55 protein-coding genes (2 of these 55 cut by a window edge) are annotated in these 56,558 nt (G+C 60.5%); 34 read left to right on the top strand and 21 right to left on the bottom strand.

The features are described 5' to 3' along the window. The 6 genes from ACJ8PL_RS06860 to ACJ8PL_RS06835 form a co-directional block, all read right to left on the bottom strand. Positions 1–222: the beginning of an ABC transporter substrate-binding protein gene (locus ACJ8PL_RS06860; protein WP_028128169.1), read on the bottom strand. It extends 912 nt beyond the left edge of the window; only the first 222 of its 1,134 coding nucleotides appear in the window; the start codon lies at positions 220–222; its stop codon lies off the left edge, out of view. 149 nt (positions 223–371) lie between these two features. Next, positions 372–1,655 carry a serine/threonine protein kinase gene (locus ACJ8PL_RS06855; RefSeq protein WP_033640513.1) on the bottom strand — a complete coding sequence of 428 codons (1,284 nt, stop codon included), beginning with the start codon at positions 1,653–1,655 and terminating at the stop codon, positions 372–374. A 257-nt stretch (positions 1,656–1,912) separates the two neighbouring features. Next, a complete protein-coding gene (locus tag ACJ8PL_RS06850; RefSeq protein WP_004931431.1) occupies positions 1,913–3,250 on the bottom strand; it encodes a c-type cytochrome in 1,338 nt (445 codons plus the stop codon). A gap of 12 nt (positions 3,251–3,262) precedes the next feature. Beyond that, positions 3,263–5,044: a GMC family oxidoreductase gene (locus ACJ8PL_RS06845; protein WP_004931432.1), complete on the bottom strand. Its 1,782-nt coding sequence runs from the start codon at positions 5,042–5,044 to the stop codon at positions 3,263–3,265. 2 nt (positions 5,045–5,046) lie between these two features. Then, positions 5,047–5,772, bottom strand: a complete 726-nt coding sequence (locus ACJ8PL_RS06840; protein WP_033640515.1) for a gluconate 2-dehydrogenase subunit 3 family protein — start codon at positions 5,770–5,772, stop codon at positions 5,047–5,049. A gap of 307 nt (positions 5,773–6,079) precedes the next feature. Continuing rightward, complete coding sequence (locus tag ACJ8PL_RS06835) at positions 6,080–6,745, bottom strand: transglycosylase SLT domain-containing protein (RefSeq protein ID WP_004931439.1); 666 nt, start codon at positions 6,743–6,745, stop codon at positions 6,080–6,082. Positions 6,746–6,854: 109 nt separating this feature from the next. Here ACJ8PL_RS06835 and ghoS point away from each other — a divergent pair, with 109 nt between their 5' ends. From ghoS to ACJ8PL_RS06805, 6 genes are all read left to right on the top strand, one after another. Then, positions 6,855–7,154, top strand: coding sequence for a type V toxin-antitoxin system endoribonuclease antitoxin GhoS (ghoS, locus tag ACJ8PL_RS06830; RefSeq protein WP_016927977.1), 300 nt, complete (start codon positions 6,855–6,857; stop codon positions 7,152–7,154). Positions 7,155–7,285: 131 nt separating this feature from the next. After that, a complete protein-coding gene (locus ACJ8PL_RS06825; RefSeq protein WP_079449311.1) occupies positions 7,286–8,230 on the top strand; it encodes a metal ABC transporter substrate-binding protein in 945 nt (314 codons plus the stop codon). After that, a complete protein-coding gene (locus ACJ8PL_RS06820) occupies positions 8,227–9,117 on the top strand; it encodes a manganese/iron ABC transporter ATP-binding protein (RefSeq protein WP_442530989.1) in 891 nt (296 codons plus the stop codon). The genes ACJ8PL_RS06825 and ACJ8PL_RS06820 overlap by 4 nt, the downstream gene beginning before the upstream one ends. After that, entirely contained in the window at positions 9,117–9,977 is an 861-nt protein-coding gene (gene yfeC, locus ACJ8PL_RS06815) for an iron/manganese ABC transporter permease subunit YfeC (protein WP_049300231.1), read from the top strand. The genes ACJ8PL_RS06820 and yfeC overlap by 1 nt, the downstream gene beginning before the upstream one ends. After that, positions 9,977–10,831, top strand: coding sequence for a metal ABC transporter permease (locus ACJ8PL_RS06810; protein WP_261105372.1), 855 nt, complete (start codon positions 9,977–9,979; stop codon positions 10,829–10,831). The genes yfeC and ACJ8PL_RS06810 overlap by 1 nt, the downstream gene beginning before the upstream one ends. 236 nt (positions 10,832–11,067) lie before the next feature. Further along, positions 11,068–11,937 carry a fructosamine kinase family protein gene (locus ACJ8PL_RS06805; RefSeq protein ID WP_004931452.1) on the top strand — a complete coding sequence of 290 codons (870 nt, stop codon included), beginning with the start codon at positions 11,068–11,070 and terminating at the stop codon, positions 11,935–11,937. A gap of 35 nt (positions 11,938–11,972) precedes the next feature. Here ACJ8PL_RS06805 and ACJ8PL_RS06800 read toward each other — a convergent pair whose 3' ends face one another. Further along, positions 11,973–12,533, bottom strand: coding sequence for a YniB family protein (locus tag ACJ8PL_RS06800; RefSeq protein WP_004931453.1), 561 nt, complete (start codon positions 12,531–12,533; stop codon positions 11,973–11,975). 185 nt (positions 12,534–12,718) lie between these two features. Here ACJ8PL_RS06800 and ACJ8PL_RS06795 point away from each other — a divergent pair, with 185 nt between their 5' ends. From ACJ8PL_RS06795 to ACJ8PL_RS06780, 4 genes are all read left to right on the top strand, one after another. Next, entirely contained in the window at positions 12,719–13,999 is a 1,281-nt protein-coding gene (locus tag ACJ8PL_RS06795; RefSeq protein WP_234214204.1) for an HdeD family acid-resistance protein, read from the top strand. A 63-nt stretch (positions 14,000–14,062) separates the two neighbouring features. Continuing rightward, positions 14,063–14,728 (top strand): hexitol phosphatase HxpB, encoded by a 666-nt coding sequence (hxpB, locus tag ACJ8PL_RS06790; protein ID WP_016927985.1) that lies wholly within the window; start codon positions 14,063–14,065, stop codon positions 14,726–14,728. A gap of 422 nt (positions 14,729–15,150) precedes the next feature. Further along, a complete protein-coding gene (locus ACJ8PL_RS06785) occupies positions 15,151–15,699 on the top strand; it encodes a metal-dependent hydrolase (RefSeq protein WP_004931456.1) in 549 nt (182 codons plus the stop codon). Between the two features lie 181 nt (positions 15,700–15,880). Continuing rightward, positions 15,881–17,272, top strand: a complete 1,392-nt coding sequence (locus ACJ8PL_RS06780) for an L-cystine transporter (RefSeq protein ID WP_016927986.1) — start codon at positions 15,881–15,883, stop codon at positions 17,270–17,272. A 63-nt stretch (positions 17,273–17,335) separates the two neighbouring features. On the opposite strand, the gene phnX is transcribed toward ACJ8PL_RS06780, so the two are convergent. Together phnX and phnW are read right to left on the bottom strand one after the other, a co-directional pair. Continuing rightward, entirely contained in the window at positions 17,336–18,145 is an 810-nt protein-coding gene (gene phnX, locus ACJ8PL_RS06775; protein WP_016927987.1) for a phosphonoacetaldehyde hydrolase, read from the bottom strand. 9 nt (positions 18,146–18,154) lie between these two features. Further along, positions 18,155–19,258, bottom strand: a complete 1,104-nt coding sequence (gene phnW / locus ACJ8PL_RS06770; RefSeq protein ID WP_342097326.1) for a 2-aminoethylphosphonate--pyruvate transaminase — start codon at positions 19,256–19,258, stop codon at positions 18,155–18,157. A gap of 154 nt (positions 19,259–19,412) precedes the next feature. On the opposite strand from phnW, the gene phnR reads away from it, so the two are divergent. From phnR to ACJ8PL_RS06745, 5 genes are all read left to right on the top strand, one after another. Then, entirely contained in the window at positions 19,413–20,132 is a 720-nt protein-coding gene (gene phnR / locus ACJ8PL_RS06765; protein WP_016927989.1) for a phosphonate utilization transcriptional regulator PhnR, read from the top strand. Between the two features lie 175 nt (positions 20,133–20,307). Beyond that, entirely contained in the window at positions 20,308–21,318 is a 1,011-nt protein-coding gene (locus ACJ8PL_RS06760) for a 2-aminoethylphosphonate ABC transporter substrate-binding protein (RefSeq protein WP_016927990.1), read from the top strand. Between the two features lie 8 nt (positions 21,319–21,326). Beyond that, positions 21,327–22,451, top strand: a complete 1,125-nt coding sequence (gene phnT / locus ACJ8PL_RS06755) for a 2-aminoethylphosphonate ABC transport system ATP-binding subunit PhnT (RefSeq protein ID WP_046688468.1) — start codon at positions 21,327–21,329, stop codon at positions 22,449–22,451. A 1-nt stretch (position 22,452) separates the two neighbouring features. Beyond that, positions 22,453–23,316: a 2-aminoethylphosphonate ABC transporter permease subunit gene (phnU, locus tag ACJ8PL_RS06750; protein ID WP_016927992.1), complete on the top strand. Its 864-nt coding sequence runs from the start codon at positions 22,453–22,455 to the stop codon at positions 23,314–23,316. A gap of 2 nt (positions 23,317–23,318) precedes the next feature. Further along, the gene (locus tag ACJ8PL_RS06745) at positions 23,319–24,122 is read left to right on the top strand and encodes an ABC transporter permease (RefSeq protein ID WP_442530985.1); all 804 of its coding nucleotides are present in this window, start codon (positions 23,319–23,321) and stop codon (positions 24,120–24,122) included. 46 nt (positions 24,123–24,168) lie between these two features. On the opposite strand, the gene kdgR is transcribed toward ACJ8PL_RS06745, so the two are convergent. Next, the gene (kdgR, locus tag ACJ8PL_RS06740; protein ID WP_442530983.1) at positions 24,169–24,960 is read right to left on the bottom strand and encodes a DNA-binding transcriptional regulator KdgR; all 792 of its coding nucleotides are present in this window, start codon (positions 24,958–24,960) and stop codon (positions 24,169–24,171) included. A gap of 231 nt (positions 24,961–25,191) precedes the next feature. On the opposite strand from kdgR, the gene ACJ8PL_RS06735 reads away from it, so the two are divergent. Beyond that, on the top strand, positions 25,192–26,586 hold the full coding sequence (locus ACJ8PL_RS06735) for an MFS transporter (RefSeq protein ID WP_079449316.1): 1,395 nt from the start codon (positions 25,192–25,194) through the stop codon (positions 26,584–26,586). Positions 26,587–26,676: 90 nt separating this feature from the next. On the opposite strand, the gene ACJ8PL_RS06730 is transcribed toward ACJ8PL_RS06735, so the two are convergent. From ACJ8PL_RS06730 to ACJ8PL_RS06710, 5 genes are all read right to left on the bottom strand, one after another. After that, positions 26,677–27,384: a hypothetical protein gene (locus ACJ8PL_RS06730; RefSeq protein ID WP_049300223.1), complete on the bottom strand. Its 708-nt coding sequence runs from the start codon at positions 27,382–27,384 to the stop codon at positions 26,677–26,679. A 339-nt stretch (positions 27,385–27,723) separates the two neighbouring features. Then, positions 27,724–28,608 carry a protease HtpX gene (gene htpX, locus ACJ8PL_RS06725; RefSeq protein WP_016927998.1) on the bottom strand — a complete coding sequence of 295 codons (885 nt, stop codon included), beginning with the start codon at positions 28,606–28,608 and terminating at the stop codon, positions 27,724–27,726. A 309-nt stretch (positions 28,609–28,917) separates the two neighbouring features. Beyond that, complete coding sequence (gene prc / locus ACJ8PL_RS06720; RefSeq protein WP_016927999.1) at positions 28,918–30,966, bottom strand: carboxy terminal-processing peptidase; 2,049 nt, start codon at positions 30,964–30,966, stop codon at positions 28,918–28,920. A gap of 19 nt (positions 30,967–30,985) precedes the next feature. Further along, on the bottom strand, positions 30,986–31,696 hold the full coding sequence (gene proQ / locus ACJ8PL_RS06715; RefSeq protein ID WP_004931497.1) for an RNA chaperone ProQ: 711 nt from the start codon (positions 31,694–31,696) through the stop codon (positions 30,986–30,988). Positions 31,697–31,792: 96 nt separating this feature from the next. Beyond that, positions 31,793–32,290, bottom strand: coding sequence for a GAF domain-containing protein (locus ACJ8PL_RS06710; RefSeq protein WP_079449318.1), 498 nt, complete (start codon positions 32,288–32,290; stop codon positions 31,793–31,795). 255 nt (positions 32,291–32,545) lie between these two features. Between ACJ8PL_RS06710 and yebS the strand changes: the two genes are divergently transcribed. From yebS to ACJ8PL_RS06660, 10 genes are all read left to right on the top strand, one after another. Then, complete coding sequence (yebS, locus tag ACJ8PL_RS06705) at positions 32,546–33,793, top strand: membrane integrity lipid transport subunit YebS (protein WP_028128162.1); 1,248 nt, start codon at positions 32,546–32,548, stop codon at positions 33,791–33,793. Continuing rightward, positions 33,762–36,392, top strand: coding sequence for a PqiB family protein (locus tag ACJ8PL_RS06700; RefSeq protein WP_015377667.1), 2,631 nt, complete (start codon positions 33,762–33,764; stop codon positions 36,390–36,392). Before yebS ends, ACJ8PL_RS06700 begins: the two co-directional genes overlap by 32 nt. A 101-nt stretch (positions 36,393–36,493) precedes the next feature. Then, entirely contained in the window at positions 36,494–37,930 is a 1,437-nt protein-coding gene (rsmF, locus tag ACJ8PL_RS06695) for a 16S rRNA (cytosine(1407)-C(5))-methyltransferase RsmF (protein WP_097102274.1), read from the top strand. Positions 37,931–38,204: 274 nt separating this feature from the next. Beyond that, positions 38,205–38,744, top strand: coding sequence for a Csu type fimbrial protein (locus ACJ8PL_RS06690; protein ID WP_016928005.1), 540 nt, complete (start codon positions 38,205–38,207; stop codon positions 38,742–38,744). A 2-nt stretch (positions 38,745–38,746) separates the two neighbouring features. Continuing rightward, positions 38,747–39,250, top strand: coding sequence for a Csu type fimbrial protein (locus ACJ8PL_RS06685; RefSeq protein ID WP_097102275.1), 504 nt, complete (start codon positions 38,747–38,749; stop codon positions 39,248–39,250). Between the two features lie 5 nt (positions 39,251–39,255). Further along, complete coding sequence (locus ACJ8PL_RS06680) at positions 39,256–39,804, top strand: Csu type fimbrial protein (protein ID WP_086013591.1); 549 nt, start codon at positions 39,256–39,258, stop codon at positions 39,802–39,804. Between the two features lie 24 nt (positions 39,805–39,828). Beyond that, complete coding sequence (locus tag ACJ8PL_RS06675) at positions 39,829–40,593, top strand: fimbrial biogenesis chaperone (protein WP_033640548.1); 765 nt, start codon at positions 39,829–39,831, stop codon at positions 40,591–40,593. 67 nt (positions 40,594–40,660) lie between these two features. Next, entirely contained in the window at positions 40,661–43,081 is a 2,421-nt protein-coding gene (locus tag ACJ8PL_RS06670; protein WP_176519327.1) for a fimbria/pilus outer membrane usher protein, read from the top strand. A gap of 20 nt (positions 43,082–43,101) precedes the next feature. Continuing rightward, on the top strand, positions 43,102–44,034 hold the full coding sequence (locus ACJ8PL_RS06665; RefSeq protein WP_079449321.1) for a Csu type fimbrial protein: 933 nt from the start codon (positions 43,102–43,104) through the stop codon (positions 44,032–44,034). Positions 44,035–44,169: 135 nt separating this feature from the next. Next, the gene (locus ACJ8PL_RS06660; protein ID WP_004931517.1) at positions 44,170–44,409 is read left to right on the top strand and encodes a DUF1480 family protein; all 240 of its coding nucleotides are present in this window, start codon (positions 44,170–44,172) and stop codon (positions 44,407–44,409) included. A 54-nt stretch (positions 44,410–44,463) separates the two neighbouring features. Here ACJ8PL_RS06660 and ACJ8PL_RS06655 read toward each other — a convergent pair whose 3' ends face one another. Further along, positions 44,464–45,063 carry a papain-like cysteine protease family protein gene (locus ACJ8PL_RS06655; protein WP_097102277.1) on the bottom strand — a complete coding sequence of 200 codons (600 nt, stop codon included), beginning with the start codon at positions 45,061–45,063 and terminating at the stop codon, positions 44,464–44,466. A 4-nt stretch (positions 45,064–45,067) separates the two neighbouring features. Further along, positions 45,068–45,460 (bottom strand): ASCH domain-containing protein, encoded by a 393-nt coding sequence (locus tag ACJ8PL_RS06650; protein ID WP_004931522.1) that lies wholly within the window; start codon positions 45,458–45,460, stop codon positions 45,068–45,070. 339 nt (positions 45,461–45,799) lie between these two features. On the opposite strand from ACJ8PL_RS06650, the gene yniD reads away from it, so the two are divergent. Continuing rightward, a complete protein-coding gene (gene yniD / locus ACJ8PL_RS06645) occupies positions 45,800–45,892 on the top strand; it encodes a small membrane protein YniD (protein WP_016928013.1) in 93 nt (30 codons plus the stop codon). A gap of 36 nt (positions 45,893–45,928) precedes the next feature. Here the strand turns inward: yniD and ACJ8PL_RS06640 are convergent, their stop codons facing one another. Further along, positions 45,929–46,081 (bottom strand): hypothetical protein, encoded by a 153-nt coding sequence (locus ACJ8PL_RS06640; protein ID WP_162835083.1) that lies wholly within the window; start codon positions 46,079–46,081, stop codon positions 45,929–45,931. Positions 46,082–46,240: 159 nt separating this feature from the next. Between ACJ8PL_RS06640 and ACJ8PL_RS06635 the strand changes: the two genes are divergently transcribed. After that, positions 46,241–46,450: a hypothetical protein gene (locus tag ACJ8PL_RS06635; protein WP_016928015.1), complete on the top strand. Its 210-nt coding sequence runs from the start codon at positions 46,241–46,243 to the stop codon at positions 46,448–46,450. A 147-nt stretch (positions 46,451–46,597) separates the two neighbouring features. Here the strand turns inward: ACJ8PL_RS06635 and ACJ8PL_RS06630 are convergent, their stop codons facing one another. Both ACJ8PL_RS06630 and ACJ8PL_RS06625 read right to left on the bottom strand, forming a co-directional pair. Next, positions 46,598–48,016, bottom strand: a complete 1,419-nt coding sequence (locus ACJ8PL_RS06630) for a serralysin family metalloprotease (RefSeq protein WP_016928016.1) — start codon at positions 48,014–48,016, stop codon at positions 46,598–46,600. Between the two features lie 333 nt (positions 48,017–48,349). Then, a complete protein-coding gene (locus tag ACJ8PL_RS06625) occupies positions 48,350–49,693 on the bottom strand; it encodes a 2-hydroxycarboxylate transporter family protein (RefSeq protein WP_048795674.1) in 1,344 nt (447 codons plus the stop codon). Between the two features lie 432 nt (positions 49,694–50,125). Here ACJ8PL_RS06625 and pckA point away from each other — a divergent pair, with 432 nt between their 5' ends. Continuing rightward, entirely contained in the window at positions 50,126–51,745 is a 1,620-nt protein-coding gene (gene pckA, locus ACJ8PL_RS06620; protein ID WP_016928019.1) for a phosphoenolpyruvate carboxykinase (ATP), read from the top strand. 56 nt (positions 51,746–51,801) lie between these two features. Here the strand turns inward: pckA and ACJ8PL_RS06615 are convergent, their stop codons facing one another. Next, a complete protein-coding gene (locus ACJ8PL_RS06615; RefSeq protein WP_079449324.1) occupies positions 51,802–52,446 on the bottom strand; it encodes a TetR/AcrR family transcriptional regulator in 645 nt (214 codons plus the stop codon). 93 nt (positions 52,447–52,539) lie between these two features. Between ACJ8PL_RS06615 and ACJ8PL_RS06610 the strand changes: the two genes are divergently transcribed. The 5 genes from ACJ8PL_RS06610 to ACJ8PL_RS06590 form a co-directional block, all read left to right on the top strand. Then, positions 52,540–53,238 carry a DAPG hydrolase family protein gene (locus ACJ8PL_RS06610; protein WP_016928021.1) on the top strand — a complete coding sequence of 233 codons (699 nt, stop codon included), beginning with the start codon at positions 52,540–52,542 and terminating at the stop codon, positions 53,236–53,238. An 82-nt stretch (positions 53,239–53,320) separates the two neighbouring features. Beyond that, on the top strand, positions 53,321–53,707 hold the full coding sequence (locus ACJ8PL_RS06605) for a GFA family protein (protein WP_016928022.1): 387 nt from the start codon (positions 53,321–53,323) through the stop codon (positions 53,705–53,707). 89 nt (positions 53,708–53,796) lie between these two features. Further along, a complete protein-coding gene (locus tag ACJ8PL_RS06600; protein ID WP_079449325.1) occupies positions 53,797–55,101 on the top strand; it encodes an MFS transporter in 1,305 nt (434 codons plus the stop codon). Positions 55,102–55,269: 168 nt separating this feature from the next. Next, on the top strand, positions 55,270–56,529 hold the full coding sequence (locus tag ACJ8PL_RS06595; RefSeq protein WP_033640564.1) for an MFS transporter: 1,260 nt from the start codon (positions 55,270–55,272) through the stop codon (positions 56,527–56,529). Further along, on the top strand, positions 56,526–56,558 hold the 5' portion of the coding sequence (locus ACJ8PL_RS06590) for a glycoside hydrolase family 32 protein (RefSeq protein ID WP_097102281.1). The gene runs 1,410 nt beyond the window's last position; only the first 33 of its 1,443 coding nucleotides appear in the window; its start codon is at positions 56,526–56,528; the stop codon falls past the right edge of the window. Before ACJ8PL_RS06595 ends, ACJ8PL_RS06590 begins: the two co-directional genes overlap by 4 nt.

The raw sequence follows: 56,558 nt of genomic DNA, 5'->3' as shown, positions 1-56,558 counted from the left end.
GTTATTCCAGGCCACCAGCCGGCCGAACGGGTTGGCGCGATCGAGCAGCGCCAGCGTGAGAATGTCGCGCCCGTCCTGCACCACGATGCGTTTCGGCTCCTGCTGGAGGGTGACCGTCTGGCCGGAGGTGTCGGTCAGGGTCAACGGATAGGTAGTGGCCATCGCCGGAGAGGCGAGCAAGGCGGCGCAAACCAGCGCCGGCAAAGTGATTCGACGGTGCACGAAAAACTCCTTGGTCATGAATACATTCAGGAAATACTAATGAGAATGGCTTGCATTATCAAAGATAACGCCCGGCATGTCGGCGATTAATTGCAAAGGGATGTGTAAGGAAGGATAAGAGGCGCGCCGGAAGCGGCGCGCCCAGGGGATCACATAAGGCCGTAGATCAGCGCCGACAGCGCAATCAGGCCCATCACCAGCACGAAAACGTTGCTCGCCGCGCGGTACTGGCGCATGGCCGGCACCGCACGCACGGCGTACATCGGCAGGATAAACAGGATCGCTGCAATCAGCGGGCCGCTGATGGTTTCGATGATGTGCAGCGCGCTGGGGTTCCACACCGTCGCCGCCCAGGTGAGCAGGAACAGCGACGCCGCCGAGATGCGGTGCGTCATGCGCGAGGTGAGCGGCTTGCCGACCGCGCGCGTGACACCGTCGATCAGGCTGGTCGCACCTTCCGTCACTCCCAGCGACGTGCCGAGATAGGACTTGGCCATCGCCAGCATCGCCATCACCGGGCCAAGGTAGGCGATCAGCGGGTTGGAGAACTTGTTGGCCAACGTGGTCAGCACCGTGATGTTCTGCTCTTTCGCCTGCAGCATGTCTTCATGAGACAGGCTCAGCACGCAGCTGAACACGAAGAACAGCACGGTAACGCAGATCAGCACATAGCTATAGCGCATGATGCGCGCGCAGCGGCGTTCCGCCTTGTCGCCGTACAGGCTCTTCTGGGTCGAGGCGAAGGAAGAGATGATCGGCGCATGGCTGAAGGAGAACACCATCACCGGCACGGCCAGCCACAGCGAATGCCACAGCCCCGGCGTGTCGAAGCGGGTGGCGGCCAGGCCGTGCACGAAGTTGGCGGTATTCCAGCTCGGCATCAGATAGAGCGAAATGCCCATCAGGAACACCAGCAGTGGGAACACCAGCATGCCCATCGCCGCCACGATGCTGTCTTTGCCGCGCAGCAGCACCAGATTGAGCACAACCACCACCGCCAGGCTCAGCCAGATGCGCGGCAGCGGGGCCACGTGGAACTGATGGATCAGGAAGCTGTCCAGCGCGTTGGTGATCGAAATGCTGTACACCAGCACGATCGGGAAGAACGCCATCAGATACAGCATCATGATGATTTTGCCGGCCAGCACGCCGAAGTGTTCCACCACCACATCGTGAATGTTGCCATCGCGGCTGGAGCCTGAAAGCACGAAGCGACTGAGCGCGCGGTGCGGCAAATAGGTCAGCGGGAAAGCGAACAGCGCCATCAACAGCAGCACCAGCGGGCCGTTCAGGCCGGCGTTGATCGGCAAGAACAGCGTACCGGCGCCCACCGCAGTCGCATAGAGACCGAACATCCAGACGGTGTCGGTTTTGTTCCATTTGGCAGTCTGAGCGGCCGTCAGCGTGCCTGAATCGGGAGAAATCGTACTCATGAGACAGTCTACCTTAATCTGCGGCGACAACGATTGCGCCTAACGGGATATCCTTCTCCGCGAGTTTTTTAATAATAATCAGTGAATTAAAGCGATATTTCATACTTACGCCTGATGAAAGGACGGCAAAGGATAATGAAAAATCCGCTGCGGGTCTATGTTTTATCGGCTGAATGAACGATTTGCGAACACATTGTGCTGAAAAAAACGGCGAGCTCAGTAAAAACTAAGGGCCCCTTGCGGAGCCCTTAAGCGGTTTATTTCTTCGCGTCCGGATGGTCCGGCACCTCGGCGCTGCCCATCTCCTTCTCGTCGCGGATCATCGAGCGGTCTTTACGCACGTCGGCCACGTCGGAAGCGCTCACCGGTTTGGCGCTGTTGCCCCAGCTGGAGCGGATGAAGTTCACCACGTCCGCCACCTGCTGATCGTTCAGACGCCAGCCAAACGGCGGCATGGTGATGTTGGATACCGCCCCCTGCACCGCCGGCGTAGTGTTGCCGGTCAGCACGATGTGGATCAGCGAAGTCGCGTCCTCGGTCTGCACCACCGGATTGCCCTTCAGCGACGGGAAGGCGCGCTTGTAGCCCACGCCGTCGGTGCGGTGGCAGGCCGCGCAGTTATCGACATACAGCGCCGCGCCGGGCTTGCTGTCGTCGCCGCGCCACAGATCCTTGGCCACGCTGTCTTCGACCGGCGCCGCCTGCTGCTTGCCGTCTTTCGGCGGCAGCGATTTCAGGTAGCGCGCGATGGCGGTCAGATCGTCGTCGCTCAGGTATTGCAGGCTGTGCTCCACGACGTCGCTCATGCCGCCGAACACGATGGCTTTGTCGTTACGGCCGGTTTTCAGGAACTCTGTCAACTCGGCTTCGCTCCAGCTGCCCAGGCCATCCTTGCGGTCGCCGCGCAGGCTGGAAGCCACCCAACCGTCGATCGGCGCGTTGCTGCCGGACAGGTAGTCGTCGCTTTCGCTGTTGCTCAACGCTTTTTCCTGCATGGTGATGCTGCGCGGGGTATGGCAAGCGCCGCAGTGGCCCAGGCCTTCCACTAGGTAGCGGCCGCGTTCAATCACCGGATCGGCCTTGGCGTCGGCAACGAAGTCCGCCGGCGACGGCGCAAACATGCCGCGCCAGATGCTCAGCGGCCAGCGCATCGACAGCGGCCACGGGATGTCGGAGTCCTTGTTGGCCTGTTCCACCGGCTGCACGCCGTGCATGAAATAGGCATACATGGCGCGCATGTCGTCCTCTTTCACCAGCGCGAACGACGGGTACGGCATCGCCGGGTACAGGGTGCTGCCGTTTTTGGCTACGCCCTTACGCACCGCGTTGTCGAAATCCTCGAAGCTGTAATCGCCGATGCCGGTTTTCTTGTCCGGCGTGATGTTGGTCGAGTAGATGGTGCCGATCGGCGTCTCCATCGCCAGGCCGCCGGCGAAGGTTTTGCCGTTCTTGCCATCAGTATGGCAGGCCACGCAGTCACCGGCGCGCGCCAGGTACTCGCCGCGCTTGATCAGCTCGCTGCTGACGGTGGCGTCCTGCGCCCAAACGGAAAAACTCACTGCACTGAGAACCAGTGCCGGTACAAATGCTTTCATCGTTCGCCGTCCTTATGCCTGCACCAATGGGCCTGGGTTTTTCAGATACTGCTCGCGAATGGCGCGGGCAGACCAGTAAGCCAGCGCCGCCACGGTGCCGGTCGGGTTGTAGCCCAGCCCTTGCGGGAAGGCCGATGCGCCGATCGAGAACACGTTGTGCACGTCCCAGCTCTGCAAATAGCGGTTGACCGCGCTGGTCTTCGGATCTTCCCCCATCACCGCACCGCCGTTCATGTGGGTAGTCTGGTAGCTGGTGGTGTCGAAGTGGCTGTTGGCGTTTTTCGGGCTGCCAGCGATCAGTTTCGGGTTCATCGCCTTGGCGATCGGCGCCATCTTGTCGTACATGAACTGCGCCATCTTGATGTCGTTTTCCTGCCAGTCGAACGTCATGCGCAGCAGCGGCTGGCCGAACACGTTCTTGTAGTTGGGATCGAGATCCAGATAGTTGTTGCGGTACGACTGGTGCGCGCCGTGGGCGTCCATTGAGACGTGATGGGTATAGGCATCCGCCACCGCCGCTTTCCACTTGCTGCCCCAGGCCGGGGTGCCCGGCGGGGTCGGCAGGCCGGAGATCGGCTTGGTGCCCGCCTGGTTGACCCAGAACGGCGAACCGCCGACGAAGCCTTCTTTGGCGTGATCGAAGTTGTCGGCGTTGAAGTCATCCACGCCCACGCCGTTGCCGCCGGCGCCGATGAACGGGTTGGTGAACACGTCTTTATCAAAGAACGCCTTGATGGTGGTCATGTTCTGGTAGGCGAAGTTGCGCCCGACCACGCCTTCGCCGGTCACCGGATCGTAAGGCTTGCCGATGCCGGACAGCAGCATCAGGTGCACGTTGTGGAACTGGAACGCGCCCAGGATCACCAGATCGGCCGGCTGTTCAATCTCACGGCCCTGCGCATCGACGTAGTTCACGCCGGTGGCGCGGGATTTGTCGTCGGTCAGGTTGACCTTCAGCACGTTGGCGTTGGTGCGCAGCTCGAAGCGTTTCTCCATGCGCAGCGCCGGCAAGATGTTGACGTTCGGCGAGGCCTTGGAATACATGTAGCAGGCGTAGCCGCTGCAGAAACCGCAGAAGTTGCACGGGCCCATCTGCGCGCCGTACGGATTGGTGTAAGAATCCGAGGTGTTGGCGGACGGCAGGTTGTAGGGATGGTAACCCACCTCCAGCGCCGCTTTCTCGAACAGCTGGGCGGAGTAGGTATTTTTCTGCGCCGGCAGCGGGAAGTCGTCGGAGCGATCCGGCGCAAAGCGGTTACCGCCCTTCTGCGCCACTTTCTGCCCTTTGATGGTCCAGGCGGTGCCGGAAGTGCCGAACACTTTCTCCGCCTTGTCGAAGAACGGCTCCAGCTCGTCGTAAGTCACGCCGAAGTCCTGGATGGTCATGTCCTTCGGAATGAAGTTTTTGCCGTAACGCTCTTCATAATGGCTGCGCATGCGCAGTTCGATCGGATCGACGCGGAAATGCACGCCCGACCAGTGCAGGCCGGCGCCGCCGACGCCGGTGCCCGGCAGGAACGCCGCCAGCTGGCGGTAAGGCACCGCGGTCTGGCTGCTGTTATGGCGAATGGTGACGGTGCTTTTCGACAGATCCTGGAACAGCTTGCGCCGAATGTTATAGGTCAGCTCGTCGATCACCTGCGGGTAAGAACCGTCCGGATAGGTGTCGCGCATCGGGCCGCGCTCCAGCGCCACCACGTTGAGGCCGGCCTCGGTCAGCTCTTTGGCCATGATCGCGCCCACCCAGCCGAAGCCGACGATCACCGCGTCTACTTTTTTCATTACCGTTGCCATGGTTAGCCCCTCTCCCCACGAATCGAGACCGGCGGGAAGGGATAACGCTCCCCTCGCTCAACCCAGTCCATAAAATCGGCGCGCGCGCCCGGAAAATTAATCAGCTTCCAGCCAACCATGTCTTTGTTGCCGCCATGGATCGGATCGCTGAAGAAACCTTCACGGGTGTTTTGCAGCAGATAGGAGAAGAACAGTTTCGACGGCAGTTGCTGGAACTCCGCCTCGCCGGACTCGAACTTTTGCAGCAGGGCGTCCTGCTGCGCGCCATCCAGTTCGGCGAAGGGTTTGCCGGCGTTTTTCTTGCTGTAGGCGTCGGCGTCTGCGATGCCGAGGTTGTAGATTTGCTTGGGCACCAGCGGCAGCTGATAGCCCATTTCCTTCGGCACATCGGGGTTGAACGGCCCCTGCATGTACCAGATGGAACCGGTGGCGTACGGGGTATTCATCTGGCGATCGATAAACTCCGGCACGCCGGCTTCCAGCGCGCCGGGGCCGCGTTCGTCGGCCGGGATCAGGCGCGCGACGGCAGCCTTGATGAAGGCCCACTCTTCCGGGGTGAAAAAGGTCGGTTGGTAATCGTTCTGCGTTGAGGTGTTCGAGGCCGCGACCGCCGGTGTCGGTGCCGTCAGCGCGCCAACGCCGCTGCCACCAATTACCGCCGCAGGAATTAAGGTCATCGATTTCAACAAGAAATCGCGCCGCGAATTGTTGGTTTTATGATTCGACATGTCACATTCCATCCAAAGATAGTCACAACTATTTAACCGCAACCTTGCGATCGATACGGGTTTTTAAAATAATTTGTTACTTATTTGTATATTTATTGAAGGTCAGAATGCGCACAAAAGCAAAAATGTTACCGGTAACTTATTGAATGAACGTAAAGATTTATCTGCTAACGTAAATTTAACTTTTTGTGCGGTTTTTCCGATAAGCGGTGAGGAAATAACGAAAAATGAGAGGTGGGTCGCGCACTGGAACGGTGCCGAAAACAAAATCGGCCGCGTTAAGCGGCCGACTCGACAAAAAAGAGGATTACTGCGACATCGCCTGATAGGCGGTGGTCACCTTCCACAAATAGCGCGGCGCCTGCGGCGCCGGGTGCTTTTTCTGGATGTGCTGATAAAACTCATCCGGGCTCATCTGATTGATGCGATTGACCGCCACGCGCTTGTCCGAGGAGAAGGTGCGCAACATGGCGCCCGCCCCGTTCACGTACGAAACGATAGTGGCGTAACGTAAAGTCTGTGGGTTGTTGATCCCGGCTAGCTGCTGGCTTTGAAGAATATTGATATAGGCCGTTCCCAGATCAATATTGACCGCCGGATCCTTCAGCTCACGCGAGCTGGGTTGCCCGCTTCGTCCCTTCATGCGATAGGCGTCGCGGCCGGCGGTAGAAGCCTTAAGCTGCATCAATCCCACTGCGTTCGAGGTGCTGACCACGTTCGGGTTAAACCCGGACTCCACCTGAATAATCGCTTTAATCAGCGTTTCGTCAACGCCATAGTTGCTGGCCGCCTGACGAATGTAATCGTTATAAGCAACCGGGGTGCCCGTGCGGTTTACCGGTGCCTGCGGAGGGGGTTTTAACCAACCGCCGCGCGTTGTGCCACTGCCTGAAATATTGCTTGCCGTTTGCGGGTCTTTGGCGCACCCCGACAAAAGTAAAATTGCCGTAAGGCAACCTATTTTTGTTTTCACAGAATCCCTCACTCCTTTCAATGAGTTGCGTAGCATATACAACTTGTAAGGACACCTGCAGTAATTTTTTGGGCTAATCTCAAGCTATCCATATACCAAGAGGTGATTTATGAGTCAATCTGCAACAAGCTGCTTTGTGGTGACTTTTCGCTATCAGGAAGCGGGATTAACCGACCTGGCGAAGCTGACCGGGCAATTGACGCGCGAAGGTTTTGTCACGTCGGTGACAGACGAAAATGGCGTTCACCACGAACTCGGCAGCAACAGTTTTGCGTTCATAACCGTGTTGGATCAAGAGGATGTACTGCGCCTGGCGCAGGGGTTCGGGCAGTTGGCATTGGGAAAACAGCCGGAGGTGGCGATATGCAGCTGTGAGGACTACCTTCAGCGGTTACATACTGATACATAAAATGCTATAACTCCCCGGACGGTATTATTTTTTCAGTTGGAGAAATACCCCGCCGGCGGTGGGCAAGTGACGCTTGACTTCGCTTCAATTGATATTGATAATCATTTTCATTTGAACCAGGAGACGTCATCATGCCATTGATAAGTTGCGCTTTTCATCGCAGTCGCCCTTCCCGCGCTGCCGCACTGTTACGCCCTTTTACGCTCGCCTGCCTGCTGCTCGGCGCCGCCTTGGTCAGTCAAAACGCGCTGGCGGAAAAAAAGCTGCGCGTGGTGACCACCTTCACCATCATTCAGGATATCGCCCAGAACGTGGCCGGTGACGCCGCCGTGGTGGAATCCATCACCAAGCCGGGTGCCGAGATCCACGACTATCAACCGACCCCGCGCGACATCGTCAAGGCGCAGCACGCCGACCTGATCCTGTGGAACGGCATGAACCTGGAGCGCTGGTTCCAGCGTTTCTTCGAAAACATCAAGCAGGTGCCGGCGGCGGTAGTCACCGAAGGCATTACCCCGCTGCCGATCCGCGAAGGGCCCTATAACGGCAACCCGAACCCGCATGCCTGGATGTCGCCAAGCAACGCGCTGGTGTATATCGAGAACATTCGCAAGGCGCTGGTGGAGCACGATCCGGCCAATGCGGAAACCTATAACCGCAATGCCAAGGCCTACGCAGAGAAAATCGGCGCGCTGGACGCCCCGCTGCGCGAACGCCTGGCGCGCATTCCGGCCGCACAGCGTTGGCTGGTGACCAGTGAAGGCGCTTTCAGCTACCTGGCGCAGGACTATCAGTTGAAAGAGGTTTATTTGTGGCCGATCAACGCCGATGAGCAAGGCTCGCCGCAGCAGGTGCGCCGGGTGATCGACGCCGTGCGCGCCCACCATATTCCGGTGGTGTTCAGCGAGAGCACCATTTCCGACAAGCCGGCCAAGCAGGTGGCGAAAGAAACCGGCGCCAAATACGGCGGCGTGCTGTACGTAGACTCGCTGTCCACTCGCGATGGCCCAGTGCCGACCTACATCGACCTGCTCAACACCACCGTGCAAACCATCGCCAAAGGATTCGATCAATGACCCATGAACCGTTTGCCCGCCCGGAGTTGAACGTGGACGACGTCACCGTGACCTACAACAACGGACACACCGCCATTCACAACGCCAGCTTTACCCTGAGCGGCGGTTCGATCTGCGCGCTGGTCGGTGTCAACGGCAGCGGCAAATCGACGCTGTTCAAAAGCATCATGGGGCTGGTCAAACCCACCAGCGGCCGGGTTTCGCTGAGCGACAAACCGGTGGCGGACGCGCTGAAAAAGAACCTGATCGCCTACGTGCCGCAAACCGAAGACGTCGACTGGAACTTCCCGGTGCTGGTGGAAGACGTGGTGATGATGGGCCGCTACGGCAAGATGAATTTCCTGCGCATTCCGTCACGTGAGGACAGGTTGCGGGTCGACAAGGCGCTGGAGCGCGTCGGCCTCAGCGAGCTGCGCGGCCGGCAGATCGGCGAGCTGTCCGGCGGCCAGAAAAAGCGCGTGTTTCTGGCGCGCGCGTTGGCGCAACAGGGCACTGTGCTGCTGCTGGATGAGCCATTCACCGGCGTGGATGTGAAAACCGAGAATGCCATTATCGAGCTGCTTCGCGCATTGCGCGACGAGGAGCATCTGATCCTGGTCTCCACCCACAACCTCGGCAGCGTGCCGGAGTTTTGCGATCGGGTGATCCTCATCAACCGCACGGTGCTGGCCGCCGGCCCGACCGAAACCACCTTCACGCAGAGCAACCTGGAGCAGGCGTTCGGCGGCGTGCTGCGCCATATCAACCTCTCCGGTCCGGATCTGCACGACGACAACGATCCGCGTACCGTTACGGTGTTGACCGACGATGAACGCCCGGCGGTGTTCTACGGCCACACCAAGAGCGATCCGCCGGCCAACAGCCAGGCCAGGGAGAAACAATCCTGATGCTGGACCTTCTGCTGCAACCTTTCAGTTATAACTACATGGTGAAAGCCATCTGGGTCAGCGCCATCGTCGGCGCCGCCTGCGCGTTCCTGTCCGCCTATCTGATGCTGAAAGGGTGGTCGTTGATGGGCGATGCGCTGTCGCACTCGGTGGTGCCCGGCGTGGCCGGCGCCTATGCCCTCGGCCTGCCCTACGCCGCCGGCGCCTTCTTCACCGGCATGCTGGCGGCGCTGGCGATGACGCTGGTGCGCCACATCACCCGGCTGCGCGAAGACGCCATCATCGGCTTTATCTTCTCCACCTTCTTCGCCGTCGGCCTGCTGATCGTGTCGCTCAACCCCACCTCGGTCAACGTACAGTCGATCATCTTCGGCAATATCCTCGGCATCGCCGACGAAGACGTGCTGCAGGTGGAAATCATCATCGGCGTTTCGCTGCTGATCCTGTGCCTGGTGTGGAAAGACCTGCTGGCGGTATTCTTTGACGAAAGCCACGCGGTGTCGATCGGCCTGTCGCCGCTAAAGCTGAAGATCCTGTTCTTCACCCTGCTCAGCGCCTGCACCGTCGCCGCGCTGCAAACCGTCGGCGCCATTCTGGTGATCGCCATGGTGATCACCCCGGGCGCCACCGCCTACCTGCTGACCGACCGCTTCAGCCGGTTGGTGATCATCGCCATCATCATCGGCGCATTGACCAGCGGCGTCGGCGCCTATCTGAGTTTCTTCCTCGACGGCGCCACCGGCGGCGTGATCGTCACCCTGCAAACGCTGGTGTTCCTGGCGGCGTTCTTCTTCGCGCCGAAACACGGCCTGCTGGCGGCAAAACGTCGCGTGGCGCATTCGCAAACCGGAGGCCGCTGATGGACACGCTCTACCAACTGCTCAGCGAACCCTTCGCCTACCCGTTCATGCAGCGAGCGATCGTCGCCGCCATCGTTACCGGCGTGGTGTGCGCCGTGCTCTCCTGCTATCTGGTGCTCAAAGGCTGGTCGCTGATGGGCGATGCCATCTCGCACGCGGTGCTGCCCGGCATCGTAGTGGCGTTCGTGGTCGGCATTCCGCTGGCGATCGGCGCCTTCCTTTCCGGCATCTTCTGCGCGGTGGCCACCGGCTACCTGAAAGAGAACAGCCGGGTGAAAGAAGACACTGTGATGGGCATCGTTTTCTCCGGCATGTTCGCCTTCGGCCTGGTGCTGTTCTCGCGCATCGACACCGACCAGCACCTGAGCCACATTCTGTTCGGCAACATGCTGGGCATCACCGACGGCGAGCTGAAGCAAACCCTGCTGATTGCCGGCATCACCCTCGCGGTGGTGTTGCTCAAGCGCAAAGACTTCATGCTGTACTGTTTCGACCCGCACCACGCCCGGGTGATTGGCCTGCCGGTCAAGCTGCTGCACTACGGGCTGCTGTGCCTGCTGGCGATGACCATCGTCGCCTCGCTGCAGGCCGTAGGGGTGATTTTGGTGATCGCCATGCTGATCGCCCCCGGCATCATCGCCTTTATGCTGTGCCGCCGGTTTGATCGCATGCTGATGGCGGCGACGGTGGTGTCGGTGTTCTCCTGCGTGCTCGGCACCCTGATCAGCTTCCACATCGACGGCGCCACCGGGCCCTGCATCGTCATCGTGCAGGCCGTGCTGTTCGTTGTCGCCTTGTTGTACAGCAAGCTGCGTCCGTTACAGGGTAACAAAAAAGCCCCGATGGGCAGTTAAACGCCCCTCTGATGCGGCGGGGTTCCCCGCCGCATCCTATCTTTCCCTCGCTTATCCGTTGTCATCAAGTTGCAACCGGTATTGCGCTTAAATTAATCAATAGGGTATATACTTTGAGCTGGCGAGCCGTTGAAAAAATCGCCGCCTTTGACGCCGGCTGTGCGCCGCGTCGTGTTTTCACCACGGGAAAGACGCTAACCTAATGAATTATCAGGCAGCACAGAGGGGGAGATACCATGTGGCAAGCCGTTAGTCGTCTGTTAAGTGAACATCTTGGCAGCGCAGAGATACGCGAAAGGATTGAACTGCCCGGGGGCGACATTCACCCGGCGTGGCGCGTGAGTTACGGTGATAACGAGGTGTTCGTGAAATGCGACGCCCGGGAACAACTGCCGATATTCACCGCCGAAGCCGATCAGCTGGCGTTGCTGGCGCGCAGCAAAAGCGTGCGGGTGCCGGAAGTGTACGGCGTCGGCAGCGATCGCGACTACAGCTTCCTGCTGCTGGAGTATCAGCAGCTGAAACCCCTCGATGCTCACGGCGCCTACTGCCTGGGCCAGCAGTTGGCGCATTTGCACCAGTGGAGCGAGCAACCGCAGTTCGGTCTCGACTTCGACAGCGATCTGACCACCACCCCGCAACCCAACGCCTGGCAGCGCCGCTGGTCGGAATTCTTCGCCGAGCAGCGCATCGGCTGGCAGCTGCAGCTGGCCGCGGAGAAAGGCATGACCTTCGGCGATATCGACGACATTGTCGATCGGGTGTATCTGCGCTTGCAGCACCACCAGCCGCAACCGTCTCTGTTGCACGGCAACCTGTGGCCGGGCAACTGCGCGATGACCGCCCACGGGCCGATTCTGTTCGACCCGGCCAGTTACTGGGGCGATCGAGAGTGCGATTTGGCGATGCTGCCGCTGTATCCGGAGCTGCCGCCGCAGATCTACGACGGCTATCAGAGCGTGTGGCCGCTGGGGGCCGGGTTTATCGAGCGCCAGCCGCTGTATCAGCTGTACTACCTGCTCAACCGCAGCAACCTGTTCGGCGGCCAGCATCTGGTGGCTGCACAACGCGCGGTGGAGGCGCTGTTGCAGCCGGAGGCGTCATAACGTTCCGGGGCGCCGAGCGGCGCCCCGTTGATGGCTCAGGCCGCGCCGGCCAATTGCCCTAACAAGCGGATCACGAACCAGGCGATCACCGCAATCACGATCGGCAGGATGTACAGCGGGAAGTACTGCAGGAAGATGGTGTGGTGCGGCAGCGTGATACGCTCCTCCAACTGCTGGCGCGTGTGCCCTTCGCTGCCCTTGGCCTGCTCCAGGATCATCTGATCTTCCAGCCCTTCGCGAATGAACTTGACCTGACGTGACATGCGCGCGCCGGAAGCCTGCAAGGCCAGCCCGACGAAGATCAATATATAGATGATGATGAACATCAAATTGGCGCCGCTGAACAGGCTTTTATCCACGTCAGGCACCGGCGAGTTGTACCAGAAAAGGTTCAGGAACGGCGTATTGAAACGCACCATATCCACCATCACGTGGACAAAATCCAGCATCACTGCGTTGATGCCTTTGGTTTTTTCACTGTGCTGATAGATAAAGCCCAGCACGGAAATCAGCGTCGACAGCAACGCCGGGATAAAAACCACCCATCCGAGAATGCGTTTCAAAATGGCGATACGCCCGGCCTGTTGATACGTCATGTGTTCCCCTTGTTAGCGACGTAACCGAATCGGCTAAGTCTACCTGCAGTTGGCGAAACTCGCCCACCGTTTTCTTCATTCCCGCTGTGCTACAAGCTTAGCCGAATTAGTCGAAATCAAAAACTTAACCGCGCCGGCACACTATCATTGAAGAGATAACGTTATCCATTCGGGCAGAGGCCGCCATGATTCGACTGATTATCTTATTGCTGGGCGCGCAGGCGCTGCATGGCCAGCGCCGCCTGCTGGTGCTGTTCGGTTGGCTGTGGATAGCCGCAGGGGCGCTGATGCTGTTCGACATACTGCAGGATGGCCGGTCGGTGCTGGCGCTGGATGCGCTGGCGGTCATCCTGGCGCTGGAGGGGTTGGTGGCGGTATCCGCCGCGCTGGTGATCGGCTCTTCGGCCAGCAGGCCGGTGCTGCTGAAAGGATTGGGTTTTGTCTTTATGGCTTTTTTAATGCTGGACGTGCCCGCAGACGATAACATCGTCGCCACCGTGGTGTTTGGCAGTGCACTGCTGCTTGACGGCGCCGTGCGCATCGCCTCCTCCACGGTGATTCAGCACAGTCGATGGAAAGGCGTGGCGCTGGCGGGCGGCGGCGAGATCCTGCTTTCATTGATGATTTTTGTCGGCTGGCCGGCGCCGCATCGGATGACGGTGCCCTTTTGCCTCGGCGTGATGATGGTGCTTTCCGGCTGGGCCTTATTGCGTATCGCCCGCAGACTGACAAACTTCTCTCTGAATCAGCACCCCGCGCGGCAGCCACCGCCCCCGGAGGATGAGACTGCGCCGCTCACGGTGTATGTCTGGACACCGATTGGTGCGGCTAAAGATCCGCGCCGGCGTTACATCGTCGACCGATACATCGCGGCGGTCGACGGCGGCGGCAATATCTCCACCGGTCACGCCGCCCTGGCGCTCGCGCCGGATGTGTATATCAGTCACTACCCGCTCAACGACATCAGCCATTCCGTTCAAGATTTCCGCCAGTTGTTGCATGCCGGCGATCAAAACAACGTCGATGGGCGCTTTCTGCCCGACCTGCCGGGCGAGATCGCCAGTTGGTGCCCACCGGACAAGAAAATTCAGTTCTATCGCTATAACCCGGCGGCGCTGCGCGCATTCTGGCTGCGTTATCGGCAGGACGCCACCTACAACCTGACTCGGCGCAACTGCTCCACCACGGTCATCGGCGCGCTCGACAGCGCGTTGGAAGGCGTGCTGGGCGATAAACATCTGTGGCGCCGTTTTCTGCTGCTGGTGCTGGATCCCAACCTGTGGATGCTGGCGGTACTGCGCAGCCGTGGCGAAAGCATGACCTGGACGCCAGGCTTGGTGCTGGACTATGCGCGCATGTTGCAACAGGTTACCGAGCGCCAGCACCAACGTTGGTGGCTAAAGCTGCGCGAAATGTGGACTATCCTTCGCTTTGGCAAAAGCCACTCGCGCAGGCAAAGATTTTAGTCTCGCCGCCGGCGATGATAGAGTGTCGGCACATTCACCCGCGCCGACAGGAGTTAACCGCTAATGGCTTATTCGCAACGCATTGAAACCGCAATTTTTGATATGGACGGCTTGTTGATCGACTCGGAACCGCTGTGGCTGCAGGCCGAGCTGGATATCTTCGGTGCGCTGGGTTTGGATCTGTCCGATCGTCACAAGCTGCCGGACACGCTGGGGCTGCGCATCGATCTGGTGGTGAAGATGTGGTACCAGGCGATGCCGTGGCAAGGGGTTTCGCTCGATGAGGTGTCGGCGCGGATTATCGAGCGCGCCATCGAGCTGGTGCACGAGACGCGCCCGCTGCTGCCGGGCGTTCAGCAGGCGCTGGAGCTGTGCCGCCGCCAGGGGCTGAACATCGGTCTCGCCTCCGCCTCGCCGCTGCACATGCAACGGCAGGTGCTGAAGATGTTCGATCTTGAAGGTTACTTCGATCAGCTGGTTTCCGCCGAATACCTGCCATACAGCAAGCCGCACCCGGAGGTCTACCTGATCGCCGCCGAACGCCTGGGCAGCGATCCGCTGCGCTGCATCACGCTGGAAGACTCCTTTAACGGCATGATCGCCACCAAGGCCGCGCGCATGCGTTCCATCGTCATCCCGGCGGCCGAATACCGTCACGATCCGCGCTGGGCGCTGGCAGACCACAAGCTGGAGACCCTGGAACAGCTCACTGCCGCTCACTTTGCCTGACCAGCGGCGCCGGCCGCCGGCGCCCTGCGTTTGCCGCCCTGCGCCATAAAAGGGATCCGTACCGCAAAATAAACAAAACAGCGTTTCATTATTATTGAATTAGCATGTTGTTATTATTATGCTGGGCGGCAGGAAAGCGACGGTCCGCGGAGCGTTGTCACTGCCACGCAGCGCTGTTTAGGGCCGCCGCTTCCTCCCGCCACACGCCAAGCCACCGTCCTTTTTTCTCATCTTAATGCATCGCCCATTGCCCGCTTTTTATTCTCGCCCGTCAAAATCGATGATTTGTTACGCATTGCCGTAACAAGCCGTTGTAAAACAGGGAAAAACAAACAATTAGTTACAGGGTAACTGCTTCCACTACTGGGAATTTTCCCATATACTGGATAAATTAACAGTTTACCAGCCGGAATCGCAACAGCATGACCGCGGAAGGACACCTTATATTCTCTGTCGCTTGCGCGATCTTCGCCAAGAAGGCGGAAGTGACGCCAGAGCTGGCTACCGGCGACTGGTGGCACATCATACCCGCCGCGCTGCTGACCTCGCTGCTGCCGGACATCGATCACCCCAAGTCGGTGCTGGGCCAGCGCCTGCGCTGGATCGCCTTGCCCATCGCCCGCGCCTTCGGCCACCGCGGTTTCACCCACAGCCTGCTGGCGATCGCCGGCGGCATGGCGCTGTTCCAGCTGGACGTGCCGCGCAGTTGGCCGATCCCGGCCGACGCGCTGCACGCCATGATCATCGGTTACTTCAGCCATCTGCTGGCCGATATGCTCACCCCCGCCGGCGTGCCGCTGCTGTGGCCATGCCGCTGGCGTTTTCGCCTGCCGCTGCTCAACTCGCAAAAAGGTAACCAGCTGGAGCGGGTGCTGTGTCTGTGCCTGGTGGCGTTTGCCATCTGCTGGCAAGGTGATTTCACCCTGCCGGTGCAATCCTATGTCGAGCAAATCAGAAATATCAGACTCTGATCACAAAAAAACGCTTAACCCATCACCTTGATGTATATAAAACAAACAAAAACACACAAAAAGCTATATCAAATTCCATTTGGATATAAGTGGGCCACTCGGCAAACTGTTACGATATTTACATCGCGACATACGTGATGCGTTGTCGTTTTTATAAGAAAGATTATTGGAGACATTGGGGATGAATCTTCCGCTCGTGATTAACGTGCTGGTGTTTGTCGCGCTCCTTTTGCTGCTGGCGCAAACCCGCCACAAGCAATGGAGTCTGGCGAAAAAAGTGCTGGTCGGCCTGGTGGTCGGCGTGGTGTTCGGTCTGGGCCTGCAGCTGGTGTACGGCTCCGACAACCCGGTACTGAAAGAATCCATCAGCTGGTTCAACATCGTCGGCAACGGCTATGTGCAACTGCTGCAAATGATCGTCATGCCGCTGGTGTTCGCCTCGATCCTGAGCGCGGTGGCCAAGCTGCATAACGCCTCTTCTCTGGGCAAAATCAGCGTACTGACTATCGGCACGCTGCTGTTCACCACGCTGATCTCGGCGCTGGTGGGCGTGCTGGTCACCAACCTGTTCGGTCTGACCGCCGAAGGCCTGGTGCAGGGCGCGCAGGAAAGCGCGCGCCTGACGGCGATCCAGACCAACTACGTGGGCAAACTGGCCGACCTGACCGTGCCGCAGATGGTGCTGTCGTTCATCCCGAAAAACCCGTTCGCCGATCTGACCGGCGCCAGCCCGACGTCGATCATTAGCGTGGTGATTTTCGCCACCTTCCTCGGCGTGGCGTCGCTGCAGCTGCTGAAAGACGACAAGCCGAAAGGCGAGCGCGTGCTGGTGGCTATCGACACCCTGCAGGCCTGGGTGATGAAGCTGGTGCGTCTGGTCATGAAGCTGACGCCGTATGGCGTGCTGGCGCTGATGACCAAAGTGGTCGCCGGTTCCAACATTCACGACATCGTCAAGCTCGGCAGCTTCGTGGTGGCCTCCTACATCGGCCTGGCCATCATGTTCGTGGTACATGCCATCCTGCTGGCCTTCACCGGCGTGAACCCGATGAAGTTCTTCCGCAAGGTGTGGCCGGTGATCACCTTCGCCTTCACCAGCCGCTCCAGCGCCGCCAGCATTCCATTGAACGTGGAAGCGCAGACCCGTCGTCTGGGCGTGCCGGAATCCATCGCCAGCTTCTCGGCGTCGTTCGGCGCCACCATTGGCCAGAACGGCTGTGCGGGCCTCTACCCGGCGATGCTGGCGGTGATGGTTGCGCCGACCGTCGGCATCAACCCGCTGGATCCGGTGTGGATCGCCACCCTGGTCGGCATCGTCACCATCAGCTCCGCCGGTGTGGCGGGTGTGGGCGGCGGCGCCACCTTCGCCGCGCTGATCGTGCTGCCGGCGATGGGCCTGCCGGTGACGCTGGTCGCGCTGCTGATCTCGGTCGAACCGTTGATCGACATGGGCCGCACCGCGCTGAATGTCAACGGCTCCATGGCGGCAGGCACCATCACCAGCCAGCTGATGAAGCAAACCGACAAAGCCGTGATGGACAGCGAAGACGAAGTCGAACTGGCTCACCGCTAACGCCGTCTCAGAACAAAAAAACCGGGGATTATCCCCGGTTTTTTTATGCCCCGCGTTCGGTCGTTACGGCCGCTCGCCGTTCGCCAGCCGCCGGTTGATATCGGCGATCACATCCGGTAATTGCGCCAGTGTGTCTATCACATAATGCGCGCCCGCCGCGTACAGCTTATCGGCGGCCGCCGTGCGGCGCTGCGCTATTTCCCCTGCCGCCATTTGACGGTACTCCGACCAGGTAGCGCCGAACTCGTTGCCGGACAGCGCCAGCCCGACGCTCCACATCCCGGCGTTCAGCCCTTCGGCAATGCCCGGCACCGCGTCATCCACCTTCACGCAGTGCGCCACCGCATCGATGCCCAGCGCGATCGCGTTCTGCAACGCCATCCACGGCCCCGGCCGCCCGCCGGCCGCGAGATCGTCAGTGGCGACCCAGTAATCCGGCGCGTAACCGCGCTGCGCAGCGGCCGGCGCCAGCACCTCCATCACCGCGCGCGGATAACCGGAGCAGGAGCCGATTTTAATGCCCTGTTCGCGCAGCCCGGCAATCACCTGCGGCACGCCCTCAATGGGATCGGCGAAGTCGATCACTTTGGCGATTTGCAGCGGCATAAACGCCTGATACAGCGCGTCGATGTCTTGATGGCTCATCGAGCGGCCCAGCTTCTGTCGCCAGCGCGCGTCGATCGCCGGCAGTTTGCCCAGCGCCTCGATGTGCTGCCATTTGCCGAGGCCCATCGGAATGCGCGCTTCCGCCAGGCTAATGTCGATATCGAAGGTGTGCTTGAACGCCTCGACGAAAATCTGCGTCGGCGCAAAGGAGCCAAAGTCCACCGTGGTGCCGGCCCAGTCGAGGATCACTGCGTTGATCTGTTTCATGGTCAATCCTTATTGATTCCAGTACATCGCCTGCCCGACGGCCGCCAGCAAACGTTCGATATCCTGCGGATAAATTTCCCCGATGTTGCCGATGCGGAAGCAGTCGCTCTGCGACACTTTGCCGGGATAAATCACGAAACCTTGCTGCTTCAGGCGCTGATAAAACTCGGCGAAGCGGTAAGTGTCGGCCTTCGGCGAATAGAACGCGGTGATGATCGGCGAATGCAACGCATCGTCCAGCAGGGTTTCAAAGCCCAGCTCGCGCATGCCCGCCACCAGCCGACGCTGATTAGTCTGATAGCGGTGGTGGCGCGCGGCAATGCCGCCCTCTTGTTCCAGCTCTTTCAGCGCCTGCGCGAAGGCCAGCACGGTGTGGGTCGGCGACGTAAAGCGCCATTTGCCGGCCTGATCCTCCATACAACGCCACTGGGCATACAGATCCAGCGACAGCGAGCGTGAACGGCCGGCGCATTTCTCCAGCTCGCTGCAGCGGGCGATGACAAAAGCGAAGCCCGGCACGCCTTGAATGCATTTGTTGGCGGAGCTGATCAGAAAATCGATGCCCAGCGCGTCCACATCCAACGGGATGCCGCCGAAGCTGCTCATGGCGTCGACGATAAAGGTCTTGCCGTTGCGCGCCGCCAGACCGGCAACCTTCTGCAGCGGGTTGAGCATGCCGGTGGTGGTTTCACAGTGCACCATGGCGATATGGCTGATGCGCGCATCGCTTTTCAGCACCGCCTCCATCGCCGTCACATCCGGTTCATTCACCTCACCGCAGTCGAAAGCGTGGTGGTCGATATCCATCAGCCGCGCCATTTCGATCATCCGCGCCCCGTAGGCGCCGTTGTTGACGATCAGCAGCTTGTCCTGCGGGCCGATGACCGTGCCCAGCACGCCCTCTACCGCGAAGCTGCCGCTGCCTTGCAGCAGCACCGAGGTATAACCGGCGGACGGCGTCGCCAGCGCCACCAACCGTTGGCGAATGCGCTGCACCACGCCGAGGTTGTAATCTTCATCCCAGGTGCAGCTGTCATACAGCATCGCCTCTTTCACCGTTTTCGACGTGGTCAACGGGCCGGGGGTCAACAGCAGGTAGTTACGATCGGACATGTTATTCACCTATTGGTCTATACCAGATTGCGCGCATTGTGGCGGCAAATTCCTGCCCCGGTCAAACGACAAAGCGCGGTGAAACAAAAAATTCATCTGGCTATGTATAATAAGCGCGTGCCGGAATGTCGGGCCGATGCCATAGCGAGATGAAATGAAAGAACATCAGGGCGATATGCCTCACTACCTGCAGATCAAGGATCAGCTTCAGGCGCGCATCACCCGCGGCGCGCTACAGGCCGGCGATAAGCTGCCTTCGGAGCGCGAGCTGTGCGCCATCTTCTCCACCACCCGCGTCACCATTCGCGAAAGCCTGGCGCAATTGGAAGCCACCGGCGCCATCTACCGCGCCGATCGCCGCGGCTGGTTCGTCACGCCGGAACGGCTGTGGCTGGATCCGACGCAGAACACCAACTTCCACCGTCTCTGTCAGGAGCAAGGGCGCACGCCGCACACCGCGCTGCTGTCCGGCGAAAAAACCACGGTGCCGCTCGACGTGATGCAGCCGCTGGCGCTCGAACCGTTCGATCAGGTGTATCTGCTGCGCCGCGTGCGGTATGCCGACGGCCGCGCCATCTGCTATTGCGAGAACCACTGCTTGCCGCAGCGGGTGCCGGCACTGCTCAGTCACGATCTCAACGGCAGCCTGACCGAGGTTTATCAACAGCATTACGATTTGATTTACAGCAACATGCACCTGTCGTTCTACCCGACCGCCCTGCCTTATCGCGCCGCCAATGCGCTCGGCGCCATGGTCGGCCTGCCCGCGTTGCTGCTGCGCCGGTTGAATTACGATCAGCACGGCCGCATTCTCGATTTCGATATCGAATACTGGCGCCACGACAGCCTGCGCATCGAAGTCGATACGCTTTAACCCCCTGCATGACGGGGCTGCGCCTGCCGCTCCGCCTTTCTCTCCCACGCCTAATCCCCGCCGCCGGCAACTATATTTTGCCGCTTTCATTTGTTTGTCATATTTGCCGATTAGCTTGGCCGCATATCTGGTGTATACCAGTTTCGCATGAATCCGCAACAGTGAGGCTGAAGCTATGAAATTCTCTCGTCTGGTCGTGATGACCGCCATCGCACTCGGCGCCGCGCCGGCCTGGGCCGCCGACGCGGTGGTGACCGTCTACTCCGCCGATGGTCTGCACGACGGCGATCACAGCTGGTATCAAACCCAGTTCGACGCCTTCACCCAGGCGACCGGCGTCAAAGTGCAGTACGTCGAAGGCGGCTCCGGCGCCATCGTGGAGCGCCTGTCGAAGGAGCGCAGCAACCCGCAGGCCGACGTGCTGGTGACGCTGCCGCCGTTCATCCAGCGCGCCGCCGCGGAAAAACTGCTGCAGGATTTCACCCCGCAGGATGCGGCGCAGATCGCCGACGCCCAGCCGCAGTTCGTGCCGCTGGTGAACAACTACCTGAGCTTCATCTATAACGCCAAACTGCTGCCGCAGGCGCCCGCCAGCTATCAACAACTGCTGGACGCGCAATTCCGCAATAAGCTGCAGTACTCCACGCCGGGTCAGGCGGGTGACGGCACCGCGGTGATGCTGCAGGCGTTTCACAGCTTCGGCAGCAAAGATGCCGGTTTCGACTACCTCGGCAAGCTGCAAAGCAACAACGTCGGCCCTTCGGCCTCCACCGGCAAGCTGACCGCGCTGGTCAATAAAGGCGAGTTGCTGGTGGCCAACGGCGATCTGCAGATGAATCTGGCGCAGATGCGCAGCAATCCGAACGTGAAGGTGTTCTGGCCGGCCGGGCCGGACGGCAAACGCAGTACGCTGGTGCTGCCTTACTATATCGGCCTGGTGCAAGGCGCGCCGCAAAGCGCCAACGGCAAAAAACTGATCGACTTCCTGCTGAGCAAAGAAGCGCAGAGCAGCGTCAGCGCCATTTCCTACGGTATGCCGGTGCGCAAGGACGTCACCCCGACCGACGATAACTTCAAGCAGTCGCAGGCGGCGCTGAAAGGCGTGGACATCTGGGCGCCGGACTGGAACCAGGTGGTGAACAGCCTGTCCGCCGATATCTCCCGCTGGCGCCAGGTGACCGAATGACGCTGACGATGCCTTCTACCCTCTCTTCCCGCGCCGAGGCGCGGGATAGCAGCCTCGACATCGCCGGGCCGTCGGGCATTCAGCTCAACCGCGTCAGCGTGTCGTATCGCGGCACCGAGGTGCTGAAACCCCTCACGCTCACCATCGCTCCCGGCGAAGTGCTGGCGCTGATCGGCCCCTCCGGCTCGGGTAAAACCACCGTGCTGCGGGCGATCGCCGGATTCGTGCAGCCCTCCGCCGGACGCATCGCCATCGGTGACATCGATGTCACCGACGTGCCGCCCTATGAGCGCGGCCTGGGCATGGTGGTACAGAACTACGCGCTGTTTCCGCATATGCGCGTCGAGGACAATGTGGCGTTCGGCCTGCGCGCGCAAGGCAAGCCGCGCGGCCTGACCGCCGAGCGCGTCGAAGAAGCGTTGGCCATCGTCGGCATGTCCGCCTACGCCAAGCGCTATCCCAGCCAGCTTTCCGGCGGCCAACAGCAGAGGGTGGCGATCGCTCGCGCCATTGCGGTGCGCCCCAAAGTCTTGCTGCTGGATGAGCCGCTGTCGGCGCTGGACGCGCAAATCCGTCACAGCATGGTGGAAGAGATCGCCCGCCTGCACCGCGAGCTGCCGGATCTGACCATCCTGTACGTCACCCACGATCAGGGGGAAGCGCTGACGCTGGCGGACAAGATCGGCATCATGCGCGACGGCCACCTGATCGCCCACGGCGAAACCCGCGCGTTGTACCACCATCCGACGAACCGCTTCGCCGCCGAGTTTCTCGGCCGCGCCAACCTGCTGCCGGCCACCGCCCTTGAGACTACCGCGCAGCAAGGCATGACCACCGTCAGCTGCGCCGGCAAAGTGATCGGCTGTTTCACCTACGGCGCACAACGCGGCTTCGACAAGCTGCTGTGCATCCGGCCGCAGCATATTGCGCTTGATGCCGACGCCCAGCGCAGCAACTGCCTCATCGGCACGCTGCGCGATATTCATTGGCAGGGGGAGCTGACGCACCTGCAGTTCGAGGTACAAGGCCATTCGCTGCGCGTGGTCACCACCCATCGCAGCCGGATGCCGCAGATCGGCGAGCGCGTGCCGCTCTATTTCGCCCCCGACGATGCGGTACTGATCGAGGACTGACATGACCGACTCTACGCTTATTCGCCCGGCCCTGCGGCTGCGTTTCCCGCGCAGTCTGTGGATCCTGCTGCCGCTGCTGGTGCTGGCGACGCTGTTTTTCTACCCGTTGGCGCTGATCGTCAAACAGGCGTTTACCGACGATCAGGGGCTATTCAGCGCCGCCGCGCTGCAACAGGTGTTCGAATCCCGGCGCTTTGTCAGCGCTCTGCTCAACACGCTGCAGATTGCGCTGCTGGCGACGCTGGGCTGCCTGGTGCTCGGCACCCTGCTGTCGCTGCTGCTGGTGTTCACGCCGTTCCCCGGCAGCCGACTGATCGCCCGGGTGATCGATACCTTTATCGCCATGCCGACCTTCCTGATCACGCTGGCCTTCACCTTTATCTACGGCTCCGCCGGTCTGCTGAACGGCACGCTGATGACGGCCTTCGGTTTCACCCTGCCGCCGGTGGACTTTCTTTACTCCATCTGGGGGGTGATCCTGGCGGAAATCACCGTGTTTACGCCGCTGGTGATGCGCCCGCTGATGGCGGCATTGTCGCAGATCGATCGCAGCCAGCTCGAGGCCGCCAGCATTCTCGGCGCCCGGCCGGGGCGCGTGGTGCGCCAGGTGATTTTACCGGCCGCGCTGCCGGCCTTGCTGGCCGGTGGCAGCCTGTGCCTGCTGTTGACCACCAATGAGTTCGGCATCGTGCTGTTTATCGGCGCCAAGGGCGTCACCACGCTGCCGATGATGGTCTACACCAAAGCGATTCTGGAGTCGGATTACGCCGTCGCCTGCACGATCGCCGTCGTGAATATCGCGCTGTCGCTCGGGCTGTTCTCCCTTTACCGCTACGCCGCGGCGCGCGCCGGGCTGAGGAACTGACGATGTTGATATGGTCCCGCACCGGACGCACCCTGACCTGCACGTTGACGATCACGCTGTTCGCCCTGTTCTTCTGCCTGCCGCTGGCGGTGATCCTGATGTCCAGCCTCAGTGAACAGTGGAACGGCGTGCTGCCGAGCGGTTTCACCCTCAACCACTTCCGCCAGGCGTTCAGCGGCGCCTCCTGGGACGCGCTGGTCGCCAGTCTGGCTATCGGTTTCAGCGCCAGCCTGTTCGCGCTGTTGTGCGGCACCTGGGCGGCGCTGGCGCTGCGCCACGCGCCTGAACGCGGCCGACGGCTGCTGGGCACGCTGTTTTTCATTCCCAGCGCGGTGCCTTCGGTCTCTATCGGTTTGGGGTTGCTGGTGGCGTTCAGCCAAGGACCGCTGCAGATGAACGGCACCTTCCTGATCGTGCCCGCCGCTCACTTCGTGCTGATTTCCGCCTTTACCTTCGGCAACGTGATGGCCGGGTTGACCCGGCTACCTGGCGACTACGAGAACGTCGCCGCCAGCCTGGGCGCTTCGCCGCTGTTCCGCCTGCGCCACGTCACCCTGCCGATGATCGCCCCCTACATGATCTCCGCCTTCGCACTCAGCCTGTCGCTGTCGATGGGGGAGCTGGGCGCGACCATGATGATCTACCCGCCGAGTTGGGCGACGCTGCCGGTCACGATCTTCAGCCTGACCGATCGCGGCAGCATCGCCAACGGCGCGACGCTGACCATGATCCTGGTGGCGGCCACGCTGTTGCTGATGTTAGTGCTGGAGCGGATTGCGCAGCGGCTGACGCCGGGCGCAAAATAGCAACAAGGCGCTGCCATGGCGGCGCCTTGTTTTTAGAAACGAAGGGTCAGAACGGGTAGTCGTGATAGCCCTGCAGCTCGGAAATGCGTCGGGCGGCGACGTGCAGCAACGCCACATACTCCTCCCGCGCCGCGTCGGAAAAACGCAGCGTCGGGAAAGAGATGCTCAGCCCGGCGATCGCCACCCCGAACCGATCGAAGACCGGTACGGCGATGCAGCGGATCCCCGCCTCCTGCTCTTCGGCATCTTCGCCGAATCCCTGCGCTCGTACCCGATCCAGCACCGGCAACAGTTCGGCGGCGCTGGCCAAGGTATGCTCGGTGCTGCGGGTAAATTCAATCTGCGACAGGATCTGCGCCACCTCATCCCGATCGCGCCAGGCCAGCAGCACTTTACCGATGGCGGTGCTGTGCAGCGGGTTACGGCGTCCGATGCGCGAATACATGCGCAGGTTGTACATCGCGTCGATCTTGTGGATATAGACGATACCGTCCTCATCCAGAGCGCCGAGGTGGATGGTTTCGCGGGTGCGGTTCGACAGTTCGCACATCTGCACGTCGGCGCTGCGGATCAGATCGACGTTCTCCAACGATTTGGCGCCCAGTTCGAACAGCTTGAGCGTCAGCGCATACTTTTCCGTCTCGCCCTCCTGCGAAACGTAGCCCAGCGCTTTCATGGTCTGCAGAAAACGGTAGACGGTGCTTTTGGACATCATCACCCGTTGGGACAGTTCGGTAATGCCAATCTCGCGCTCATCGCCAAGCGCCTGCAGAATGCCGAACACTTTCATCACGGATGAGACGGCATCCGGTTGCTTGTCTGAATCTGCGTTAGCCATGGTGCATACCCTACTTAACGGTTTTGTTTCAGGAAATTTAAACAAGGGTTTCAGTATAATCGGAACAGATCGCAGCGCGCAACGCGGCTGAACGCTAAGCAATTGAAGCCAAATGGATAACCGTTGGCCCGCTCACCGCCGTTTACAATTAAGCGGACAAGGGGCATGCAATCACGGGCGAATATGATTAGCATGATAATACTCCCCTGAATAAATACCGCTGAGACCAACATGCGTCCTTGTTCCGACGGCCTCCCCGTCCCGCAACGCTATGGGGCGATCCTCGCCATCGCCCTCGGCATTACCGTATCCGTGCTCGACGGCGCGATAGCCAACGTGGCACTGCCCACCATCGCTCGCGATCTCAACGCCAGCCCGGCCAGCTCCATTTGGGTAGTCAACGCCTATCAGTTGGCGATCACCGTGTCTCTGCTGTCGCTGGCGTCGCTCGGCGATCTGGTCGGCTATCGCCGCATCTATCAGGCCGGATTGCTGGTGTTCAGCATCACCTCACTGTTCTGCGCCCTGTCCGACTCGCTGCTCACCCTGACCATCGCCCGCGTGCTGCAGGGCTTTGGCGCCGCCGCCATCATGAGCGTCAACACCGCGCTGATCCGCATCATCTACCCGCAGCGTTTTCTCGGCCGCGGCATGGGCATCAACTCGCTGATTGTCGCCTGCTCCTCGGCGGCCGGGCCGACGGTGGCGGCCGCTATCCTGTCGGTCGCGTCCTGGCAATGGCTGTTCGCCATCAACCTGCCGATCGGCATCGTCGCGCTGCTGCTGGGGATGAAATTCCTGCCGGCCAACGGCCAGAAAAGCGATAACCGCCGTTTCGATCCCACCAGCGCGGTGCTGAACGCGCTGACCTTCGGCCTGCTGATCACCGCCATCAGCGGCTTCGCCCAGGGCCAGAGCCTGACGCTGATCTTCAGCGAAATCGCCGCACTGCTGGCGATTGGCGCGGTGTTCGTGCGCCGTCAGTTGCGCCAGGAATTCCCTCTGCTGCCCGTCGACCTGCTGCGTATCCCGATCTTCGCCCTGTCGATGGGCACCTCAATCTGTTCGTTCGCTGCGCAAATGCTGGCGATGGTGTCGTTGCCGTTCTTCCTGCAAAGTGCATTGGGCCGCGACGAGGTGGCGACCGGGCTGCTGCTGACGCCGTGGCCGCTGGCGATCGTGGTGATGGCGCCGATCGCCGGTCGGCTGGTGGAGCGCGTGCACGCCGGCCTGCTGGGCTGTATTGGGCTGGCGGTGTTCGCGCTCGGGCTGTTTTCGCTGGCGCTGCTGCCGGCGGCGCCGTCGAATATGGACATCATCTGGCGCATGGTGCTGTGCGGCGCCGGCTTCGGCCTGTTCCAGTCGCCCAACAACCACACCATCATCTCCGCCGCGCCGCGCAACCGCAGCGGCGGCGCCAGCGGCATGCTGGGCACCGCCCGCCTGCTGGGGCAAACCTCGGGGGCCGCGCTGGTGGCGCTGATGTTCAACCTGTTCCCTACCTCCGGCACCCACGCTTCGCTGATCCTGGCCGGCGTGTTCGCTACCCTGGCGGCGGCGGTCAGCGGCCTGCGCATCACCCAATCGACCGCGCAAACGGCGCAGCCCAGCCGCGAGGTGAAATAGAGGACATTGAAAGAGCCGGAACCCAATCGATTTTAAAACCGACGCGGCCTGCCTGAGCCGGGCCGCGTCGAGTGCGATGCAGGCCTGGCGTCAGTCGCCGCTCCTCAAAGGGCTGCGGCCTTGTCGTAGACACGCTAAATAGGCGTCGTCATCCGGATACCAGCCAACAATGCGTTGGCCGTCGTTATCCACCCCCTCGAAGCCCTTCAGTAAGCCAGGGACGAACATCCGCTTTATCAGATCTTCGGCCTGCGCGCTGTCGATGCGGCAATCGCAGCGCGTGTCTCCGTCAACCTGAACGAAGTTCTGCAACGAAGCGAGACACCGCGCGTCGAGATCGCCATGGACATGGATAAACTCCCCCGTCTCTACCAGAGTGAGCGCGGTCAGGTCTCCCCCCACCACGAATGCGCCGTCGTTTCCTGAGCTGCAATAGGCGTGGCGTATGCGGACATCATCACGCACGACCAGTCCGCCCCAGCAAATCAGCGTATCCGCCTGCAGCCGACCCAGCACGACAATGCCGCCGTCCTCGCGCTGCGGTGACACCGCCAGGCATCCTTCCACGATCACATCGCCGTCCACGATCAGGTAATCGTACTCGTGGCTGTCGTGCTCGTCGGGGAAAAATGCCGGGAGGTGAAGATCGCCTGAATGCCAGCGAATAGCCGGCTGTTCAGCATCGTCATCATGCCGGTTGAACAGTTCCGCAACCGCATCAGCGATACCGCTTGTCAATTCGGCCAGGCGCGCCGGTAGCTCATCACCGTTGAGTAAGGGAAGGTGGTTGATTTTCATAGGGCCTCAGGGACAAATGTCATTGCGCCAAAGCATATAACATGCGCCTCCAAAGCCAAACAACCGGCCGTGACCGAGCACGATGCGGCTTACCCACTCACCGGGTGAACGGGCATCGCACCTGCCCAGGCTGAGAGGCAGAAAGACGCTATTTGCAGGTGGGCTTCAGGGACTTCGGACGCTGCTGCGCAGCATTAACGCCCGTAGACTTTGGTGAGGCGCTTTACCTCATTCATTGCCGAATTTCATTGTTGAATCCGTCACCGCCGCTGACCAAGCGGTTCAGGTATGCCATAAAAAAAACCCCGGCAAGCCGGGGTTTTCCTTTCATTCAGCCGATTATTTCAGGTACTGGCCGGAACGCAGCGCTTCGATACGCTTGTCGAGCGGCGGATGCGACATGAACAGCTCGCTGAACGACTTGGATTTGCCGTTGATGCAGAACGCCATCATGCTGCCCGCTTCCTGCGGTTCATAGCTGGTTTTCAGACGCTGCAAGGCGGCAATCATCTTCTCGCGGCCCACCAGTTTGGCGGAGCCGGCGTCGGCATAGAACTCGCGGTGACGCGAGAACCACATGGTGATGATGCTCGCCAGGATGCCGAACACCAGTTCCAGCACCATCGACACCGCGAAGTAAATCATCGGGTTGCCGTTGCCTTCCCCTTCGCCATCACCGTCGCGGTTGCCGAGGAAACCGGCGGCGACCTGCGCGATCAGGCGTGAAATGAAGATGACGAAGGTGTTCACGATGCCCTGAATCAGGGTCATGGTCACCATATCGCCGTTGGCAACGTGGCTGATTTCGTGCGCGATGACCGCTTCCGCTTCGTCGCGGCTCATGCTCTGCAGCAGGCCGGTGCTGACGGCGACCAGCGAGGCGTCGCGGCGTGCGCCGGTAGCAAAGGCGTTGATGTCCGGCGCGTGGTAGATAGCGACCTGCGGCATGGCGATGCCCGCCTGCTGCGACTGACGGCGTACCGTTTCCAGCAGCCAGTTTTCGGTTTCGTTACGCGGTTGTTCAATCACTTCCCCGCCGACGGAGCGCAGCGCCATCCACTTGGACATCAGCAACGACACGAAAGCGCCGCCGAAGCCGAACAGACCGGCCATGATCATCAGGCCCTGAACGCTACTGGATTGGATTCCTGTCAGGCTGAGCACCAGCCCGAAAACCAACATCACCGCCAGGTTGGTGAGCAGGAACAGAGCTATACGCATCATAAAATGTTTACTTCCTCATAAATGTTAACAAAACGCTGTCTAAGATACCCTAGATCGTATGGGCATTCGTCACAGTTTCAAGAGTCGCGCGTCATTAACCTACTAAAAATACGAAACTTTACAAAAACGGCGCGCGACCGGGATTTGGCAAATTGTAAACGATTGTTGCGCAAGGCGGAGGTTTTTTTACCCTAAATTTGTCAGGCGATGCATCAGCCCGCCTCCCTTCATCCAGCAGGGAGGCGGGCCTTCGCGTCGCCATAAAAAAACGCACCCGAGGGTGCGTTTTTCATCCTGCCGTAGGCGGCCTTATTTGGCCGGCGTTGGCTGCTGAGCGGGCTGATCTTTTTCCAGATGAGCCAGGTCCAGCGCGATATGCACAGATTCATCCAGGTACGGATCCGGTTCCTGGTAATCCTTCGGCAGATCGTCGAGCGATTTCAGCGGCTTCTTGCCCGCGCGCTCCAGGCGCTCGTTGATGCGTTTCAGACGGGTCGCGTCGTCATCGTGGTTCTCTTTCTCGCGCACCGCCAGATTGAGGGACACGATGTTGCGTTTATCCTTCAGCGCCTTGTAATGCGCGATATCCTGCGCGATGTACTGGAACTCCGGATTTTGCGCAATGCGCTGCTGGTGATCTTTCAGCAGTTCCGGCTCGAACGGCGTCATATCGCCGGTCTTGCTGTAGGTCGCCGCATTGATGCTGTCCCACGGCATGGCGTTGTCTTCAAACGCTTCGCCGGTTTCCGCCGGATCGACGCCGGTCGGCATCAGAATGTCCGGCGTCACGCCCTTGCGCTGGGTGCTGCCGCCGTTGACGCGGTAGAACTTCTGAATGGTGTACTGCACCGAACCGAGCGCCGGCCACTCAGGGCGCAGCATCTGATCGTAGATGCGGTTCAACGAACGGTACTGCTGCACGGTGCCTTTACCGAAGGTCGGTTCGCCGACGATCAGCGCGCGGCCGTAATCCTGCATCGCCGCCGCGAAGATCTCGGAGGCGGAGGCGCTGAAGCGATCGACCAGCACCACCAGCGGGCCTTTGTAGTAGGTCACGCCGTCGGTGTCGGCGTCTTCACGCACTTTGCCGTTGTTATCGCGCACCTGCACCACCGGGCCGCTCGGAATGAACAGGCCGGACAGCGACACCGCTTCAGTCAGCGCGCCGCCGCCGTTGGTGCGCAGGTCGATGATCACGCTCTTGACGTTCTGCTTGGCCATCTTCTGCAGCTGCACTTTCACGTCATCGGTCAGACCGACGTAGAAGCCGGGGATGTCGAACACCGCCACCTTCTCTTTGCCGACGGTCTTGATGGTCATTTTCACCGCGCGGTCTTCCAGGCGAATGCGCTCGCGGGTCAAGGTGACCACGCGGGTTTTGGTGCCCTTGCCGGCCGGCAGGACTTCCAGGCGCACCTTGCTGCCCTTCGGCCCTTTGATCAACGACACCACGTCGTCCAGACGCCAGCCGATCACGTCCACCATCGGTTTGCCGGCCTGGCCGACGCCGACGATGCGATCGCCTACGGTGATCGCCTTGCTCTTCGCCGCCGGGCCGCCCGGCACCATCGAGTTGATCAGGGTGTAGTCGTCATCCATCTGCAGCACCGCGCCGATGCCTTCCAGCGACAGGCTCATCTCGGTGTTGAACTGCTCGGTGTTGCGCGGAGACAGATAGTTGGTGTGCGGGTCGATTTCATGCGCAAAGGCATTCATCGCCAGTTGGAAGACGTCTTCGCTGTTGCTTTGCGTCAGGCGCTTGATGGCGAACTGATAACGCTTGGTCAGCGTGTCGCGGATTTCTTTGTCGGTCTTGCCGGTCAGCTTGAGGTTCAGCTCGTCATAGGTGACTTTCGCATCCCACAGGCTATCCAGCTCGGCCTTGTCTTTCGGCCACGGCGCTTTGCTGCGGTCGAGATCGATAGTGCCGTTGCCGGTGAAGTTCATCGGCTTGTCCAGCAACGACAACGCATAGGTGTAACGCTCGAAACGGCGTTTCTGCGCCAGATTGAACAGCGCGTAGAAGGTGTCCAGCTTGCCGGTTTTCAGCTCTTCGCCAACCTGATTGCGTTTGCCGGCGAACTGCGCCACGTCGGAAGCCAGCAATACGTTATGGTTGTAGTCCAGCATGTTCAGGTAGCGATCGAAGATCTTGCCTGAAAACTCCGCGTCAAGGGCGAACTGGCGGTAATGAGAGCGAGTGAAGCGCGAGGTAACGCGCTCACTCACCGTAGCGTGCTGGGGTTCCTGTTGCAGTTGGGGCAGTTGGCCGATGCGGATGTTGGCTGTTTCCGCGCCGTAACTGACACCCGCCCACAGCAGCCCTGCAATCGCTGTTAATCTGACGAATTTGTTCATGCCTGGGTTGGCCTCCGTATCAGAACTGCAAGTGTTCTGCGCGCACAATCATCGCCAGACCGGAAGAGAGCTGCACACGTACGCCATCTTTAGCGATTTCGAGTACGGTAGCATCCATCGCGCTCTTGCCTGCTCTGACTTTGATTTCCTGGCCAATTTGCAGTTTAGAGATATCCGTGACTGGCGCATAACGCGGCTGGCTTTCCTCTTTGGCTGCACGAGGTTGGCGAGCGGGCTGTGGGCGAGTTTGTGGGCGCGGCTTGCGGTTTTCCGGCGCGGCTCCGCCTTCGCGACGTGCAGCGGGCTTTTTACCGGCTGGACGCGGACGGCGTGGCGCAGCATCGGCGGATTCGCCGGCGGCTTCACGTTTTTTGGCGTTTTGTTCGGCACGCTGTGCCTGAACGCGCGCTTTGGCTTCTTCAAGCTGCTGGCGAGCATGATCGACATGCTGCTGTTCCAGTTCACCGCACGGATTGCCGTCCAGATCGACGCGCTGCGCGCCGACTTTAACGCCGTACAGGTAACGCCAGCTTGAGGTGTACAGGCGCAGGGCAGAACGCAATTGCGTTTTGCTGAGATTCTCTTCCCCCTGCACGCGCTCTACCAAATCCTGAAAAATACCGATTTTCAGCGGACGAGCTTCGCCTTCGGCGCTAAAGCAGAGCGGAAAACGCTCGGCAAGAAAAGCAATGACTTCTTTACTAGAGTTCAACTTAGGTTGATTTTCCATGAAATTTCCTGATTACAACGGTATTGCCAACAAGCCACAGGCATGAACAGGCGTCATTATAATGACGCCATCGGTAATTGCCACGTTAACCGTCGATCAACTTGCCGCCACAGTCACATATTTCGCACTGTCGCACTGTTCCAGTTGCTCACAAAGCCCCGCCACCACTGCTTTCAGGCCCGCTTCGTCCCGTTCGTCGAAGCGTTGATAAACCGTGCTATCGATATCCAAAACGCCGATCGTCCGGCCGCCAACCACCAGCGGCAGCACGATTTCCGCGTTGCTGGCCGCATCGCAGGCGATATGGCCCGGGAACGCATGCACGTCGCCGACGCGCTGCACGCGATTTTCCGCCACCGCCGTGCCGCACACGCCCTTGCCCACCGGGATGCGCACGCAGGCGATCTTGCCCTGGAACGGCCCCAGCACCAGCTGATCGCCCTCCATCAGATAGAAACCGACCCAGTTCACGTCATCCAGACGCTCGTTGAGCAAGGCGCTGGCGTTGGACAGCGCCGCGATAAAGTTGGTCTCCCCGCCGAGCAACGCGCTCAGATCACGTTTTAATTCCGCGTAGAATTGTTCTTTTGTCATGTGATAACCATTGAAACAGTGAAGATGGCCAGAAGCCCAAAGCTTAGGCCCTATAAAATAAGCATTAAATGCGTATAGCCACAAGGTTAATCATCTGTTGCTTCACAAAACCCCGTCGCTCGGGGTATGTTTGCCGCTCAGAATCCCGGTTTACCTCGTTTTACCGTCCGGCGCCCGATCGCCAGTGACGCGGCCGGTTTATTTTTCAGCTACGCTGACAGTTCCGGCGGGCTCAAGGGCAGCGACTTGTCAAAAATGAAAATACACGCGATCACCGCCCCCCTTTCCAAAGCGCGCCACCAACGCTGCTGCGAGTGCGATCTGCTGTTCATGCTGCCGCCGCTCAGCGGCAATCAGGCCGCTTATTGTCCGCGCTGCAACGCCAAGGTGGTGCACGGCCGCGACTGGTCGATGACGCGTCTGACCGCCATGGCGATCACCATGCTGCTGCTGATGCCGTTCGCCTTCACCGAACCGCTGATCAGCATCCGCCTGCTCGGCACGCGCATCGACGCCAGTTTGCTGGAGGGCATCTGGCAGATGAGCCGCCAGGGCGATCCGCTCACCGCCAGCATGGTGGCGTTTTGCACCCTCGGCGCCCCGCTGACGCTGGCACTGTCGTTGCTGTACCTGCGCTTCGGCCACGCGCTCGGCATGAACCTGCGCCCGGTGCTGCTGATGCTGGAACGGCTGAAAGAGTGGGTGATGCTGGACATTTATCTGATCGGCATGGCGGTGGCGGCCATCAAGGTGCAGGATTACGCCGACATCCAGGCGGGCAGCGCGCTGATCGCCTACCTGTCGCTCACCCTGCTCAGCATCCTGACGCTGATCCACGCTAACCTGGAGCAGCTGTGGGAGCGTTACTATCCGCAGGAACAGCCGGAAGGCCCGCCGGCGGCACTGCATATTTGCCTGTCCTGCCACTATACCGGCTACCCTGACGCGCGCGGCCGCTGCCCGCGCTGCCATGTGCCGATGTGCCACCGCCAGCCCTACAGCCTGCAGAAAACCTGGGCGGCGCTGATCGCGGCGATGATCCTGCTGATACCGGCCAACCTGCTGCCGATTTCCATCATTTACGCCAACGGCGTGCGGCTGGAAGACACCATCTTCTCCGGCGTGGTCTCACTGGCCACCTCCGGCAACGTGCCGATCGCCGCCATCGTGTTCATCGCCAGCGTGCTGGTGCCCTTCACCAAGGTGATCGTGCTGATCACGCTGTTGCTGAGCATCCACTTCAAAACCTCGCACAGTCTGAAGACGCGCATTCGTCTGCTGCGCCTGGTCACCTGGATCGGCCGCTGGTCGATGCTCGATCTGTTCGTTATCGCCTTGATGATGTCGCTGGTAAATCGCGATCAACTGTTATCTTTTACTATGGGACCGGCCGCGTTTTACTTTGGCTCGGCGGTCATTTTGACTATTCTTGCCGTTGAATGGCTCGATAGCCGATTGATTTGGGATGCACATGCAACAGGAAACGCCGACTACACCGACTGAAGCGCGGGTCAAGAACAAACGCCGCATTTCACCGTTCTGGTTACTGCCGTTCATCGCCCTGCTGATCGCCGGGTGGCTGGTCTATAACAATGTCCAGGAGCGCGGCACCACCGTCACCATCGATTTCCAATCGGCGGCGGGCATCGTTGCCGGCCGCACGCCGGTGCGCTACCAGGGCGTTGAGGTCGGCACGGTGCAAAAAATCAGTCTGAGCAAAGATCTGCGCAGCATCGTGGTGGAGGCCAGCATCAAAAGCGATCTGGAAGACTCGCTGCGCGAAGGCACCCAGTTCTGGCTGGTGACGCCCAAGGCCTCGCTGGCCGGGGTGTCCGGCCTCGATGCGCTGGTCGGCGGCAACTATATCGGCATGATGCCCGGCAGCGGCAAGGAGCAAACCCACTTCACCGCGCTCGATACCCAGCCGAAGTACCGCCTGAACACCGGTGAACTGATGATTCACCTGCACGCCGACGATCTCGGCTCGCTCAACAGCGGCTCGCTGGTCTACTACCGTAAAATTCCGGTCGGCAAGGTGTATGACTACACCATCAGCGAAGGCAACAAGGGCGTGACCATCGACGTACTGATCGACCGCCGCTTCGCCAACCTGGTGAAGAGCAACAGCCGCTTCTGGAACGTTTCCGGCTTCAAGGGCGATTTCAGCCTGTCCGGCGCCACGGTGCAGATGGAGAGCCTGGCGGCGCTGGTCAACGGCGCCATTGCCTTCGATTCTCCGGCCGATGGCCAGCAGGCCAAGGGCGATCAGAGCTATACCCTGTATCCTGATCTGGCCCACAGCCAGCGCGGCGTCAATATCCTGCTGGATCTGCCGAGCGGCAACAGCCTGAGCGAAAACCGCACGCCGCTGATGTACCAGGGGCTGCAGGTCGGCACCCTGACCAAGCTCACGTTGCAACAGGACAGCAAAGTGGTCGGTGAACTGACCATCGATCCTTCGGTGGTCGATCTGATGCGCAGCGGCACCCGCATCGTGATGCGCAGCCCGCGCATCAGCCTCAACGACGCCAAGCTTAGCCAGTTGCTGACCGGCACCACGCTGGAGCTGGTGCCGGGCGAAGGCGAGCCGCAGCAGCGCTTCAACGTGCTGGACAGCAGCGAAACGCTGTTGCAACAGCCTGGCGTGCTGACCGTTACGCTGAATGCGCCGCAAAGCTACGGCATCGACGTCGGGCAGCCGCTGGTGGTGCACGGCGTGAAAGTCGGCCAGATCCTGAGCCGCACCTTGACCGCCGGCGGCGTGGTATTCACCGCCGCCATCGACGCGCAGTACCGCGGCCTGCTGCACAAAGACAGCAAATTCGTGGTCAACAGCCGTCTCGACGTCAAGCTGGGCATTGACGGCATGGAAGTGCTTGGCGCCAGCGCCCAGGAATGGGTAGACGGCGGTGTGCGCATTATTCCCGGCAGCAAGGGGGAACCGGGCGGCCAATACCCGCTGTACGCCAACAGCGAAAAAGCCGAGGAAGGCATCGTCGGCAACGCCCCCGCCACCACCCTGACCCTCAGCGCCACCAGCCTGCCGGACGTGCAGGCCGGCTCGGTAGTGCTGTACCGCAAATTCCAGGTGGGCGAGATCGTCAACGTTCGGCCGAAGGCCAACGAGTTTGAGGTGGACGTCTACATCAGCCCGGAATACCGCAAGCTGCTGACGCGCGAAAGCATCTTCTGGGCCGAAGGCGGCGCCAAGGTGCAGCTCAACGGCAGCGGGCTGACGGTGCAGGCTTCGCCGCTCAACCGCGCGCTGAAAGGCGCCATCAGCTTCGATAATCTACAGGGCGTGACGCTGAACAAAGGCGCCAACCGCGTGCTGTACGCCAGCGAAACCGCCGCCCGCGCGGTGGGCAGCCAAATCACGCTGAAAACCTACGACGCCAGCAAGCTGTCGGCGGGCATGCCGCTGCGCTACCTCGGCATCGACGTCGGACAGGTAGAGTCGCTGCAGCTGGCGCCGGAGCGCAACGAAGTGTTGGCCAAAGCGGTGCTGTATCCGGAATACGTGCAGACCTTCGCGCGCCTGGGCAGCCGCTTCTCGATCGTGTCGCCGGAGATCTCCGCCGCCGGCGTCAGCAATCTCGATACCCTGCTTCAACCTTATATCAACGTGGAGCCGGGGCGCGGCCGCGAGCTGCGCACCTTCGAGCTGCAGCAGGCCAGCATCACCGACTCGCGCTATCTCGATGGCCTGAGCGTCGTGCTCGACGCGGCCGAAACCGGCTCGCTGCAGATCGGCACGCCGGTGCTGTTCCGCGGCGTGGAGGTCGGCACCATCACCGGTTTCTACCTTGGCGCCATGTCCGACCGGGTGCACGTTGCGCTGCGCATCAGCAAGAAGTATCAACATCTGGTGCGCAACAACAGCGTGTTCTGGCTGGCGTCGGGTTACAACCTGCAGTTCGGCCTGACCGGCGGCGTGATCAAGAGCGGCACCTTCCAGCAGTTCATTCGCGGCGGTATCGCCTTCGCCACCCCGCCGACCATTCCGCTGGCGCCGAAAGCGACGCCGAACAAGCACTTCCTGCTGAATCCGGAAGAGCCGAAGGACTGGAAAACCTGGGGCACCGCCATTCCGCGCGATTAACTTTCGCGTTTTCCTCAGGGCCCGGCAATGCCGGGCCCTGTTTTTTTCCGCTTTGTGATAAACTCTCGCCCTTGTCTTTATTGCACCCTGAGAGTTCGCCCGTGGCCAAATCCACCGCCGTTTTTCTGCCCCCCGCTTTCCTTGACGCCACCCGCGCCATCATGCCCGCCGAGCTGGCGATGGACGATTTTATCGCCGCCTGTCAACGCCCGCTGCGCCGTAGCCTGCGCGTCAACACGCTGAAAATCAGCGTCGCCGACTTCCTGGCGCTGGTGCAGGATTACGACTGGCGACTGGAGCCCATTCCCTGGTGCGCGGAAGGGTTCTGGATCGAGCGCGACGATGAAAAACTGCGTCTGGGCAGCGCCGCCGAACACCTGAGCGGTCTGTTCTACATTCAGGAGGCCAGTTCGATGTTGCCGGTCAGCGCGCTGTTCGCCGGCGACGCGGCGCCGACTCGGGTGCTGGACGTGGCGGCGGCGCCGGGCTCCAAAACCACCCAGATCGCCGCGTTGATGGGCAACCAGGGCGGCATCGTCGCCAACGAATACTCCGCCAGCCGGGTGAAAGTGCTGCACGCCAATATCAGCCGCTGCGGCGTGAAGAACACCGCGCTGACCCACTTCGACGGCCGGGTGTTCGGCGCCGCGCTGCCGGAAAGCTTCGACGCCATTCTGCTCGACGCCCCCTGCTCCGGTGAAGGCGTGGTGCGTAAAGATCCGGACGCCATGAGCAACTGGTCGCCGGACAGCGTCGCCGAGATCGCCGCCACCCAGCGCGAGCTGATCGACAGCGCGTTTCATGCGCTGGCGCCGGGCGGCGTGATGGTTTATTCCACCTGCACGCTCAATGCGCAGGAAAATCAGCAGGTGGTGCGCTGGCTGCTGGACACCTATGGTGACGCGGTCAGCGTCGAGCCGCTGGGTGAGCTGTTCCCCGGCGCCGGCAAGGCATTGACCGCCGAAGGCTTCCTGCACGTCTTCCCGCAGATTTACGACAGCGAAGGCTTTTTCGTCGCCCGTCTGCGCAAACAGCATGCCGTAGCGCCGTTGGCGAAGCCGACCTATAAAGTCGGTAAGTTTCCGTTCAGCCCGCTGTCCGGCAAAGAGGCGGCGCTGGTCGCCCAAGCCGCCGCCGCATCCGGCTTAACCTGGGGCGATGACAGCCGGCTGTGGGAGCGCGATAAGGAAATCTGGCTGTTCCCGGCCGAGCTGGAGCCGCTGTTCGGCAAGGTGCGCTTCTCGCGTATCGGTCTCAAGCTGGCGGAACGCTTCCCGAAAGGTTTCCGTTGGCAGCACGAAGCGGCGATCGCCCTCGCAGGCGCCGGCGGCAAACAGCATTTCGAGCTGGACGCCGCGCTGGCCCAGGCGTGGTATCACGGCCGCGATCTCTACCCTGAGCAGCCACCGGCGGGCGACGAGTGCATCGTCACCTATCAGGGGCAACCGCTGGGCATCGCCAAACGCATTGGCAGCCGCATCAAAAACAATTTGCCGCGTGAACTGGTGCGGGATGGCGCGCTCGATTTCCACCTGTAAATAATACCGCGCCGGGGAATGAAACTCCCCGGCGATAAAATAACACTAATAATATTCCCATCGCCGTTCGTTATTATTCTAATCATTTCACTTTATCGGTATACCTCGCCTACAAGCCCCGCCATACGGGGAATGAGAATAAAAAGTTTCTCGTTTTCATCAAGACAATTCCCGATTCTTATTCTATTAATTAAAGTGCAGCTAAATGAATACGTTCAACCCACCTCTGGGTGGCGTCTTTGCGGGCTTTCTCTCATACGGCAAGGAATATAAGATGAAAAAAACTCTGATGGCATTGACCTCGGTAGCAACCCTGCTGTGCGCCAACGGCGCGGCTAACGCAGCAGGCACCATTCAAGGCACGTTAGGCGTGACGCTGACCATCGGCGCCGGTTGCGTCGTGGGGGGCGGCAGCAGCAGCGGTTCCGTCAACGACTTCGGCTCCATCAGCTTCGGTACTTACTCTTCACTGGCCAACATTATCGACGCCAGCGCCACCGGCGCAGGGGGGGCCGGTACGCTGTCATTGACCTGCACTACCGGCACAGACTACACGGTGGCGCTGGACAACGGACTCCACGTCACTTCAGGCACCCAACGCCGCATGGCCAGCACGGCAGGCGCATTCATCAGCTATAACCTGTACCAGGATGCCGCACGCACCACCGCCTGGGGCAGCGGTGCCAACGCGCGGACCGGTACCGGCACCGGCGCCGCCGTTCCGCTGATCGTGTATGGCCGCGTACCGGCGGCCGGCTCTACCCCGGCGGCGGACACCTATAACGACACCGTCACGATGACGGTCACCTGGTAACGGTGCGGCGCGCGCTCTGCTGCTGCGGATTATGGGCGTGCAGCCTGTTGGCGCAGGCCGACAGTAAAACCGCGACCCTCGGCGTCAGCGCGACCTTGCTCAGCGCCTGTGAGGCCGGCAGCAGTTCAGGCGGCAACGTCAGCTTCGGCACGCTGAATTTCGGCACGCTGTATTTTCTCAGCACCGCAACCAGCGTCGCCGGGCAGCAAAACGCCGGCGCCATTCGGGTGAAATGCACCAACGGCACCAGCTACAGCGTTCTGCTTGGCGGCGGGCAAAGCGGCAATACCGCTACCCGCTACCTGCAAAGCGCGGCGGGCCAACGGGTGAATTACAACCTGTATACCAACGCCGCCCACAGCACCATTTGGGATAATCTGACGGGCGTGTCACAAACCGCCAACGGTGCGGACAACTGGTTGCCGGTCTATGGCATGATTCCGGCGCAGTCCACGCCCCCGACAGGCAGCTACACCGATACGGTACAGGTCACGATCAATTGGTAATGACGATGCGCGCTTCCATTTGCGGTTTGCTGTTCTGTCTGCCGCTTTCCCCGGCCCAAAGCGATACCGGCGTCAACGATTTGACCAAAAGCCAGCCGTTCACCGTCAATGCAACCGTGGTAAAAGGCTGCGTATTGGGCAGCGGCGTCAGTGACGTGACCACCTTCGGCACCCTGAACTTCGGCCAACTGTCCTCGCTGAGCAACGCAGTCAGCGTCGTCTCCAGCAGCGGCGCCGGTTCGGTGCTGTTTCGCTGCAACCCGGGGCTGAGCGTCACGCTAGCCCTCGGCGTCGGCAATCACGTGACCGGATCCATCGCCGGCGGCAGAAAATTACAAAACGCCGTCACGTCTGAAACGCTGCTGTATCAACTTTATCAAGACAGCAACTACGCCACCCTTTGGGGAGATGGCGCCAACGGCGGCGCGGCGCAGACCGTCGCCGCCACCGGCAGCACGCAAGAAATCAAGGTTTACGCCCGTCTGTTTTCGACCAGTACCCTGCCCACCAGTGGCGTTTACAGCGATACGGTCTTGTTGACGGTCACTTATTAAGTTTTTTGCAATAAGGATTGAGTTATGCGCATACCCTTCCGTCTGCCGTTAACGGCAGCCTTGCTCCTGGCAAGCCAACAGCACGCCCTGGCCGCGGCTTCCATTCTCATCTGGCCGATCGATCCGGTGATTGAAGATCAACAACAGGCCACCGCGCTGTGGCTGGAAAATCGCGACAGCAAACCGGTCTATATGCAAATTCGCGTGTTGGGTTGGCAGCAAACCGCCGGCAAAGACGATTACAGCAACCAAAGCGACGTGATCGCCAGCCCGCCGGTGGCGTCGATCGCGCCAGGCAAACGCCAGCTGATACGCCTGATCAAACAGTCGGCGCCGGCGGCGGGACAGGAGCGGGCCTACCGCATTTTGGTCGATGAAGTGCCGGTGAAAGAACCATCGTCGAGCGCCGCTCCCGGCGGTGCGGAGATGGGGCTGAAATTCCAGATGCGCTACTCGGTGCCGCTGTTCGTCAGCGGCAAGGGCATCTGGACCAAACAGGACAGCGAAAAACCGCGCGATTACGCGACCGCCAGCCAACCCCTGCTCAGCTATCGTCTACAGCAGCAAAGCAGCGAACGCTGGCTGGAGGTGCGAAATCAAGGCGCAGTGCATGCCCGTATATCGAAAGTGACGCTGCAAGGCCGCAGCCTGAATCCCGGCCTGATGGGATACGTGCTGCCCGGTTCACAGATGCGCTTCGCCTTGCCGCCCGCCGGCGGTTTCAGCAGCGGCAAGCTGATGGCCACGGTCAATGACAACAAACAGCCCGTAGCCATTCCGTCTTATTGAGGCCCAGGTGCAGCCGACAGGGAGGCTATCGACGCGGCGCTTCAGCCTTAAGCCGCTGGCGTGTGCCATGCTGAGCATGGCGGCCGGCGGCTGGCTGCCGTTTGCGCTCGGCGACGATCTGCCGCCGCCGCCCAGCGCCATCAGCATGCCGGACACCACGCTGTATCTGGAGCCGGTCGTCAACGGGCGCCAAACCGGCAACGTCGTGCCGGTCAACTACCGCGGCGGCCATTACTACATGACGCCCCAACAACTGCTCGACGCCGGGCTGCCGGTAGCGGATAAACAGGCGAAAGAAATCGCCGTCGATCGGCTGGAGAAGGTGGATGTCAGCTACAGCGGCGAGAGCCAGCAGTTGCTGATCAACGTGCCCAACGACTGGTTGCCGCAGCAAACCATCGACGCCCGTTCACCGTTGCAGCGCTTGCCGGCGCAAAGCAGCCTCGGTTTGCTGTTCAACTACGACATCTACGCCAGCCAAAGCAACGGCAATGGCCGGCCGGGCTACCTGTCGGCGTGGAGCGAACAGCGGCTGTTCGACGGGTTCGGCGTCGTCGCCAACACCGGCATCTACCGCAGCGGGTTTAACGGCGGGCCAAACGACGATGGCGGCCGCTATATTCGGTATGACAGCTACTGGCGTTTCAACGATGACCAGCGGATGTTGAGTGTGATCGCCGGTGACCTAACCACCGGCTCGCTCCCCTGGAGCAGCGCCGTGCGCATCGGCGGCTTGCAATTGGCGCGCAATTTCGCGGTGCGCCCGGATCTTATCACCTACCCGCTGCCGCAGTTTTCCGGCCAGGCGGCATTGCCCAGCAGCGTCGATTTATACATCAACAGCTATAAAAACAGCACCACCAACATCAATCCCGGGCCGTTTACCCTCAACAGCGTGCCCTACATTAACGGCGCGGGTCAGGCCACCGTCGTCACCACCGACGCCCTCGGCCGCCAGGTCAGCACCACGGTACCGTTCTACGTGGCCAGCAACCTGCTGCAGACCGGCATGAGCGATTTCAGCATTTCCACCGGTTTGCTGCGGCGCAACTACGGGTTGAATTCTGCCGATTACGGGCAATGGGTAGGCAGCGCCAGCTTACGTTACGGCGTCACTGACTGGTTAACCCTGGAAGGGCGCGCCGAAGGCGCAGCCGAGTTGGCGGTCGGCGGCGGCGGCGCCGACATTCGCATCGGACAATGGGGGGTTTTCAACGCGTCCTACAGCGTCAGCCAGGCCGGCGACGAAGCGTTTAACGGCGGCAGGCCGATACAATCCCCCACGTATTATGACCCGCTGACCGGCAGGCCGTTGCAACAGCCGGATCCCCAGCCCGTCTATCGCTACACCGGCAACCACGGCGATCAGAGCAGTTTTGGCTACACCTACAGCAACTCACGCTTCAGCCTCAACGCGCAACGCATCCTGCGCAGCGCCGATTTTGGCGACATTTCCGTGTATAAAAGCGACTACCGTCTGAGCCGCCGCACCGATCAGTTGACCGGCAGCGTCAGCCTGGGCCGGCTCGGCAGCCTCGGCGCCGGTTATTTTGACGTTCGCGACGCCATCGCTCAACGAACCCGCCTGGTGAACCTGTCCTACAGTGTGTCGCTTTGGCGCAACAGCAGCCTGTACGCCTCGCTGAACCGGGAAATCGGCAGCAGCGGTTACAGCGCCCAACTGCAGCTCTCGATTCCGTTCGACAGTTGGGGCACGGCCAGCTTCAGCGCCGCGCGCGACAACAACAACCGCTGGAGCGAACGCGTCAGCTACAGCCGCGCCGCACCGACCGATGGCGGTTTCGGTTGGAATCTGGCCTACGCCAATAACCCGAGCGGCGGCGATTACCGCCAGGCGGATCTGACCTGGCGAACCCGCAGGCTCGAAGCCCGCGCGGGCGTATACGGCACCCGCGATGAAACCAACCACTGGGGAGAAATCAGCGGTTCGCTGGTGGCGATGAACGGCGGCGTATACGCCACCAACACCATCAACGATGCCTTTGCGCTGGTGTCCACGCAAGGATACGCCGACATTCCGGTGAGCTATGAGAACCAGCCGATCGGCAAGACCGATGCCCAGGGCTATTTACTGGTGCCGACCGTCACCTCTTACTACCATGCGAAATTCCAGATTGATCCGCTCAGCCTGCCCGCCGACGTCGCGCTGCCGACGGTGGAAAAAACCGTCGCCATTCGCGATCACAGCGGTTTTCTGGTCGAGTTCCCCATCCAACCCATCTCCGCCGCCGACGTCGAACTGGTTGACGAGCAAGGCAAACCGCTGGCCAACGGCAGCCAGGTGGCGGTGGTTGGCGGCCGTCAGCAGAGCTATGTCGGTTGGGATGGCATGACCTATATCGACCCGGTGCAACAACACAATCGCCTGAGCGTGATCCCGGCCGACGGCGGCCCGCCATGCCAGGCGGAATTCAGTCTGGCGAAGCCTCAGGGCATCCAGCGCGTCGGCCCGGTTGTCTGCCGCTAATTCAACGACGGAGAGTCACTATGTTTCGGGGATTGAAAGCCTTATTGTTGACCCTTTCACTGCTGCTCTGTCAGCGCGCATTCGCCGACTGCGCCACCACCAACGGCACCGTCACCTTACCGGGGAGCAGCTCTTTCGTGGTCTACAATGGGCAGATCAACGCCCAGGGCACCGCCGGCCTCAACTGCACCGGCCTCGGCCTCAATTTGCTCACGCAAAACACCGTCACGGTCAAGATCGCCTCCACCACCAACAATATGGCGGTTGCCAACACCGACGGCTCCGGCGATAAAATCGCTTACCTGATCTACCCCGACGCCAACTACCAATATCCTTACAGCATCGGCCAAACCATCGACTACAGCTCGCTGAACCTGCTGTCGCTGATCCTGATTTCCTCCAACGTCAACTTTCCGCTGTATATCAAAACCACCGCCGGCGCCAACGTGCGCGCAGGAACCTATACCGACAGCATCAACCTGATCTGGAATTACCATATTTGCGGTCTGGGCGTGCTCGGCCTGTGCGTTTGGTGGGATGGCGTCGACAAACCCAGCACGGTCAGCGTCAGCGTCACCATCACCAAAGATTGCCTGATCGGCACCGCACCCAACGTCAACTTCGGCAGCATGGCGTTGGTCGGACAGTTCAATCCCGTCAATCAGAGCATTACCCTGACCTGCACCAAAACCGAGGGATACAACACCTATTTCACCAACGGCAATAACCCGGTCACCGGTTGGCGGCGCATGAAAAGCGGCACCAGCAATTTCATGCAGTATCAGATTTACCTGCCAAATACGACGACCGTTTGGGATAGCACCAACAAACAGAGCGGCGCCGGCACCGGCCTGGCGCAAAGCATCCCGTATAAGGCGGCGGTCAATGCGGCGCAGACGGAAGTGGCGGTCGGCAGCTATCAGGACAACCTCAGTTTTGTGGTGGAGTACTAGGCGTTGTGTTTTGCCGGCGTGGAAATTGTTTCCAAAATGTAATTTTTATGTGGCATTTTTTGCTCATTTGGCTATGCTCTTACCGATGACCGCACTGGTCTAACCTCCTACCACACCATTGAGCAAGGAGTTCCCATGAGCAAAACCGTCGTAAAAATTGGCAGCTTCGAGGTCGATGACGCGCATCTTCACGCCGGCGCCGACCGCGCCGGCACCCTGAGCATTCCCTGCAAGTCCGATCCGGATCTGTGCATGCAGCTGGACGGCTGGGATGAACACACCAGCATCCCGGCGATCCTCGACGGCAAACAGTCGCTGCTGTACAAGCAACACTACGATCGGCAGGCGGACGCCTGGGTGATGCGGCTGGCATGAAAATGCCTCAGAACTGCTGACGACGCGCTGTTTTCATCGGAAACAGCGCGTTTTTTATGCGATGGCGATGCCGCGGCCGGCAAAGAAAGGGGCGAAGCGGTTGAGTGACAGCTGTACGTGCTCACGCGTCGCCGGGCTGTCGCCCGAAGGATTATGGAAGGTCACGCTTTGCGCATCGGCGGCGGTGATCAGCACCAGATGCCCGCCCCTGTGCGGCGGTGCGCTCTCCGGCCGGCGAATGGCGGGATGCACCGAGGCGATAAAGTAACGGTATTCGCTAAGCAGCGCCGGCACGTCGGCAGCCGCCAGCCCCACCTTCACCTCCGCTTGCAGCGCGAACTGCTCTCGCACGTACTCGACGAACGGCGCGTAAATCAGGCCCTTGATCCGCTCACCCTCGCGCACATAGGCGCCATAGGGCAGGCTGCGCCGCGCTAGCTCCAGCAGCGGCGGCGCTGCGCCGTCGCGATGGCCCAGCACCATTTTCAGGCAGGCCATGCCGCACACGTGGTTGGCCCACTCGATGTACTCGACCCGATCGCGGGCGCCGCTGCGCGCCCAATTTTCGTCTTGCGCCAGCGTCGCGCGGCCGGCTATCAGATCGGCGGCCAACGCCGGGCTCGCCCACTGGCACTCGTAGGGAACGGCGCGCATAAGATTAGAATTTGTCGACGACTTTGAAATTCATCAGCACCAGCGTCATGTCCGGCGAGAACAGATCGTACTCTTCGAAGAAGCGCTGCAGCTCTTTGCGCCAATGCGCCAGCGAGCGATCGCCCTCGCCTTCGGCAAAGGCGTGCGCTTCATCGACCTGATCGTAAGTTTTCATTTCCACCGCGGTCAGCTCGACCGCGCAGACCGGCTCCCCCTTGCCATCCACCACCAGGAACAGATCGCCGGCCTGCGGGATCCCTTCGCCGTCCAGGTTGGAACAGGTGGCCGTTTTGGTGCCATTGAGGATCAATTGCACCACTTCATCGGCCTGCTGCTCGGTATCGCCGAATGCCCAACGCTCAAGGTGTTCGTATTTCTGTGGAATTGCCGTCGCCATGATTATACCTTTTGGAAAAATGCCTCAATGCAGACAGGATAGTACAACGTATTGCCGGCCGTCTGCACCCGTCGCAGGCGCGACTGCGCATTCCACCACCGCCGTCTTTACGCGTTTTTACCGTTCTTCGCTGTGCCTGTCGCGCTGCGGGGCGCATACTGTGAACATTATTCACCCAATGGCGTCCGCCAGGCGGTAACATGCGGCAAAATGACATCGATGCTGACGATACGTTCAGCGACTTACTCAACGGCGTCGCGTTAGTGACGCTTTTCCTCATCCTCTTCGCCGGCGGGTGGTATTTCAGCTAAAAAGGAAGGCGACGTGGCGACAAAACGCATGGGCAACAAGCTCAGTAAAATGGTCGTGGTGCTGCTGCTGATCTGCCTGGCGCTGCTGCTGTTGCGTTGGGCGGCGATCGCCTTCGGTTAATCCCGCGAAACGACGCCGGCAACGCCGGCGCCCTGTTCACCGCCGCCGTGGCGCAGTCGGCTCCAGCAACTCCCGCAAATAGGCCAAACGCGCCTCCTCCTGAAGCAACCAGCGGCGACACAGCCAATGCTGCGTTTCACCCGTGCGGCTCAGGCGGTAGTACTCCGCCAAGGTTTCGACCCAGTTCATGATGTTTTCTCCTGCTTTTCGACAACGCAAGTATTGAGCGTAAAAACCAGAAGAAATACTGATGGCTTGTTTTTTATGCTTCCTGTTTTAGGCGGCGGGTAGCGAAGCCGCAGCTCAGCTGCTACATTGGGCAAAAATCAATCCACCGAGGTGTAGGCCATGACGTTCTCGGAACAGGAGATTAAACCCGTATGGGATGAGGTCGCACGCCTGATCGGCGATGGCGTGATGCAACTGCGTCATCGCGGCGAAGCGCTGTCGGTGGAAACGCTGGAAAAACATCTGACGCGGCAGTTGGCCGAGAGCAACGACATCGAACGGCGTATCCTGCTCGGCGCCGCCATCAACATGCTGAAAGGCGGAAAATGAATCGCCAACCGAAGAAGGTTGGCGATCCGACAGAAGCCCGAGGTATGCAAGCCCGGCCTTCTGCGCGCTACTATGTCACGCTAATATGACGTAATTAATAGGAATTGTCGGGTTTTTGCCCAAAATGCCCTATTTTTGTTGCCTGCATCAGGCCAGCACGAAATCCCCCGCATCCAGCGGCTGTCCCACCACTTTCACCAGGAAATCACTGCCGTCAAAGCCGCCGCCCAGGTTGATCGCCACGTCACTGACGTGATTTTGCGCATCGTAGCTCAGCGTCGCCTCGCCTGCCTTGCCGCTGAACTGATCGACGAAGCGGATGCCGTCGGCGCTGCCGGTGTTGAACAGCGTCAGATCGATCTTGTCCTCGCCGCGCACGAAGTCGCGGATCCAATCCGGCGCCGCCGCCGTCGACTCATCCGCCGCAAAGTAGACGAAGGTGTCCTTGCCGGCGCCGCCCCACAGCTGATCCGCCCCTTTGCCGCCGTACAGCACGTCATCGCCCGCGCCGCCCTTGAGCACGTTATCGGCGGCGTTCCCTACCAGCACATCGTTACCCGACCCGCCGATGGCGTTTTCAATCGTTACGCCTGCGGCGATAGACACGTTGCCTTTCAGGCCGCCGACGTCCGAGAACGCCTTTTCATTCAGATTGATGCGCTGATTCTGGCCGAAGCCGGAGAAGTCGAAGGTGTCGTTGCCGCCGGCGTCCCAGGCGGTGAAGATTATCTTGTCCTGCGCGCCGGTGGCGGTGAGGAAGTCGCGATCGGTGTTGGAATTGAAACCGTAAACCGTGTCGCCGGTGCGGGTGTTCATGTTGGCGCCGTAGAAATGCTGGATCGCCGTGATGTCGTTGAGCAACGGCCCGGAAGAGTACGCGCCTTTAAAGTCCTGCCCGGTGTTGCTTTCGCTGAAATAGCTCATCAGGCTGTGCGCGCGGCTGTCCTCAAAGTAGGTCGCGTCTTTAGCGTAGGTGATGCTGACGCCCGGCGCGGCGTTATAGTCGCCCGGATGCTGCAACCCCAACGCATGGCCGATTTCATGGGTGAAGGTCTGGCGACCGTACTCGTTCTCATGGATCTGGTTGTTGACGAAGGTAGGGTTCTTGGCGTTATACCAGGTTTGCCCGGCGACCGAAGGCGAGGAGTCCGGGTTATACGCGAAGGCATAAGAGCCGCGCGAGCTGTAGTCGAACAGGCCGAATTTGATGTTGGCGGCGGCGGTGTTGCTGGTTTCGGTGAAGGTGATGTTAGCCACGTCTGACCATGACTGCAGCGACAGTTTAGCCTGCTCGCGCTGTTCGGCGTTAAAGCTGCTGAAGCCGCTGATGCTCATGCTCGACATGTTGCCCGGCGCCTTTTCCCAGAAGCTGTAGGTCAGGGAGACCGGCGTGTCGGTCACGCCCTTGTCGTGCCAACTGCGATCGCCGCGCACCAGCTCCAGGCCGGCGTTTTCGAACGTTTTCGACGGATGAAGCACGGTAATGGTGTCGTCTTCATCGGGTTTATAAGCGCCCAGCAGGGCTAATACGCCTTCGGCCTTAACGGAAGCATTGCTTGATGACATAACCTTATCTCCATATTCGTCAATTCAATCGGGGGGATGCCCCAACTGGCGGATTGCCTGAACGGCAGCGGCCCGGTGTTGAATCAATACGGGGATATCGGTAATGCGCTGGCGCCTTCCCTCGGCACTCTGAATGAGAACGATAATCCCTTAAGAGAAAAGAATAGACACATTTTCACTGATTACAGAATTTTCTTAGATAAAGTACGGCTATGCATTTGCGCCACACGAATGATTTTCAAGGCAATAATCAGCACTATCACGATAAGCGAATAAAAACGCATAAAAAAACCGGGGCAATCCAACCCCGGTTATCCATAAGATACTCTGGACTCAGACTAACCAACCAAGCAGCAGCGTCGCGCCGATGACCGTGGAAGCGCCGCCGATGCGCGTGGCGATTTGGGCGAACGGCATCAGCCCCATGCGGTTCGACGCCGACAGGATCGCCACGTCACCGGTGCCGCCCAGGCCACTGTGACAACAGGTGACAATCGCCGCCTCCACCGGAAACATCTTCAGGTAAGGCGCAATCAGGAAACTGACCAGTCCCATCGACAGCACCACCGAGCCACAGACCACCACATAACCGACCGAGAACACCGCCACCACGCTTTCCAGCGGCACGTACAGCATGCCCAGACCGATCATCAGCGGCCACACCAGCGCGGTGGAGACGAACTTGTAGAAACTGTGCGCGCCGGTCTCCATCGAAGCCGGGATCACCCGGCAGTACTTGCACAGCACCGCGAACAGGATCATCAGCACCGGCCCGGGAATATGCACGATGTGTTCGAACAGGCCGCCGACGATAAAGAAGGCGCAGATCACCAGCAGCCCGCCGCCCATCAGTTGGAAATCGACGTTGCCGCTTTGCTCCTTGATGGCGAACATCGCGTTCTCCTGCGCCGAACGGATCAGCATGCCGTCGCCGCTCAGCGCCTTGCGCTGCATACCGATGCGCGCCAGCACCCCGGCGGTCACGATGGCGAAGATGTTACCCAGCACCGCCGCCGGCGCCAGCTGCGCGACATAGACATCCGGCGTCGAGCCCAGGATCGCCGAATAGGCCAGCGACAGCGGTAAAATCCCCTCGCCGATGCCGCCGCCGATGATCGGCACGATGATGAAGAAGAAGGTGTGATAGAAGGTAAAGCCGAACAGCTTGCCCACCAGCAGCCCGGTGATCACCGCCGTGATCGTGCCCACCACCAGCGGCACGAACATGCGAATCATCCCCTGGATCAGGATCACCCGGTTCATGCCGAGAATGCTGCCGACCACCAGACTGGCGATGACGAAATAAAGCAGGTTCGCGTCTTTCATCAGCAAATGGACGGTGCCCATGACGTTGGGCTGGAAGACATCGAAATAGACCAGCACCGACGGCACCATCAAACACAGAATGGCCGGCCCGCCGATATCGCGCAGCACGGGAATGCTTTTTCCCAACTGCGCCAGCGCAAAGCCCAGCGTCATTATCACCGCCAGGCCGCCGATCATATTCTTCGGCAGGAAGTTGGCGTAGGCGGAAATCGCTACGATCGCGCAAATCGTGATAAACAAGGCGATCGGTACCGCGCCGATATCTATTTGACGAAGTTGATTAATTAATCCTGAGGATTCGGACGATGCCGTATTTTTATCACAGGCCAGTTCTGCATTTATCTGTTTCATTATTCACCCTGCTGACAAGCGTACAGTACGGTTAGATTCACCTGGCGCAAAAAATTTGCCATAGCCAAGCAAAAACAAATGATTACGAAAAATCCTATTGTGGATTTCGCTTTTTCTAATAAGAAATAAAACAGTAGACAGCCCTGACGATATGATAAAAAATAAAAATGCAAAACTAAATTACGCCGGCGGAATTCAATATTGTGACCCTCCGCCAAGGTTAGTTTTAATTAATTATCGTCAGCATTTTGTAATTAAAGTAAGCAGGCTTAAATTCGCTGCTATGCTATAGGAGGGCGAAAAAACCCCCTGTTTTATTAATAAAGAACCGGAAATGCATTAGCTGAATCCGGTCAGCTTGATCCGAATCTCAATCCTGCGCGCGGCACCGCACGGGAAAGAGGCATAATATGACTCATAAGGAAGTAGAATATGTCTTCACGCGCTGTTACCCCACAAACCCTCGCTCGCTACGGCATCCATCAGGCCGCCGACATCGTCTATAACCCCAGCTATGAATTGCTGTTCGCCGAAGAGACTCGCGCCGATCTGCCGCCGCTGGAGCGCGGCACACTCACCCAACTGGGCGCGGTCAACGTCGCGACCGGTGAATTTACCGGCCGTTCGCCGAAGGACAAATACATCGTGCGCGACGACACCACGCGCGATACCGTCTGGTGGTCGGACAACGGCACCGGCAAGAACGACAACCAGCCGCTCTCGCCGGAAGTCTGGCAGCATCTGAAGACGCTGGTGGGCAATCAGCTCTCCGGCAAGCGTCTGTTCGTGGTGGACGCGTTCTGCGGCGCCAACGCCGACACGCGTCTGAAAGTGCGCTTCATCACCGAGGTGGCCTGGCAGGCGCACTTCGTGAAAAACATGTTCATCCGCCCGAGCGACGCCGAGCTGGCGGACTTTGAACCGGACTTCGTGGTGATGAACGGCGCTAAATGCACCAACCCGGACTGGCAGCAGCAAGGGCTGCACTCGGAGAACTTCGTCGCCTTCAATCTGACCGAGCGCATGCAGTTGATCGGCGGCACCTGGTACGGCGGCGAAATGAAGAAAGGCCTGTTCTCGATCATGAACTATCTGCTGCCGCTGAAGGGCATCGCGTCGATGCACTGCTCGGCTAACGTCGGCGAGCAAGGCGACGTGGCGGTATTCTTCGGCCTGTCCGGCACCGGCAAAACCACCCTCTCTACCGACCCGAAACGCCAGCTGATCGGCGATGACGAGCACGGTTGGGACGACGACGGCGTGTTCAACTTCGAAGGCGGCTGCTACGCCAAAACCATCAAGCTGTCGCCGCAGGCGGAGCCGGAAATCTATCAGGCGATCCGTCGCGATGCGCTGCTGGAAAACGTCACCGTGCTGGCCGACGGCAGCATCGACTTCGACGACGCCAGCAAAACCGAGAACACCCGCGTCTCTTACCCGATTTATCACATCGAGAACATCGTCAAGCCGGTGTCCAAAGCCGGCCACGCGCGCAAGATCATCTTCCTGACCGCCGACGCCTTCGGCGTGCTGCCGCCGGTGTCGCGCCTGACGCCGGAGCAGACCCAATACCACTTCCTGTCCGGCTTCACCGCCAAGCTGGCCGGCACCGAGCGCGGCATCACCGCGCCGACGCCGACCTTCTCCGCCTGCTTCGGCGCCGCGTTCCTGACGCTGCACCCGACGCAGTACGCCGAAGTGCTGGTGAAACGCATGGAGGCCGCCGGCGCCCAGGCTTACCTGGTCAACACCGGCTGGAACGGCAGCGGCAAGCGTATCTCGATCAAAGATACTCGCGGCATCATCGACGCCATTCTGAATGGCGACATTGAGCAGGCCGAGACCTTCACGCTGCCGATCTTCGGGCTGGCAGTGCCGACCGCGCTGCCGGGCGTCGATCCGTCTATCCTCGATCCGCGCAAAACCTATGCCGACGAATCGCTGTGGCAGGAGAAAGCGCAGGATCTGGCGCAGCGCTTTATCGATAACTTCGCCAAATATACCGTCACTCCGGCGGGCGAAAAACTGGTGAACGCCGGGCCGAAGCTGTAACGCAGACGTTTTGCATTCTGCTGTTTAAGGGCCGAACTCTCGGCCCTTTCTTGTTTTCATCCTTCCGCCAGCAAACCCGGCATCACCAGCGCCACCGCCGCCGCGATGCGCTCGTCGATCGCGCTGCCCGGCGGCAACAGTCCCAGCGTCATCTGCCGTAGCGGCTCGGCGATGGTCATCGCCAACATCAGGTCGCTGGTTTGCGCCCAGTCGCGCTCACGCAGCCATCCGCACTGCTGCTGGCGCTGCAGCCAGTCCGCCACCGTCGTCCGGCCACGCTGAATGCCGTTGCGCTGATAGCTGCCCAGCAGCGCCTCGCGCCCCGGAAACTCGCTTTGCAACAGCCGAAACATCCCCACCGCCTCGGCGCTCAATACCTGCTGCGCGATGGCCTGCAGCCCTTTTTCCAACAGCGGCGCCACCGCCGCCCGTTGCGCGGCATCCTGGGCGAAGGCCGACTGAAACGCCTCGGTCCAGCCGCTCACCGCCTGCGCGACCAGTTCGTCGCGATTAGCGGCAAAACGATACAGGGTTTTTTTCGCCACCCCGGCGCGTTTCGCCACCGCGTCCACCGTTGCTGCGGCATAGCCGCCGTCGAGCAGCAACGCCAGCGTCGCCTGCGCCAGCGCGGCGCGCAGCGCCGTTTCCGGCGTGGCCGGCCGACCGCGAGCGCGCGGCGGTTCTTCATTCGGGTTCGCCATCTTTATTCCTCACAAGCATTGACAGACTCAGCATAGCAGCATAGCTTTATTTTGGAAACGACATTAGTTTCCAAAATAAAACAGGAACCCATTATGACACACCCTTCCCTGCTGGCGCCGTGGGGCGTCAACGATATCAACGAGTTGCTCAGGCCCGAACCGCTGCGGCTGGAGATGGGGCTGAGTCGCAGCGCCGACGGCCTGCTCACCGTCGCGATTCGTACCGATCTGCACGGCTGCAAAGGGCGCATGCTGGACTGGTGGTTCACCTTCTTCGAGAACACGCAGCACATCAACTGGTGGCACCCTCACGATCACGTCGAACATCGCGGCTGGGATCGCCACTGGAAAAAAGGGGAAAGCTACATCGGCGCCAGCATCGAAGCGGTCGAATGGCTGGCGGAGCTGCCGCCGGTCGCGGCGCGCCTCAAGTTCCACGCCGCCGATGACTTCTTCGCGCCGCAGCCGCTGCGCCAGGCGCGTGACGCGCAGGCACTCTCCGCCGCGGTTTGCGCGCGTATCGGCTTCGGCGATCAGGTGGCGTTGGATGACAACGGCGATCCCTGCGACGGCGAGATGCTGCATTTGGTGCGCGATACGCCTTACGGGTGCGTGCTGCGCAGCCGCTTCCTGCTGGGTAAAGCCTGCGCCAACGCCCACGACGAACTGTCGGATGACATCGGGTTTAACCTGATGCGCCACTGCTACAACGAGTTCAGCTATCTGGCGCAGTTCCTGCCGTCGCTGTACTACGCCGAAAACGGCCGCGAGCCGGCGCCGTTGCTCTGGTAAGCCGCCGGCGGGGCCTGTTATTTTCTCACGATGCCGCTATAGTGATTTTCATCGCCATTCCCGCGTTTCTGACGGAGAACTCATGGAAAATCCAGGCTATAGCGGCGGCTGCCTGTGCGGGCATATTCGCTTTCAGGCGCACGGCCTGCCCGGTAACCCACACAGCTGTTCCTGCGAATTTTGCCGGCGCCACTCGGGCGCGCCGACGCTCTGCTGGGTCGAATTTCCGCGTCAGGCCGTCAAGTGGAATGGTCCGGGCGGCCTGCCGGCCTTGTACCGCTCCTCGCCTTATTCCAGCCGCGCCTTTTGTCCGCGCTGCGGCAGCACGCTGGGGGCGCTCGACGACGAGCCGACGGTGGCGCTGGTCACCGGCAGCTTCGATCGCGCCGATCTGCCGGAGCTCCGCCCGACCTCGCACGCTTTCGCCGATGTATGCCCCTCATGGTGGCGCATCGACGGCATGCGCTGAGCGCTTCACAGTTCCCGCTGAAATCAATTGATTGTTTTGTCGTATAAATTTAGAACTGACGAACAATAATTCAAAATATGGGAACGGGGATGAATCAACAGACTCTCGACGCGCGCCGCTCGCGTCAGGCGTTGCTGGCCGGCTCGGTCGGCAACTTTATCGAATGGTATGAGTTCGGCGTATACGGGTTCCTGGCCACCGTTATCGCCGCCAATTTTTTCACGCTGCAGGGTGAAAATGAAATCACCAGCCTGATCCTCACCTACGCCGCTTTCGCGCTGGCGTTTTTCTGTCGGCCGATCGGCGCGGTGATCTTCGGCCGCATCGGCGATCGCATCGGCCGTCGCCCGACGCTGATTGCGGTCCTGCTGTTGATGACGCTGGCCACCGCGCTGATCGGCGTCATGCCGACCTATGCCTCGATCGGCGTCGCCGCCCCGCTGCTGCTGACGCTGCTGCGCATGTTTCAGGGGCTGTTCGCCGGCGGCGAATTCGGCGGCGCCGTGTCGCTGATGACCGAGTTCGCCCCGAAGGGCAAGCGCGGGCTGTTCGGCGCCTGGCAGTCGCTGACCGTCGCGCTCGGCCTGTTGGCCGGCGCCGGATTGGTGGCGCTGTTGGCCGCGCTGCTCAGCGCGCAGCAGCTGCATGACTGGGGCTGGCGCATTCCGTTCCTGCTGGCGCTGCCGATGGGCGCCGTGGCGCTGTGGCTGCGGCTCAAGCTCGAAGAGACACCCACGTTTACCCAGGCGCAACAGGCCGCGGAACACAGCGCCCCACCGCCGGAAGCGAGCTTGGGCGGCGTAGCGAAAACCATACTGATCGGCATCGGCCGCATGATGGGCTGGTCGGCCGCCGGCTATACCTTTCTGGTGGTGATGCCTTCCTATTTGCAAACCTCGCTGCACGCCACCTTCCAGCAGGCGCTGGTGGCGACGGTGCTGGCCAACGTCGGCTTCGCCCTGACCATTCTGCCGGCGGGCATCATCAGCGACAAACTGGGACGTAAAACGGTGATGCTGACGGCGGTGGCGGCGGTGATCCTGTTCACCTTTCCCTTACTGCACCTGCTGCAGGATGCGCAGAGTTCACTGTGGGCCAAAGGGCTGGCGGTGATGGTCGCCGGCGCCGTGGTCGGCCTGCTGGCCGGTCCCGGCCCGGCGATGCTGGCTGAGATGTTCCCGACCCGGGTGCGCTATACCGGTTTGGGGCTGGCTTACTCGCTATCCAATGCGGTGTTTTCCGGCTCGGCCGGGCTGATTATTACCGGCCTCATCAAACAGACCGGCAATATCGACATTCCCGCCTACTACGTGGTCGCCACCTCGGTGGTGAGCCTGTTTGCGCTGATGACGCTGCGCCGCGACGATCATCTGCGCTCGCTGAACGAACGTTAATCCTGCGGGGGCACATCGCCCCCTTGCCAACTCGTGACCTCGATCACAAGGCAAAAATGTTAACGTTAACTTTTGTGATTAACATCTCATGCGTGATATCTGGCCGCTTCATCCCTTCGCGAGTTAACGTTAACAATAGAGCTAACTTCACTCACCGGGGCCCTACCCATGAACCGCGAAACGAAAAAATATTACGTGCTGCTCAGCGGCCTGCTGTTCTTCTTTTTCTTCACCTGGTCTTCCAGCTTTTCGTTGATCTCGCTGTGGCTGAATCAAAAGATCGGGCTGAAAGGCGCCGAGACCGGCCTGATCTTCTCCGCTATCTCGCTGGTGGCGCTGTGCGCACAGCCGCTGTACGGGTTTATTCAGGATAAACTTGGGCTGCGCAAACACCTGCTGCAGTTTCTCGGCGTGATGCTGCTGCTGACCGGCCCGTTCTTTATCTACGTTTACGCCCCGCTGCTGGCGAGCAGCCTGCCGCTCGGCGCTTTGGTCGGCGGGGTGTTCATCGGCGCGACCTTCTTCGCCGGTATCGGCGCGCTGGAATCTTATACCGAGCGAGTCAGCCGCATCAGCGGTTTCGAATTCGGCCGCGCCCGCATGTGGGGCTCGCTTGGCTGGGCCAGCGCCACCTTTGTGGCCGGTTTTATCTTCAATATCAATCCGAACATCAATTTCTGGCTGGCCTCCGCCGCCGCCGTGGTGTTCCTGGTGCTGCTCAGCCAGGTACGCGAGCTGAAGCCGAATGCCATGGCCGGCCTGGCGTTCGGCAAACCGGAAAACCTGCGGCTGCAGGACGCGCTGGCGCTGCTGCGCATGCCCGGCTTCTGGGCGCTGGTGGTGTTTGTGCTGGGGATCAGCGTATACAACGTTTTCGATCAGCAATTTTCGGTCTACTTCGCTTCACAGTTCGCTTCTCGCGCACAGGGCAACGAGATGTACGGTTTTCTCAACTCGCTGCAGGTCTTCCTCGAGGCAGGCGGCATGTTCCTGGCCCCGCTACTGGTGAACCGCATCGGCGCCAAACAGGGGCTGTTGCTGGCCGGTGGCGTAATGGCGCTGCGCATGTTCGGCTCCGGCTTGGTCAGCGGCGCCTTGATGATCTCCGCCATGAAACTGCTGCACGCCGTAGAGTTGCCAATCCTGCTGATCGCTATTTTCAAATACATCGCGAGCCGCTTTGACAGCCGACTCTCCTCCACGCTGTACCTGGTAGGTTTCCAGTTCATCACCCAGGTGATGGCCAGCTTCCTGTCACCGCTGGCGGGCTACGGTTATGACCGCATCGGCTTTGCCGACACCTATCTGCTGATGGGCTGCGCGGTCGCCGCCACCACGCTTGTCTCCTGTTTCCTGCTGCGCGGCGAACGCTCCGCCACGGCAACGCCCTTTCCATCCGCCATTAAATCAAGTGAGTCTGTCCAATGAATACTGCCTTAGCTCAAGCCGACCATGCG

Origin of the sequence: Serratia sp. CY83965 (genome assembly GCF_052166375.1) — a bacterium.
Classification (GTDB): Bacteria; Pseudomonadota; Gammaproteobacteria; order Enterobacterales; family Enterobacteriaceae; genus Serratia; species Serratia marcescens.
The sequence above is the reverse complement of the archived record's forward strand: the minus strand, read 5'-3'. Positions and strand labels throughout refer to the sequence as shown.

Coding starts and splice junctions, on each gene's coding strand:
- ACJ8PL_RS06855 (WP_033640513.1), bottom strand. CDS start 1,655: ATGAGTACGATTTCTCCCGATTCAGGCACGCTGACGGCCGCTCAGACT.
- ACJ8PL_RS06850 (WP_004931431.1), bottom strand. CDS start 3,250: ATGAAAGCATTTGTACCGGCACTGGTTCTCAGTGCAGTGAGTTTTTCC.
- ACJ8PL_RS06845 (WP_004931432.1), bottom strand. CDS start 5,044: ATGGCAACGGTAATGAAAAAAGTAGACGCGGTGATCGTCGGCTTCGGC.
- ACJ8PL_RS06840 (WP_033640515.1), bottom strand. CDS start 5,772: ATGTCGAATCATAAAACCAACAATTCGCGGCGCGATTTCTTGTTGAAA.
- ghoS (WP_016927977.1), top strand. CDS start 6,855: ATGAGTCAATCTGCAACAAGCTGCTTTGTGGTGACTTTTCGCTATCAG.
- ACJ8PL_RS06825 (WP_079449311.1), top strand. CDS start 7,286: ATGCCATTGATAAGTTGCGCTTTTCATCGCAGTCGCCCTTCCCGCGCT.
- ACJ8PL_RS06820 (WP_442530989.1), top strand. CDS start 8,227: ATGACCCATGAACCGTTTGCCCGCCCGGAGTTGAACGTGGACGACGTC.
- yfeC (WP_049300231.1), top strand. CDS start 9,117: ATGCTGGACCTTCTGCTGCAACCTTTCAGTTATAACTACATGGTGAAA.
- ACJ8PL_RS06810 (WP_261105372.1), top strand. CDS start 9,977: ATGGACACGCTCTACCAACTGCTCAGCGAACCCTTCGCCTACCCGTTC.
- ACJ8PL_RS06805 (WP_004931452.1), top strand. CDS start 11,068: ATGTGGCAAGCCGTTAGTCGTCTGTTAAGTGAACATCTTGGCAGCGCA.
- ACJ8PL_RS06800 (WP_004931453.1), bottom strand. CDS start 12,533: ATGACGTATCAACAGGCCGGGCGTATCGCCATTTTGAAACGCATTCTC.
- ACJ8PL_RS06795 (WP_234214204.1), top strand. CDS start 12,719: ATGATTCGACTGATTATCTTATTGCTGGGCGCGCAGGCGCTGCATGGC.
- hxpB (WP_016927985.1), top strand. CDS start 14,063: ATGGCTTATTCGCAACGCATTGAAACCGCAATTTTTGATATGGACGGC.
- ACJ8PL_RS06785 (WP_004931456.1), top strand. CDS start 15,151: ATGACCGCGGAAGGACACCTTATATTCTCTGTCGCTTGCGCGATCTTC.
- ACJ8PL_RS06780 (WP_016927986.1), top strand. CDS start 15,881: ATGAATCTTCCGCTCGTGATTAACGTGCTGGTGTTTGTCGCGCTCCTT.
- phnX (WP_016927987.1), bottom strand. CDS start 18,145: ATGAAACAGATCAACGCAGTGATCCTCGACTGGGCCGGCACCACGGTG.
- phnW (WP_342097326.1), bottom strand. CDS start 19,258: ATGTCCGATCGTAACTACCTGCTGTTGACCCCCGGCCCGTTGACCACG.
- phnR (WP_016927989.1), top strand. CDS start 19,413: ATGAAAGAACATCAGGGCGATATGCCTCACTACCTGCAGATCAAGGAT.
- ACJ8PL_RS06760 (WP_016927990.1), top strand. CDS start 20,308: ATGAAATTCTCTCGTCTGGTCGTGATGACCGCCATCGCACTCGGCGCC.
- phnT (WP_046688468.1), top strand. CDS start 21,327: ATGCCTTCTACCCTCTCTTCCCGCGCCGAGGCGCGGGATAGCAGCCTC.
- phnU (WP_016927992.1), top strand. CDS start 22,453: ATGACCGACTCTACGCTTATTCGCCCGGCCCTGCGGCTGCGTTTCCCG.
- ACJ8PL_RS06745 (WP_442530985.1), top strand. CDS start 23,319: ATGTTGATATGGTCCCGCACCGGACGCACCCTGACCTGCACGTTGACG.
- kdgR (WP_442530983.1), bottom strand. CDS start 24,960: ATGGCTAACGCAGATTCAGACAAGCAACCGGATGCCGTCTCATCCGTG.
- ACJ8PL_RS06735 (WP_079449316.1), top strand. CDS start 25,192: ATGCGTCCTTGTTCCGACGGCCTCCCCGTCCCGCAACGCTATGGGGCG.
- ACJ8PL_RS06730 (WP_049300223.1), bottom strand. CDS start 27,384: ATGAAAATCAACCACCTTCCCTTACTCAACGGTGATGAGCTACCGGCG.
- htpX (WP_016927998.1), bottom strand. CDS start 28,608: ATGATGCGTATAGCTCTGTTCCTGCTCACCAACCTGGCGGTGATGTTG.
- prc (WP_016927999.1), bottom strand. CDS start 30,966: ATGAACAAATTCGTCAGATTAACAGCGATTGCAGGGCTGCTGTGGGCG.
- proQ (WP_004931497.1), bottom strand. CDS start 31,696: ATGGAAAATCAACCTAAGTTGAACTCTAGTAAAGAAGTCATTGCTTTT.
- ACJ8PL_RS06710 (WP_079449318.1), bottom strand. CDS start 32,290: ATGACAAAAGAACAATTCTACGCGGAATTAAAACGTGATCTGAGCGCG.
- yebS (WP_028128162.1), top strand. CDS start 32,546: ATGAAAATACACGCGATCACCGCCCCCCTTTCCAAAGCGCGCCACCAA.
- ACJ8PL_RS06700 (WP_015377667.1), top strand. CDS start 33,762: ATGCAACAGGAAACGCCGACTACACCGACTGAAGCGCGGGTCAAGAAC.
- ACJ8PL_RS06690 (WP_016928005.1), top strand. CDS start 38,205: ATGAAAAAAACTCTGATGGCATTGACCTCGGTAGCAACCCTGCTGTGC.
- ACJ8PL_RS06680 (WP_086013591.1), top strand. CDS start 39,256: ATGCGCGCTTCCATTTGCGGTTTGCTGTTCTGTCTGCCGCTTTCCCCG.
- ACJ8PL_RS06675 (WP_033640548.1), top strand. CDS start 39,829: ATGCGCATACCCTTCCGTCTGCCGTTAACGGCAGCCTTGCTCCTGGCA.
- ACJ8PL_RS06670 (WP_176519327.1), top strand. CDS start 40,661: ATGCTGAGCATGGCGGCCGGCGGCTGGCTGCCGTTTGCGCTCGGCGAC.
- ACJ8PL_RS06665 (WP_079449321.1), top strand. CDS start 43,102: ATGTTTCGGGGATTGAAAGCCTTATTGTTGACCCTTTCACTGCTGCTC.
- ACJ8PL_RS06660 (WP_004931517.1), top strand. CDS start 44,170: ATGAGCAAAACCGTCGTAAAAATTGGCAGCTTCGAGGTCGATGACGCG.
- ACJ8PL_RS06655 (WP_097102277.1), bottom strand. CDS start 45,063: ATGCGCGCCGTTCCCTACGAGTGCCAGTGGGCGAGCCCGGCGTTGGCC.
- ACJ8PL_RS06650 (WP_004931522.1), bottom strand. CDS start 45,460: ATGGCGACGGCAATTCCACAGAAATACGAACACCTTGAGCGTTGGGCA.
- yniD (WP_016928013.1), top strand. CDS start 45,800: ATGGGCAACAAGCTCAGTAAAATGGTCGTGGTGCTGCTGCTGATCTGC.
- ACJ8PL_RS06640 (WP_162835083.1), bottom strand. CDS start 46,081: ATGAACTGGGTCGAAACCTTGGCGGAGTACTACCGCCTGAGCCGCACG.
- ACJ8PL_RS06635 (WP_016928015.1), top strand. CDS start 46,241: ATGACGTTCTCGGAACAGGAGATTAAACCCGTATGGGATGAGGTCGCA.
- ACJ8PL_RS06630 (WP_016928016.1), bottom strand. CDS start 48,016: ATGTCATCAAGCAATGCTTCCGTTAAGGCCGAAGGCGTATTAGCCCTG.
- ACJ8PL_RS06625 (WP_048795674.1), bottom strand. CDS start 49,693: ATGAAACAGATAAATGCAGAACTGGCCTGTGATAAAAATACGGCATCG.
- pckA (WP_016928019.1), top strand. CDS start 50,126: ATGTCTTCACGCGCTGTTACCCCACAAACCCTCGCTCGCTACGGCATC.
- ACJ8PL_RS06615 (WP_079449324.1), bottom strand. CDS start 52,446: ATGGCGAACCCGAATGAAGAACCGCCGCGCGCTCGCGGTCGGCCGGCC.
- ACJ8PL_RS06610 (WP_016928021.1), top strand. CDS start 52,540: ATGACACACCCTTCCCTGCTGGCGCCGTGGGGCGTCAACGATATCAAC.
- ACJ8PL_RS06605 (WP_016928022.1), top strand. CDS start 53,321: ATGGAAAATCCAGGCTATAGCGGCGGCTGCCTGTGCGGGCATATTCGC.
- ACJ8PL_RS06600 (WP_079449325.1), top strand. CDS start 53,797: ATGAATCAACAGACTCTCGACGCGCGCCGCTCGCGTCAGGCGTTGCTG.
- ACJ8PL_RS06595 (WP_033640564.1), top strand. CDS start 55,270: ATGAACCGCGAAACGAAAAAATATTACGTGCTGCTCAGCGGCCTGCTG.